Source organism: Gordonia hankookensis (genome assembly GCF_014673215.1).
GTDB classification, from domain to species: Bacteria; Actinomycetota; Actinomycetes; order Mycobacteriales; family Mycobacteriaceae; genus Gordonia; species Gordonia hankookensis.
Window position 1 is genome coordinate 114,543 of sequence record NZ_JACWMS010000001.1, and the last position, 57,671, is coordinate 172,213.

The following is a 57,671-nucleotide window of genomic DNA, read 5'->3' on the forward strand; positions in this document are numbered from 1 at the left end:
TCGGCAGGCCAGGAGCCGACCACGAGGCCGGCCGGACGCAGGCCGCGGGCAACGATCGCACCGACGGTGAGCTCGGCATGGTTGAGTGCACCGAGTCCCGGCGGAACCACGACGAGCACATCCGCATCGGTGGCCGACGCGACATCGAGCAGGGTCACTCCGTCGGCCAGTCGGACCAGGACACCACCAGCGCCCTCCACGAAGGTGACGTCGTGGTCGGCGGACATCGCGATGATGGCGGCCGAGACGGCGTCGGGATCGAGCTGAGCCATCCCGGCTCGCCGGGCGGCCGTGTCCGGCGCGAGCGGATCGGGAAAGCGAGCGCATTCGACGGTCCTGAGCGGACCGGCCAACTCGTCGATCACCGCCAGGTCGCCGCGCTCCCCGGGCATGACCCCGGTCTGTGCCGGTTTGCACACGGCTGCGGTCAATTCCGCCTCGGCAGCGGCCGCGACCAACGCAGCCGTGACGATGGTCTTGCCGACGTCGGTGGACGTGCCGGTGACCGCGAGGACATGTCCGGTCATCGCTCGGCGCCCCCTCGGATCCCGCCCTCTCGGATCCCGACCTCCCGCAGCGCGCCCATGACCACGTCGGCGACGTGGTCGATCAGTGGTCCGTCGAGATCGGCCCGCACCGTCAGCCGCAGTCGCGAAGTGCCCGCGGGCACCGACGGCGGGCGAAAGCAGCCCACGAGGACTCCGCGATCCCGGCAGATCGCGGCGGCGTCCACCGCTGCTTGTGGTTCTCCGATGATCAACGAGATGACCGCAGCAGCCGGGTCGGGTACACCGATCGCGGCCGCGAGCCGGACGGCGTTGGCGCGCAGTCGGTCCGGCATCACCGCATCCGAGCGGAGCAGCCCGAGTGCGGCGCGCGCCGCACCGACCGCCGCCGGATTGAGCCCGGTGTCGAAGATGAACGTCCGCGCCCGATCGATCAGGTGTGAACGCAGCAACGCCGATCCGAGCACCACCCCGCCCTGCGCGCCCAACGATTTGGACAGCACCGTCGTGACCACCAGATCCGGAGCCCCCGAGAGTCCGCGCTCGGCGACCAGTCCCCGACCACCCGGTCCGCGCACCCCGAGCGCGTGCGCCTCGTCGACGAGCAATGCGGCGCCGTGTTCGCGGGCCGCCGAATACAACTCGGCGACGGGCGCCGGTTCGCCGTCGATGCTGTAGACCGAATCGGTGACCACCAGGGCCCGCTGTTCGGTCCGCTCACGCAGGGCCGCACGCACCGCGGCGTGGTCACCGCGACCGGTCACCACCACCCGCGCCCGCGACAGCCGGCACCCATCGATCAGCGACGCATGCGTACCCGTGTCGCTGACGATCAGGTCGCCCCGGCCGGCCAGCGCGGTGATCGCCCCGACGTTGGCGAGATAGCCCGACGAGAAGGCCAGCGCAGCAGGGAAACCGAGGAAGTCGGCGAGTTCGTCCTCGAGGTCGACGTGGAGCTCGGTGGTCCCGACGACGAGCCTCGACGCGGTCGATCCGGCACCCCAGGTGTCCAGCGCGGCGTGGGCACCGGCGACGACGGCCGGATGGCCGGAGAGGCCGAGGTAGTCGTTGGAGGCCACATTGACCATCGTCGGATCAGGGGTTCGCACAACGGGTTCGCGATGCAATCCGGCGGCGCGCAGACGCGCGGCCTCGTCGGCCAGCCAGGCCAGCGCGTCGTCGCCGTCGCTGACCGACGTGATCGCGGAATCCGGCAGCTCGGTGGTGGTCATCGGATGGCTCCCGCGACGAGCTCGGTGGACAGACATGCCTGCGCGGCGGCGCGTACCCCCCGGCTGATGGTGTCGATGTCGTCGTCGGTGCAGACGAACGGGGGCATCACGTAGATGAGATCCCGGAACGGCCGGACCCATACGCCCTCGTCCAGGGCGGCCGCGGTGGCGGCCGCGATGTCCACCGGCCGGTCGAGCTGGACGACCCCGATGGCCCCCTGTACCCGGACGTCGACGATCCCCGTACGACCGTCGAGGTCGGCAAGTCCCGTCCGCAACCGGTTCTCGATCGCCTGCACCCGTTCCTGCCACGGGGAATCGAGCAGCAGTTCGACCGCGGCGACCGCGACGGCGCACGCCAGCGGATTCGCCATGAAGGTCGGCCCGTGCGCGAGCCCGCCCGCTTCCCCGGCACTGATGACCGCGGCGATCTCAGGCGTGCACAATGTGGCCGCCAAGGTCAGGTATCCGCCTGTCAGCGCCTTGCCCAAGCACATGATGTCCGGGGCGACCCCGGCATGATCGGCCGCGAACAGTTCACCCGTGCGGCCGAATCCGGTCGCGATCTCGTCGAAGATCAGCAGGATGCCTGCACGGTCGCAGATGCGACGCAGCTCGCCGAGGTAGCGCGGATCGTGGAAACGCATCCCGCCCGCGCCCTGCACGACCGGTTCCACGATGACGGCGGCCAGCCGGTCGCGATGCCGTTCGACCGCGGATTTCAGAACGCCGACATAGTCGTCGTCGAACGCCGCAGGCGGCGCGGGCACAAAGACCTGCTCGGTGAGGACATCGGTCCACATCGAGTGCATGCCGCCGTCGGGGTCGCAGACGCTCATCGGTGTGAACGTGTCGCCGTGGTAGCCACCGCGCCACGTGAGCAGCCGGGTCCGCTCCCCGTGGCCGCGACTGCGCCAGTACTGCAGCGCCATCTTGACCGCCACCTCCACCGACACCGAACCGGAGTCGCAGAAGAAGACCTTCTGGAGCGGCTCGGGGGTGATCGACGCGAGAAGCTGTGCCAGCCTGGCGGCGGGTTCGTGGGTCAGACCGCCGAACATCACGTGTGACATCGCCCCGAGCTGACGGGTCACCGCGGAGTCGAGAACCGGATGGCGGTAGCCGTGAATCGCCGCCCACCACGAGCTCATCCCGTCGACGACGGTGCGACCGTCGCCCAATTCCAGCCGGACCCCCTGCGCGCCCCGCACCACCAGTGGACGCGGCTGCGCCGGGTCGATGCCTGCCGCAGGCATCGCGCCATACGGATGCCAGACATGCTCGGCATCGATACGACTGATGGCGGCCTCGTCCACGGCGATGTCCTCCGAGATCGGGAGATGCCGTTCGGGCTGACGGCGTCCTGGACACTGTACAGGTTTCCTGAACGCTGTACAGGCCGCGCGTCGTCGGGTGCGCGCGCCCATTACCCTGAGCGAGTGAGCAACAATCGGGCCGACGTCCTGCGAGCGGCTCGGCACATCCTCACCGACCACAGTCTCGCCGACCTCTCGATGCGGCGGCTCGCCGCGGACCTCGGCGTCCGCCCGAACGCCCTGTACTGGCATTTCCCGAACAAGCAGACGCTGCTGGCAGCCCTGTCCGACGACATCCTCGGCGAGGTGCGCACGGCACCGGGGTCGCTGCCGTGGGATGAGCGGTTGGCGTTCCTGGCGACCGGGATGCGCGCGGCACTCCTCTCGGTGCCCGACAGCGCCGAGGTGGTGTCGTCGAGTTGGGCCAGCGGTCTGTCGCCGAAGTCGATCGCCATCGATCTGTCCTCGGTGGCCCGCGACGGCGGGCTGAGCGAGCGGGACGCCCGGGCGGTCGCGACCGCGGTGTGTCAGTTGGTGATCGGACTCACCATCGAGGAGCAGACACGGGCCCAGATGGAACGTCTCCAGGTGATCGAGCCGTCGGATCGGGACTTCACCGCCGAGTTCACCGACGGCCTGAGCGTGATCCTCGACGGCGCGCGACTGCGCGCCTTGGCCGTGACTGCGTCGCCCGGCGCGGCCGAAAGTAAAGAAAAGTAAAGGTCAGCGGGGGTGTGACCGCAGGCGTGTCGGAGCGGACCGAATCGAGATATCACAGCTTGGACATGTAGATTGCTTCCCGACACCAGCCTCTGGCACACCAACCCAGTCGTCGCGCTCGGTTCGCCGAACACGTCGTCGAAACAGGAAGACGTACCCAGGTAGTGGCAGCTCCGACCCATACCGCCGCCCCGGCCACGCCGGCACCGGTGGACAACGTGCCCGCGTACCGCACCGACCTCGATGGTCTGCGCGGGATCGCGATCGCACTCGTCGCGTGCTTCCACATCTGGTTCGGCCGGGTGTCGGGCGGTGTGGACGTCTTCCTCGCGCTGTCCGGGTATTTCTTCATCGGCTCGCTGCTCCGCCACGCGATCCACAGTCAGGCACCACACGTCACCTACCGCGACACGATCAATCCGTGGCCGCGCCTGAAGCGTCTGCTGCGTCGACTGCTGCCTGCCCTGTTCACCGTCCTGATCGCGGTCGCCGTCCTCACCGTCATCGTCATCCCGCAGACCCGCTGGGTCAGCATCGGACGCGAACTCGTCGCGAGCGCGCTGTACTACCAGAACTGGCATCTGGCGTTCAATTCCCAGGACTACCTGGCCGCGAGCTCGGCCAACAGCCCGCTCCAGCACATCTGGTCGATGTCGGTGCAGGGCCAGTTCTTCGTGGCGACGATGGTCGTGGCCCTGGTGTTCGCCGCACTCATCAAACTGGCGGCGAAAGCTCTGGCGCCCCTGGCGGACCCACGGGTCATCCGGGTGCTCGTCGGGGTCGCCGTCCTGTTCGTGGCCGCCGTGTCGTTCTACTGGGCCCACATGCGCATGGGTGTCAATCAGCAGTTCAACTATTTCGACACCTTCTCGCGGGTCTGGGAACCCCTCGCAGGCGGGCTGCTGGCCATCTGGCTGCCCAGCTGGCGCGTCCCGAGGTGGCTCCGCACCGTCGCTGCGGTCGTGGCCCTGGCCCTGATCGTCACCTGCGGCTGGTGGATCGATGGAGTCGATTCCTACCCCGGTCCGTGGGCGCTGATACCGGTGGGCTCGACCCTGGTGATCATCTGGGCAGGTGCCACCGCCCTGGAGCGTCCGCGTCCGGGGGTCTCCCAGGCGCAGGCCCTCCCCCCGGTCAATCGGATGCTGGCCAGCCGGTGGCCGGTCTGGCTGGGCACCATCGCCTACTCCCTCTATCTCTGGCACTGGCCCCTGCTGATCTTCTACCTGACCTGGCGGGGCAAGGACCACGCCTCGGTCCTCGAGGGTGTGGTCCTGCTCGCTGTCTCGATCACGCTCGCCTGGCTCACCAAGCGCTACATCGAGGATCCGCTGCGCGGCGGCGGCCGGTCGCGGCTGGCGCACGCCCGTCGGGACGGGCACACCCGCTGGCTGACCTACACATCGGTGCTGACGTCGGTCCTGGTGATCGCAACGCTGGTCACCGGAGTCGGTATCAAGATCTGGGATCGACACGTCTCGACGATGGTCGTGGACACCAAGAATCTCGATCCGCGCCTGTATCCCGGTGGTCGGGCACTTCTCAACGGCCTGCCGGTGCCCGCACTGGATCCTCAGCCCTCGCCGCTACTGGTCACCAAGGACTTCCCGGAGACCTCCACCGACGGCTACATGAGCAGCTTCGAGGACCCCGACATCCACGTCGGTGTGTACGGCGACCCGAACGCGACCAAGACGATCGCGCTGATCGGCGGATCACACGCCGAGATGTGGATCAGTGCACTGAACCTGCTCGGGCAACGCAATCACTTCAAGGTGACCACGTATCTGAAGATGGGTTGCCCGATGTCGACCGAGCTCGTCCCCAAACAGGACGGCATACCGTATCCGCAGTGCCACGACTGGGTGACCCGGGTCCAAAAGAAGGTCGTCGCCGACAAGCCGGACGCGATCTTCACCAACTCGACCCGGCCGCGGGACTACGAACCCGGCGACTGGGTGCCCCCGACCTACACGCCGATCTTCGACGATTTCATCGCGGCGGGCATCCAGGTGTTCGGCATCCGCGACACACCCTGGCCGCACAACGCCGCGGGTCTGATCGACACGCCGACATGTCTCGCCGACGGCGGGTCGGCCACGAGTTGCGCGACGCGACGGGCCGCGGCGCTGGCTCCCGAGGACCCGGCCAAGGCGTTGGCCGCCAGCCGCCCGATGTTCCACCCCCTCGACCTCTCGAACGGGGTCTGCGATGCCGAGTTGTGCCCGGCGATCGTCGGCAATGTGGTCGTCTACAAGGACTGGCATCACCTCAGCGCGACGTTTGTCCGCAGCCTGAGCGACGAGTTGGGCCGCCAGATGGCGGCGGCGGTGCCGTGGACGGGCCCGTCACCCCGTTGACGAGCTGTGACGTCGTCGATCACACGTCGCCTGCGTGCTCTCCGAGATGAACCCGGGACCGTTGACGGCTAGTGTCGTCTCATGGAATCGCCGAAGGTCGCAGTGACTGAGTCACCGGCCCCCGATGCCGGAGGTTCGCGCCCCGCCCAGCCTGCGGAGGTCACCAACGTCCCCGATCCGTTCGACCTCGCGGCACCGCCGGACGATCGGGAACCCTTCATCATCTGGCCGGGCAGCGCATATCCGCTCGGGGCGACGTATGACGGTGTGGGGACAAACTTTTCGTTGTTCTCGGAGGTCGCCACCGCGGTCGATCTGTGTCTCATCGACGACGCCGGCACCGAACGTCGGATCCGCCTCGAAGAGGTCGACGGATACTGCTGGCATTGCTACCTCCCCAACGTGGGCCCGGGTCAGTTCTACGGCTTCCGGGTGCACGGTCCCTACGACCCGGCTCAGGGCCTCCGGTGTGATCCGAGCAAGCTGCTGCTGGACCCGTACGGAAAGGCCTTCCACGGTGAGTTCGACGGGGATGCGTCGCTGTTCTCGTACCCGATGGTCGACGAAGAACCGGACGAGGCGCCCGTCGCCGACGAGACCGCCGAAGCAGATCTGGACACGACGCCCGGTGCCACGGACCAGACACCTCCCGACGACTCCCCGACCGGGCCCGTCGGAACACCGGACACCGACGACACCCATGGCACCGACACTGCTGACACCGATACCGAGTCGGACGGCGATACCGAGTCCTCGCTGACGCTCACCACCCGCGCACCGGCCGACATGCCGCAACTCGACTCGCTCGGCCACACCATGGTGTCGGTGGTGATCAATCCGTATTTCGACTGGCAGAGTGACCGATCCCCGCGTCGGCCTTATCACCAGACGGTCATCTACGAGGCCCATGTGAAGGGGATGACGGCCACTCACCCGGATGTTCCGGAGCATCTACGCGGAACGTATGCGGGACTGTGTCACCCCGTGATCATCGACCATCTGCAGTCGCTCGGCGTGACCGCGATCGAGCTCATGCCGGTCCACCAGTTCATGCAGGATTTCGTCCTGCATGACAAGGGCCTCCGGAACTACTGGGGGTACAACACCTTCGGGTTCCTCGCACCCCACGTCGAATACGCGTCGAAGCCCGACCAGCCGGCGAGCGCGGTCACCGAGTTCAAGGCGATGGTCCGGGCCTTCCACAAGGCCGACATCGAGGTGATCCTCGACGTGGTCTACAACCACACGGCGGAAGGCAACCATCTCGGCCCGACGGTCTCGTTCCGCGGGATCGACAACGCGGCCTACTACCGGCTCGTCGACGGCAACCCCGAGACGTACATGGATTACACCGGAACCGGCAACAGTCTCAACGGGCGCCATCCGCACACGCTGCAGCTGATCATGGATTCGCTGCGGTACTGGGTCCTCGAGATGCACGTGGACGGCTTCCGTTTCGACCTGGCCTCCACCCTCGCCCGCGAACTGCACGACGTGGACCGACTGTCGGCGTTCTTCGATCTGGTGCAACAGGATCCGGTGGTCAGCCAGGTCAAGCTCATCGCGGAGCCCTGGGATGTCGGCGAGGGGGGCTACCAGGTCGGCAACTTCCCGCCGCTGTGGACCGAATGGAACGGCAAATACCGCGACACCGTCCGGGACTACTGGCGAGGCGAACCGGCAACCCTCGGCGAGTTCGCGTCCCGGCTGACAGGTTCGTCGGACCTGTACGAGGCAACCGGCCGCCGGCCACTGGCCAGCATCAACTTCGTCATCGCCCACGATGGCTTCACGTTGCGTGATCTGGTGTCCTACAACGAGAAACACAACATCGCCAACGGCGAGGACAACCGTGACGGCGAGAGTCACAACCGATCGTGGAACTGCGGGGTCGAGGGCCCCACCGACGACCCCGACATCCTCGCCCTGCGCGCACAGCAGCAACGCAACATCCTGGCCACCCTGTTCCTGTCACAGGGCACACCGATGCTGGCCCACGGCGACGAGATGGGCCGGACGCAACAGGGCAACAACAACGTCTACTGCCAGGACTCCGAGCTCTCGTGGATGGACTGGTCGCTCGCCGAGAAGAACACCGACCTCCTCGACTTCACCCGCCGGGCCATCGCGCTGCGCCACGACCACCCCGTGCTGCGGCGCCGAAGGTTCTTCGCCGGCAAGCCGATTCGCTGGGGCGATCAGGCTCTCGACATCGTCTGGCTGACCCCGGCCGGGCAGGCCATGACCGCCGAGGACTGGGACAGTGGATTCGGCAAGAGCCTGGCGGTGTTCCTCAACGGCGACGGTATCGAGGAAAAGAACGAACTGGGCGAGAAGGTCGTCGACGACAGCTTTCTCATCTGCTTCAACGCCCACGACGGCGACATCGACTTCCACCTGCCACCGTCGTCGTGGGGCCTGGAGTGGACCGGCGAGCTCGACACCACCCGCGCCGACGGCGCGACCGACCTCACCGTCGCGGCCGATACGGCCGTGACCGTCGGTGCCCGATCGGTCCTGGTCCTGCGCAAGACGACGTGAGCACCGACCCACAGGTGTCCTCCGCCGGCGCCCACGGCATCGGCGGACGGCGAGAACCGGTCGCCAGCTATCGGATTCAGCTCACCCCCGACCACGGCTTCGCCGAGGTCGTCGAGATCCTCCCCCGGATCGCCGACCTGGGCGTGAGCCACCTGTACCTGTCGCCCATCGGACGCGCGGTCGAGGGGTCCACCCACGGATACGACTGGGTGCCACCACCCAGGGTGTCGGCCGAATTGGGCGGGATCGACGGGTTGCGGGCGCTGCGTCGCGCCGCCACCGATCACGGACTCGGCATCATCGTCGACATCGTGCCGAACCACACCGGCGTCGCGGACCCGGTACAGAACCCGTGGTTCAACGACCTGCTGCGATACGGCTCGGGTTCGCGTTACGCGACGTGGTTCGACGTCGACTTCTCCACCGACAACGGCGCCGACGGCAAGATCGCGCTCCCGGTGATCGCCGCCGACGGCGACCTCTCGCCCCTCTCCGTCGACGACGGACATCTCCGGTACTACGACCATGTCTTCCCCACGGCTCCCGGCACCGCCGGCGGCACGCCCGCCCAGGTCCACGATCGTCAGCACTATCGGCTGGTCCCGTGGAACAGCGGGTTGATCGGATACCGGCGGTTCTTCACCGTCAACGAACTCGCGGGCCTGCGCCAAGAGGACGCCGAGGTCTATGCGGCCTCGCATCGATGGCTGTTCGACCTCGTCGACGAGGATCTCATCGACGGTGTCCGCGTCGACCATCCGGACGGACTCTGGGATCCGCAGGCCTATCTTCGACGCCTGAGGGCCGACGTCGGCGATCGCCGGTTGATCTACATCGAGAAGATTCTCGCATCGGACGAGGACCTGGAGCCCACCCTGCCGGTGGAGGGAACCACAGGTTACGAGCAGATGCGCTCGATCGATGCCGTCTTCATCGCGCCGACCGGGATCATCGAGCTCGACGAGGTCCACGAGAGCATCACGGCAACGACCGGCGACTCGGCGTGGCTGCACGCCACCGAACGAGAACGCAAGCTGACCACCGTCCGGCAGATGTTCCCGACCGAGCATCGACGACTCGTCCGGGCCATCACGCATTCCGATCCGTCCGCCGACGTCGACGCGGTAGCCGAGGCGACAGCCGAACTGATCGCCGAGATCGGGGTCTATCGCGCCGACTACCCGTCCCTGCGCTCCCGGCTCCTCGACACCGCAGCGGAGATCGCCCGTCGCGCACCTGATCTCGCGTCCGCACTCGAACTCGTGGTCCAGTCCACCGCGAGCCCCGGTGCGGCGACGTCTCGGCTCGCCCAGACCTGCGGCGCGGTGACGGCCAAGAGTGTCGAGGACAGCCTGTTCTACCGCACGGCCCGACTCGTCGCCGCTCAAGAGGTCGGGGGCGACCCGGCCAACCCGGCGATGTCACTGCGGGAGTTCCATGCCCGCAACGCCCGTCGGGCACGTGACTGGCCGTGGGCGATGACCGCGACGTCGACGCACGACACCAAACGCGGCGAGGACGTGCGGGCCCGCATCGCCCTGCTCGCCCAGGTACCGGAGCGGTGGTCGCTGCTGGTCCGCCGGATCTGGTCCCTCGCGCCGCCACCGGACGACCTGACGGGATACTTCCTGTTACAGAACATCTTCGGCGTATGGCCTGTCTCCGGAGCGGTCGACGACACCCTGCGGACGCGCCTACGCGCCTACGCACAGAAAGCGGCCCGGGAGTCGGGGCTGCGCACCACCTGGACCGAGGTGGACGAGGAGTTCGAGCGCGCTCTCGACTCGTGGGTGGACGCCGTCACAACCGGTGATGCCGCGGACGCCATCGCCGGACTGGTCGGCGAGATCTCGCGGAGCTGGCGGGCCGAGGCGATGGCGCGCAAGGCGATCGCACTGCTCGGCCCAGGTGTCGGTGACATCTACCAGGGCACCCAATGGTGGGACGACTCCCTCGTCGATCCCGACAACCGTCGGCCGGTCGACTACTCGCGGCCCGCAGATCATCCCAAGACCGAACTGATCCGCGCGGCCCTACGGGCCCGTGCCGATCATCCGATCGCCTTCGGCGCGAGGGGCACCTACGCTCCATTGCCCACCGAGGGCCCACGCTCCGATCACGTGATCGCCTTCGTCCGGGGAGCAGGCAAGGACGATCCGCGGGTCGCCCTGGTGACCGCACGGTTCACCCACAGTCTGTCCGCACACGACCGCTCGGTGACCTCGGTGACGCTGCCGCCGGGGATCTGGACCGACGCGGCGACCGGCGACACCCTTGACGGCACGGTCCGTCTCACGCAGTTGCTCGCACCCGGACCCGTCGCGATCCTCACCCGCGCAGGCTGAGCACACCGTCAGGCGGAGTCGCTCACCCCGCGGGGGCGGGGGCCGGCGAGCCGGCGGGAGCGGCCGGCTGCCCGGACTGGTTCTGTTGGCCCTGGGGCGCACCGATACCGGCCTGTGCACCGTCGAGTTTCGCGACCAGCCATTTGCCGTCCTCTTTGTGCAGGTCCAGCCAGATCAGCATCAATTCCTTGCCGCCGGACGGCGCCAACGTACTGGTCCCACTGACCTCCATCAGCACGCTCGTCTTCGCGGAGTCGGTGTCGAAACTGGTGACCGACACCGACTTCACGGCCGGGGTGGCCTTCACGTTCAGATCCTTGACCGCCTTGCTCCCGTCGGACTGCTGCTGCTCCAGATGTTGACGGAACTCACCGGTGGACAGGGGGCCGAGGAGCTCCTTCATGTTCCCGATGTTGTCGGTGTTCATCGTGCTGACCAACTTGACCGAGAACTCCTCCGACGCCGCCTTGCTGTCGTCGAAGGCGGCGAGTTCCTGCCGCTGGTGGTAGTAGCCCCAGCCCAACAGCACGACACCGACCACCACCGCGATCACGACGATCGCGGCCAGGACCTTCGCCAGTCCGCGCGTCGAAAAGGTCAGCGAGATCTCCCGTCCGCCAGAAGCTTTCGGGCGCTGAGGATCGGGTGTCTCGTCGCCACCGGGGGCTACGGTCGCCGGGGTCTGGGTGCCGGACCGACGCCCCGCCGTCCGAGCGGATTTCGTCTGCGGGCGCGGCGCCTTCGGTGCCGGCTCGTCGACAGGGCCCGACGACGTGTCATCGGCGCCGAGGTCCGCATCGGCCGGAGGCGCGGTGTCGTCGGTGTGGGCGGTGTCCTCGGGACGGGGCGATCCGGACTCTGCCGAGTCGTCATGCGTTCCGTCGGAGTTGTTGTCCTGCTTGGTCATTCCTTCTCTTCACATCACTTGTCGAGCGGCACTGTCCGCGCGTTCGGGTCATAGCCGGGCGGCGGACCGGCAGTATCGTCGCCGGGTGGTCGAGGTGCGTTCGCCGATCCGCGGACCTGTTGCCGCGGGTCTTCGGTCACACAGTACAGATTGGTGGGCACGGTCAATTCCAGGATCTTCGTCGGTCGCACCGGGGTGACGGCATAGTTGCAGCTCGGGCGCGGGAAGATGGAGCCGAACGCCCACCACGCGCCGCCGTGGAACATCGTGAGACTCTTGACCCCGGCGTCTCGGATCGACGGGAGCAGATTTGCGATCGCCGGTGCCCGCAGAGCACCCTGCCGGGCCACGTCCACGAACTGCTGGAGCACGTCGGACACCGGGTCCCGGATCTGGTTCAGGGAGCCGGTCAGACTTGTCAGTTGCGACGGCCCCCGATCGAGCAGGGTGCGGATCTCCTTGTCGGAGGCCACCGCCGCGTTCACGATGGTGCTCAAGGACGAGACCGTGGTCCCCAGATCCGGCTGGATGTTCGACGTGGTCTTCAGAATCGTTCCGGTGTCGGAGATCAGCTTCTTCGTCTGCGGCAGCACAAGTGCCAGGTCGGCGAAGATGGTGCCGCCCGAGACGAACAGTGCGCGCAGATCGTTGTCGCCGGAGCCGTCCGAACCGAGTGCCACCTCCAGGTTGTCGACCGCCGATCGCAGCTTGACCGGATCGATCTGCTCCACGACGTTGAGTGACGCCTCCAGCATCTCGGGGAACGGCGCCGTCACCCGAGTCTGGTTCACCGCGACATCATCACCATCGACGAAGTACGGACCGTCGGCCGTCGCCGGTTCGAAGTCGACGTACTGTTCGCCCGCTGCCGACAGTCCGAGGGCCGCGACGACCGCGTTGCGGTTGATCTTGACATCGTCGGTGATCTTGACGGTCACGTCCACCTGTTTCGGCTGCACGCGGATCGACTCCACCTCACCGACCCGGGCGCCGCGCAACATGACGCCCGAGGTGTCCTGGAGTCCACCGGAACTCGTGAAATGCACGGTCATCTGATAGGTGCCCTTGAACGGGTCCCAGCGAAGCGCGCCGAATGACAGGTACGCCAGCCCGACGAGCATCACCAGGATCAACCCGATGTTCCCGACGAGGACCGAGTGCCTGCGCACCCAGCCGAACGGTCCGGACAACGCACTCATCCGCAGCACCCCCGTGTACCGGTCAGGCGTGCCAGCAGTCGGGTCAGCGTCTGCTGCAATGCCTTCGAGCCCTCGTCCACATCCTGCAACTCGGGCAGGCGACTGGCCGAGTCGAACCCTGCACCGGGATTGAGGTAGTAGACCTTCGCCGACAGCGCCGCGGCACTACCGGGCGTCGACTTGACCCACTTGGGAGTCAGCGTGGCCAGATTGTCCGACAGCGGGCCCAGGACCTGCGCAGCGCCGCGCAGACCTCTGAGCGCTGTCGACAGATGCCCGATGAGCTCGACGAGGTTGTCCTGGTCGGAGTTCAGGAAGTCGTTGGTCGCCGCGGTCACCCGGTTCGTCTTGTCCAGGGTCGTCAAGATCTGACCGATCTGGCTGTTCACCGCGTTGACCGCGGGTCCGAGTTTGTTGATCGACGCCATGATCTGGGCGCGGCCGTCCGCGAGCTGACCGGTCAACACCTGCATGTTGCGCATCGACTCGTCGACCTCGGCCGAGTTCTTGTTGAACTTCGTGATCGCGGTGGTGAGGCCTTCGATCGAGCCGGACAGCTCGTCCGGATGCGCCGACACCGCGCTGCTCAACTCCGTCAGGATCACCTGCAGCGAGCTCAGGGATCCGCTGTCGACCAGACCTGAGGTGCTGACGAGCAGATCCTCGACGGTCGCGGCGGCCGAGGTCGGCCCGTCGAGGCTGTCGCCGTCGCCGAGATACCCCGACGGCATTCCCTTCGGAGGCAGCAGTGCGACGAACACGTCGCCGAGAGGAGTCGCCTGCCGCAGTTCGGCACCGGTGCCGGTGGGCAGCTTGGACTCCTTGCTGACGTTCATGGTGACCACCGCCGAGTAGTCCTGCGCGACGATGTCGGAGACCTGACCGACGTCGGTCCCGTAGAGCTTGACCTTCGCCCGCGTCGGCAGGTTCAGCGCATTGTCGAACTTCGCCGTCAATCGGATCGAATCACCGATGCCGCCGGGAGCGGGCAGCGGGATCTGCTCGACGGTGAGTCCGGGGACCACACCACAGCCCGACATCGACACGACCGCCGCCACGAGCACCATCATCAGGGCGCCGCGCGAGAAGCGTCGGCCGCGGCCGACGGCGCGTTGAACCCGGAAGGGTCCGATGCCATCTCGGTTCATTTCGTCAGCTCCATCATCGCCGAGAACACACCGAGATCCGGTCCGAAATCCTTGAGCTGGCCCGTGCGACAGCCGTTCTTCTGGAGGTTGATGGCCTGGCAGAAGGTCGACAACGCCTCGGTGTCGATCAACGACTTGTCGAGCAACACCTGTGCACGCCAGGCACCCTGCTCGGCCGAGACCGAGTTGCTGAGGTTCTGGAACAGCAACGGCCCCACGTCGATCGTCTCGACCACCTGCCGCGAGAAGTCGCTGAGGTTCTCGGCCAGCGCAGCGAGACGACCGGTCGACGACCCGATCGTGCCCGCATTGTTCTGCAGGAATGCGGTGGTGTTCTGCAATGCGACGTTCAGGTCGCCCAGGGTCGCCTGCAGACCCGGCGCCTGCGTCCGGAGCATCTGGGCGACGTTGTTGATGGAGTTGGAGAAGGCGGTCATCTTCGGGTAGTTGCTCACCAATGTGGAGGTCAGTCCCTGCACGGTCTTGATGATCTCCATCAGGGCACCACCGTTGCTGGATGCCACCTCCGAGGCCTTGCTCAGCTGGTCGAACGCCTCACGCATCCGTTCGCCGTTGCCACTGGTGATACCGGAGGTGATGTCGACCAGGTCGGCGACCGGTCCCTCACCGCGCTGCTCACCCGACAGCGACTTCACCAGCCCGTCGATCGAATCGAACAGCTCGCCGACCGACACCGGGCTCTTCGTCTGCTGGATGACCGCGCCGTCGGTGAGCTTGTCGCCCTTGGAGTATGTCGGGGACAGCTCGATGTGTCGGGTGGTCACGATGGAGGTGTTGACGATCGCCGCGGTGGCGTCGGCGGGCACCGGGACATCCTTGTCCACGGTGAACGTCACCTTCACCCGGTTGCCCTGCTGCTGCACCCCGGTCACCTGGCCGACCGGCATACCGAGCACCGAGACGTCGTTGCTCGCATAGAGACCTGAGACGTCGTCGAAATATGCGGTCACCTCGATGGCGGAACCGAACGCGGCCGTCCACTTCGCCGGGATGAGCGAGCAGCCCGACAGGCCCAGCACCACCATCAGCGCCAGCACGACCATCGACAGCGGTCGACGCAGGCCACAGACCCCACGTGCGGTGATCAACATCCGTCCACCACCCTCGCCAGGCACAGCCAGTTGTCCGGGAAGATCCCCCAGGGGAGATAGCCATTCGCGTAGGGACCGTCGCCGATGATGTTGTTGGTGAGTCGCGCGGTGACCGGGAGCACCTCGAGGAGCTTGCGAAGGTTGGCGCGATTCTTCTCCAGACCCTGGGACATCGTGTTGAGGTTGGCCATGATCGGCGCGAACTGGTTGCCGTTTTCGCGGGCCACCGCGCGAGCCTGCTCCGTCAGTTGGGCGATCCCGTCGAGCATCCTCGTCACCAGAGCCTCACGCGCGGTGATCTTCTCGGCCAGCTGCCGACCCTGCCCGACGATGATCGACAACTGTGTCTGGCTGTCGTCGACGATTCCCGTCACCGACTTCGTGTCGCTGACGAGTTGATTGATCTGGTCCCGGCGGTTGGTGATCACCTTCGACATCGCGGTCAGCGAATCGAGGGTCGGCTTGGTCACCGCCGGTGCACCGGCGAGCTGCCGGTTGAGGGTGCGCAGGCTGTCGGCGAAGCTCTCGTCGTCGATCCCGGCGATGATCGGCGTGCCCTGTTCGATGGTCTTCTGCAGATCGTAGGGAACGCTCGTCTGTGCGATCCGCCCGTCGGTGGCCTCGGTGGGCGAATCCCCGAGCGACACATCGACATATCGCTGTCCGAGCAGTGTGGACATCTTGATCTCGGCGGAACCGTTCGAGGTGACGTTCACGTCGCGGTCGACCTTCATCGTGACGGTCACGTGATTCCCGTCGAGTTCGGTCGAGCTGACCTCGCCCTTGTCGATGCCGGCCACCCGCACCTTGTCCCCGGGACGGATGCCGCCGGCCTGGGCGAAATCACCGGTGTAGGTCTTCTTGCCGAGGTGTGCCTGCGCCAGAGTGGTGACACCCAGTACGAGCAGCACGATCACCACGGCACCGGCCAGGCCGTACCAGAAACGACGGTTGCCGTCGAAGTGTCTGCGCCACCTGCTCATCGACACACCTCCGAATGCTTGGTGCCACCGATCTTGTTGATGATGCCGGGTGGCAACAGCACGTCTCCGATCGCGATGTCGAGGTCACAGGCATAGATGTTCAGGTAGGCGCCCTGACCGAGGACCAGTGGGAAGTGACCGAGGAAGATCGGCAGCTGCCCCGCCATCCGGTCGAGCTTGGCGCCGTTGGCGATGAGGGTGGAGGTGGCCGCCCGCGCGTCGGTCGCCGCCGCCGACAGCGAGCTCCGGCTCCGTCCTAGTACGTCGGCGAATCCGGTTGCGGTCTGCCCGATCTGGGACACCGATTTGCCGAAGGCAGCCGAGTTCGCGTTGAGGTTCTCGATCAGGCCCGAGATGCTGTCGATCACGGTGCCGACCTGACCCCCCTGCCTGGCCAGGTCGCGCATGACGGCGCTCAGGTTGTTGATGATCGAACCGATCACGGCATCACGATCGGCCATGTCCGAGGCGAGTTGCCCCACCTCGGCGACGGTGTAGCTCAGCGAGACCTTGTTGCCCTGGAAGGCCTGGATCAGTCCCTCCGACAATGCATTCACCTGCTCTGGCTTCAGAGTCTCGAAGACGGGCTGGAACCCGGCGAGCAGTCGGGTCACGTCGAAGGAGTCCTCGGAGGGCTGACGCAGAGATGAACCGGCCGCCAGCGGCGCGCTGTCGGCGCCCTTCACCAACGTGAGCGACAGGTACCTCTGACCGATGAGGTTCTGGTAACGGATCGCCGCCTGGGTGTTGGTGAACACTGGCTGATCGGTCTGTACGTCGAAGGTGACCCGGGCACGACCGTCGTCGAGGGTGATGTCGTGGACCCGGCCGACCCGCACGCCTGCCATCCGGACGTCGTCACCGGTGGCGAGCCCGGAGGCATCCGTGAAGTAGGTGGTGAACGAGTTCGTGTTCCCCGGCAGCGACCGCTCCAGAGTGGACCAGATGATGTAGGTCAGGAGCATCGCGACGATCGCGAACACCGTGAAGCCGATCAGTGGTTTGCGGATGCTGGACTGCCCGTGGCTCATCGACCGCCTCCCTGCGCTCCGTTGGGGCTTCCCGGCCTGATCGAACTCGACTGGACCAGCGGGCCGAGCATCAGCGTGTCCGCGGCACCCGGCTTGCGCTTGAGTGCCGTGCCGAGCGTCTTGTCGTCCGACGAGGTGGTCACCGATCCCGCGGCGGACGCGTTGCGGCGCATACCGTCCGAGGGATAGATCATCAACGGACCCGAACTGGTCGGCCCCGTCCCGGTGCCCGGGCCCACACAACCCGGGGCGCGTGTCTGGCCATACGGGCCACCGTTGTAGACGGGGCAGTTCTGTCGTGTGTACCGCTGATACGCACCGAAGCTCACGCCGATGTTGAGCTGCGCGTGTCCGTTGACACCGGTGAACACGGTCAGCGCCTTGGCAGCGAGATTGTTCAGCGCCGACAGCGACTGCGGCAACGCGTCCGGCTCGAGGACCGCGGCGCCGACCATCGTGTTCAGATCACGCACGACCCGCTTGCCCCGATCACCGTTGGCCGCGAAGAGTGCCTGCGTCTCGTCCAGGACGCCCTCCCCGGCCGACAGGAGGGCCGTGAGATCCTGCTGTTTCTCGGCGATGGTCATCGCGGGGATCACGCTGCGGCCCAATGTGTCCAGCAACTGCGGCGTCGACTGGGAGAGCCCCTTGACGGCGTTGTTGAAGTTGTCGAAACCCGAGGGCGCGCCCGGCGGGAACTGTGCGTTGATGGTGCGCCAGTAGTTGTCCAGCAGCGGGACGAACGCGCCGAACACCGCACCGCCGCCCTTCAACGCATCCGAGATGGTCCCGAGCACCGACGCGAGATCCTCCGGCGGTACGGCCTGCAGCAGCGTCCGCAGTTCGTTCTGCGCATCCTGCAATCGGATGGTCGGCAGGGTCTCGTCGGCCGGGATCGTGGCGTCCGAGGACAGCCCCTCCCCACTTGCCTGTCCGGGCGCGACGAGTTCGACGGAATTGACGCCGAACAGGTTCGACGGCACGGTCCGCGCGGTGACGTTGCTGGGGATGCCAGGCGCCTGGTCCGGATCGATGTCGATCCCGACGTTCTTGTACTGGAGGTTGCCCGGCCCGACGTCGCCGCTGAGATCGATCGATTTCACCGCCCCGACGATCAGGCCGTTGTAGCGGACATCTGCATCGGTGACCAACCCATCGCCCACGTCGGTGAGTTTGGCGGTGACCGGGACCGTCGAGGTGAAGGTGCCCTGGTATCGCAGGAAGAGCAGCACGAACAAGATGAGTAGGGCGACCAGGAAGGCTACCCCGCGCAGGACGTACTGCAGCAGTGAGGGATTGCGGCCGTCGGTGGCGATGTCCATCGAATCCTCCCCCTAACCCGAGATCTTGATTCCGGGCGAGGTGCCCCAGAAGACGAGCGTCAGGACCAGGTTGGCGAAGACGATGACGATGATCGCCATGCGGATCGCGTGCCCGGCGGCCACTCCGACGCCTTCGGGACCCCCGGAGGCGAAATAGCCGTAATAGCACTGGATGAACGTGGTCAGCAGGACGAAGACGACCACCTTGACGAATGAGGCGACCATGTCGGTGGAGACCAGGAACTGATTGAAGTAGTAGAGGTAGGTGCCTGCGCCCTGGCCGCTCTGCACCTGGAACATGACCTGGCAGGCCAGGTAGTTCGCGGCCAGCGACACCGCATACAGCGGCACGATCGCGAGTACGGCCGCCGACATCCGGGTGGTGACGAGGTAGGGCAACGGACGGATCGCGATGGATTCGAGCGCGTCGATCTCTTCGCTGATGCGCATCGAACCGAGCTGCGCGGTGAATCGGCATCCCGACTGAGCGGTGAACGCGGTGGCCGCGAGCAGTGGCGCGATCTCACGGGTCGTGGCGAACGCCGACAGGCCGCCGGTCACCGGGGACATGCCGAGGAGGTTCAGGGCGGTGTATCCCTCGATGCCGACGGTGGCACCGCCCATGACGCCCAGGATCACCATCACGCCGACGGTGCCGCCGCCGACGACGATCGCGCCGTTGCCCCAGGCGACATCCGACAGCAGACGCCAGACCTCTTTGCGGTAGTGGGTGAAGGTGATCGGCACCGCGCCGATCGACTTGACCAGAAAGGTGATGAGGTGGCCCATCGCGGCGAGCATGCCGCGCGGGCCCCGGTAGATCGCCTTGGCCGCTTCGAGCGGCCGGAGAGCGGGGGGCACATACCGTGATGCGGTCATCTCACACCACCTTTACCGGGACGAGGATGGCGAACAGCTGAGTCAGCGCGACGTTCACGGTGAACAACAGCAGCACGGAGTTGACCACGGCTGCGTTGACCGAGTTGGCCACACCCGCCGGACCGCCCTTGGTGGTGAGGCCGCGATCACAGGCGACCACCGCGACGATGGCACCGAAGATCACGGCCTTGATGATCGCGAAGGCGAGGTCGGAGGTGGATGCGAAGGACGCGAATGTGCCGGTGTAGCTACCCGGCGTGCCGCCCTGAAAGTAGACGTTGAAGACATATCCGGTGATGAAACCGACGAAGCAGACGAAGCCGCACAGCAGGAAGCTCACCACCATGGTGGCCAGCAGGCGCGGGGAGATCAGACGCTGGATCGGGTTGACCCCCATCACCTTCATCGCGTCGATCTCGTCGCGGATGGTTCGTGAACCGAGGTCGGCGGCAATGGCCGAACCGACCGCGCCGGCCAGCAGCAGCGACGTCACCAGTGGCGCGCCCTGCCGGATCACACCCAGTCCGGTCGCCGCTCCCGAGAACGAGGTCGCGCCGATCTGACCGGCGATGTTGGACACCTGGATCGACACGATCACCCCGATCGGGATCGCGACCAGCAGCGTCGGGAACACCGAGGTACTCGACATGAACGCGCACTGACGGATGAACTCACCGAACGGGAACCGGCGTTTGACGATGTCGACGATGAGGACCTTGAAGACCTCCACGAACATGCCCATCTGCCGCCCGAACGTGTCGAACGAGGCCATGACGTGGTCACGGAACCACCGGCGCACTCCGCCCGAGCCCGCACGTGTTCCCTCCCCGTTCGAGGTCACCGCGTCAGTACTCAATCCCCTACCCTCGCGTGTCGGCTGCCCCGTCGCCGGGTTCAGTCAGATGTGTCGATCGAGCGGCCGACTCGGCCACCATCCCGCACACCATGTCGATGCGGGCCCCCTCGTGGGCCGACCCCCGCCGGTAAATATATCTGATATCTCGCTGATATCTCCAATCCCTCTGTGTCACGGGTCACAGTACCGACATCTGCGCCTGTCACAGCTGCGACATACCTTGTGTTGCGTGACCGATAAGTCGAAAGCTCCCGACACCTTAACTGGGTCGACCGACCAACGTGGGGAGATATCGCGCTTTCCGGTTCCGGCGCGGCCGTTCATCCCGCCGCACTCGGCGGCCGACATCCGCGTCTGGGCGCCGCGTGCACAGAGTGTCGTGATGCTGGCCGAGACCGGCGACGGCCAGATCGAGATCCCGATGCGCCGAGACCCGGTGGTCAACGGGCAGGACGCGGCCCAGTGGTGGGTTCCGGCACCCGAGCGCGCAACCGCGGCGCCGCCAGACCTCCGATACCGTTTCGTCGTCGACGGCGGCGAACCCGTCCCCGATCCACGTTCCGTGCGACTTCCCGACGGCGTCCACGGCAGTTCGGCGCTGCATCATCTCGACGAGTCGTCGTGGTCCGACGACGACTGGCGCGGCATCGATGTCCGAGGAGCCGTGCTCTATGAGCTGCACATCGGAACCTTCACTGCGCAAGGCACATTCGACGCCGCGATCGAGCGGCTCGATCACCTGGTGACCCTCGGTGTCGACGTCGTCGAGGTCATGCCGGTCAACGCGTTCAACGGGACTCACGGCTGGGGCTACGACGGCGTCGCGTGGTACGCGGTGCACGAGCCCTACGGCGGTCCGGATGGCTTCGCCCGATTTGTCGACGCCTGCCACCGGCGCGGTCTCGGCGTGGTGCTCGACGTCGTCTACAACCACCTCGGGCCGTCGGGCAACTATCTGCCCCGGTTCGGTCCGTACCTGACCGAGGGAACCAACAGCTGGGGCTCATCGCTGAACCTGGCGGAGCCGGATTCTGACGAGGTCCGGTCCTACATCATCGCCAACGCGCTTCGCTGGCTGCGCGACTTCCACGTCGACGGGTTACGTCTCGACGCCGTCCACGCTCTCGTCGATCCTCGAGCAGTCCATCTGCTCGAGGAACTGGCGATGGCCACCGATGCGCTCGCACTCGAACTGGGCAGGCCTCTGTCGCTGATCGCGGAAAGCGACCTCAACGATCCACGACTGATCCTGCCGCGTGAACTCGGCGGGTACGGACTGGCCGCGCAATGGGACGACGACATCCACCACGCGATCCACGCCGCCGTCTCAGGAGAGCGGCAAGGCTACTACGCCGATTTCGGCAGCCTCGAGGGGCTGTCGAAGGTGCTGCGGGGCGGGTTCTTCCACGACGGCACCTATTCATCGTTCCGCAGGCGCCACCATGGCCGTCCGATACCGACCGACCTGGTCGCCGCAGAGGCGTTGGTGGCCTACACGTGCAATCACGACCAGATCGGCAATCGGGCCGTCGGCGACCGGCCGTCGGCCTATCTCACCGGCGGTCGCCTCGCCATCAAGGCGGCACTCGTGCTGCTCTCGCCGTTCACCCCGATGTTGTTCATGGGCGAGGAATGGGCGGCACAGACGCCGTTCGCATTCTTCACCTCACATCCCGAGCCGGAACTCGGGCGCGCGACGGCGAACGGCAGGCGCGCGGAGTTCGCCGACCACGGCTGGGACGGTGTGGAGATCCCCGATCCTCAGGACCCGCAGACCTTCCGGTCGTCGAAACTCGACTGGTCCGAGATGGACCAGAGCACCCACCGTCGGATGTTCGACTTCTACCGCGAGCTGATCGAGTTGCGCAAGCGCGAGGAGGATCTCCATCGCGGCGATTTTGCCTCGGTCACAACATCATTCGACGACTCGGCCGGTTGGTTTGCAATGGAGCGCGGTGAGTGGATCGTGATCTGCGTCCTGGCCGGAACCGAGACGACCGTACCGGTCGACCTGGCCCCCGAGCTCTGGTGGGACGAACCCGCGATCGCCGACGGAGCGCTGCACAGCAGCGGGCACAACGTGGTGATCGGCCGGACCCGCTGACCGATCAGGTCAGGTAATCGTAGGCCGGGGTACCGGGTTCGAGTCGCTCACAGTGCAGTCGTGAATGCGCCATGCGATCCATCAGACCGACGAGTCCCTCGGGTTCACCGAGCTCCACACCGACCAGCGCGGCCCCGGTCTCGCGGTTGTTCCGCTTGACGTACTCGAACAGCGTGATGTCGTCGTCAGGACCCAGCACGTCGTCGAGGAACCTCCGCAATGCCCCGGGCTCCTGCGGGAAGTCCACCAGGAAGTAGTGCTTGAGTCCCTTGTGGACGAGCGAACGTTCGATGATCTCGCCGTACCGCGAGACGTCGTTGTTGCCGCCGGAGATCAGGCAGACGACGGTGGCGTCGGCCGGCAGGTCCAGCGTGGACAGTCCGGTGACGGCGAGTGCACCGGCCGGCTCGGCGATGATGCCTTCGTTCTGATACAGCGCCAGCATGGTCGAACAGATCGCACCCTCGTCGACGTGCATGATGTGCGCGGAGCCCGGGCGGGGTCGGTACCGAACGCCGTCCTCGAGCACTCCGACCAGGGGTTCCGGCGCAATACCCGGCAGGCTCGGGTGTTCGGTGATGGTTGCGTCGAGATCCGCCATCACCCGGTGGCCGATGCTGCCGATGCGCTTGACCGCCGCGCCGTCGACGAAGGGATCGATGGCGTCGAGAGTGACGGGGCCGCCGGCCGCGAGCGCCGCGGTCAAGGAGACAGCGCCGGTCGGCTCGACTCCGACGATGGCCACGTCGTCGCTGAGCGACCGCAGGTAGGTCGCGATACCGGCGAGGCAGCCACCGCCACCGACGGGCGCGACCACGACGTCGGGCACCTTTCCGAGTTGCTCGACGATCTCATAGGCGATGGTCCCCTGCCCCGCGGCGGTACGCGGGTCATCGAACGCATGAATCCAGGACGCCCCGGTGCGCATGACGTCCGACTGCGCCGCGGCGGCTGCAGCATCGTAGGTCTCGCCGACGGCGATCAGCTCGACGAAGTCTCCACCGTGCCAACGGATTCGGTCGCGCTTCTGCTTCGGAGTGGTGGTCGGCACGTAGATCCGCCCGGGCACCTGCATGGACCGGCACGCGTAGGCGACGCCCTGTGCGTGGTTGCCCGCGCTCGCCGCGACCACACCGCGGGCAAGTTCCTGCTCGGACAGTTGGGCCATGACGTTGTACGCACCGCGAATCTTGTACGAGCGCACCGTCTGCAGGTCCTCACGCTTGAGAAAGACCCGGGCCCCGGCGTCTGCCGAGATCCGCGGCGATTCCTCGAGCGGCGTGCGGGCGACAGCCTCGGCGATCCGTGCGACCGACGCCGTGATGGCGTCCGCGGTCAACGTGGGACCGTGCTGATGAACCGATGCCTCCTGCGTACTCACGCTCTCCATGCTCTCACCCGGCGTCATGGTGGGCGCATCGGGAGGTCCGGCGCAGCCCGATCGTAAATGGTCGACGGGGCCGTGCCGCGGGCATACACTCCACACAGGTCAACGAACCAGTCGTCCCCGAGATCTGTGCGCGTGACCAACCGGCGGACGGCGTCCAACCTCGAGAGGCCGAGATGTTCCGACGCTCCACATCGTTCGACTGCGCTGACGACTCTGCATCGGTGTCGCCCCCGGGATCAAGGCGGCCCGTCCGACGACGATTGATCGCGACATCCTCGGTGATCGCTCTCGCCGCCGGCCTGTTCACCGCGCTGTCGGCGGCCCCGGCCGCGGCGGCACCGGTGTGCGCAGGCGCCGGGCAGGCCCCGCGCCTCGTCGGCTCGGTACCCGGGGCAGCACTCGAGGGACTGACCGTCGATGCCGGCGGGCGGCTGTACACCACCGATCTGATCTCGGGAAGGGTGTTCCGCCTCTCGGCACCGGGCGCGCGGCCGGTCCCGATCGCGCGTGTCCCCGAAAGCGGCGCCGGCGCGCTGGCGTGGGCCCGCGACGGCGCATTGCTCGTCGGCTACGGTGCCGATCCCCGCGTGGTGGTCGGGGACTCGCTCCGGCACGCAGGTATCGCACGGCTGAACGTCGCCAACCTTGCGCTCCGACCGTGGGTACGCGGCTTCTCGGCCGCCAACGGGATGGATACGGCGGCGAGCGGAATCGTCTATGCCACCAATGATTTCGGGAATCTGATCGGACGCGCCTATCCCAACGGCGCAGTGCAGGCCGACTGGGGTTCGCTGCCAAGCGCCAACGGCGCTGTCCTCGGAAAAGGTGACCGGTGGCTGTACGTATCCCGCACCTTCGTGAATCCGGGCGTCAGCCGCATCTCGACGGCCAACCCTCGGGTGGTGCAGAGCCTGCTCGATCTGGGCGGGAACATCACCGCAGGCCCGGATGGGCTGACACTGGATTCCAAGGAGCGGCCGGTGGTTCCGTTCAACGGGTCGGGCCAGATCGTCCGGATCACCTCGCCGGGACGCTACTGCGTACTCGCTTCGGGGATCCCCACTTCGAGTGTGTTGTCGTACGGCCGGGGAGACCGCGGCTTCGCGGCGGGCCATCTCTACCGGGCCGGCTTCGACGGACGGATCTACGAGATCCCGGGTGGGTTCGATCGGGGCGCCACGGCGGCGGTGCCGAGCTGAGCGGGAGTCCACCAACCGGCCATCCACCGGCACCATACGTGGGCGGACGCCCGCGAGATCACTGGAAGGCTGACATGTTCCGACGGAACCGCTGCGATGATGCCGTCAACTCAGGGATGCACCCCGGCGCGAACCCCCGTCGGCGACGTCTGGTCGTCGCGGCGTCGGTGGTGGCACTCTCGGCTGGACTGCTCACCGCGGTGTCCGCGGCTCCTGCCTCGGCCGCGCCGATCTGCGCCGGAGCCGGTCAGGCGCCACGACTGGTCGGAACCGTGCCGGGCGCCGCACTCAAAGGTCTCACCGTCGATGCCGGCGGGCGGCTTTACACAACAGACCTGGTCTCCGGACGGGTGTTTCGTCTCTCCGCCCCCGGCGCACCGGCGGTCCCGATCGCTCATGTCCCCGACGGAGGCGCCGACGCACTGGCCTGGGCACCCGATGGCGCGCTGCTGGTCGGCTATGGATCCGATCCCCGCGTCTTCGTCGGGGACGCACTGCGCCCCGGCGGCATCGCGCGTATGAATGTCGGCAATCTGTCCATCCGCCCGTGGGTACGAGGACTCTCGGCCGCCGACGGCATCGATGTCGGCGCAAACGGAACGGTTTACGCCACCAACGATTTCGGCAATCTCATCGGCCGCGTACACCCTGGCGGCGCCGTGCAGTCGGCCTGGGGAACTGTGCCGAGCGCCAACGGCGCAGTTCTCGGACGCGATGACCATTGGCTGTACGTGTCCCGTACCTGGGTCAATCCGGGCGTCAGCCGCATCTCCACGGCCGACCCGCGGGTGGTGCAGAGCCTGTTGGACCTCGGTGCGAACACGATGGCGGGTCCGGCCGGCCTGACACTTGATTCCCGGGGGCGTCCAGTGGTGGCGTTCGGCGGGGCCGGACAGATCGTCCGGATCACTTCGCCGGGACGGTACTGCGTCCTCGGGTCCGGCATCACATCGTCCATCGTGGTGTCCTACGGCCGCGGGACCCGCGGATTCTCGGTGGGACATCTCTACCGGGCCGGCTTCGATGGCTGCATCTATGAGATACCGGGCGGATTCGATCGGGGTGCGGCTGCGGCCATCCCTGGCTGAGCGGGCTCTCGCCGCGAATCCGGCTTCTGTCGACGGGAATTCAGTCGCTGTCGACGGCTGTGCGGTTGCTGTAGGCGGATCTGTGGTCGCCGTCGGCGCTTAGCGGTGCCGGCGTGATTGCCAGAAACGCTCGGTCCACCACACGGTGATCAGCGCAACTGCCGAAGCCCAGGCGACGGCCTGGACCGAACCGGTGATGGCGAGGGCGAGCACCCCGACGACGACGGCGGCCAGCAGAGCATGCAGCTTGTAGACGGGCCACCTGGTTCCGGCGATCTCCACCGATCGTGCCGATGCCCGCGCGCGGGCGGGACGCACCTCGACCAGCGCGGTGATGTTCGCTGAGGTCATGGTCACTCCTCGGTCAGGCGGCGATGGCAGATGTTCGGTGCCACTGACCCCAGCATAACGCATCGGGAACTAAATTGTTCGGCCAGCCGAAATCTCTGGTTCGGATGTGGGCACTTTCACGTCGCCGTCAGCCCAGACAGCTCGGTCCGAGCAGTGCCTTGAGGTCGCCCATCAGCGCGGAACTCGGGCTGACGCGAAGCGACTCCGTGAGCCGCAGGATCGTCGACCGCTGCTCGCTGACCAGCGTGACGTGCACGTCAGCGGTTCCGGGGTGGCGAGTGAGGACCTGCTTGAGCGCCTGCACCCGGTCCGGTGTACACGTCCGCGCGCTGAGCGTGAGCGAGACCGGTTTCGCCGTTCCCACCACTGCCAGGTCCGGCACCGCGAGATCGTTGGCACTGATCATCGTGCTGTCGTCGCGTTTGTTGACCCGCGCCTTGATGAGCACGATGTTGTCGGCGACGATGTCGAGCCCGTAAACCTGGAACGACCGCGGGAAGAAGTAGACCTCGACACCACCGACCATGTCCTCGAGGGTGACGACCGCGTACGGCTCGCCTTTCTTGTTCACGCGACGGTTGACCGACGAGATGATGCCGCCGATGGTGATCTGCGCACCGTCGCCCACCGTGCCCTCGAGCAGCGCGGTGATCGATGTGTCGGTCTGGGCCGCGATGGCGTGCGCCACCCCGGCCAGCGGGTGATCGGAGACGTAGAGCCCCAGCATCTCCCGTTCCAGCGCCAACTTGTGCTTGGAATCCCACTCCTCGTCGGGCACCTTGACGGCGAAGACCTCGGCCATCGTGTCGTCGGCCCCGCCGGAGTCGCCGAAGAGGTCGAACTGTCCGATCGCCTCGGCCTTCTTGGTGCCGATGACCGATTCCACCGCGTCGCCGTGGACGAGGAACAGACCCTTGCGCGGATGACTCAACGAATCGAACGCACCGGCCTTGATGAGGGACTCCGTCACCTTCTTGTTGCATGCGGTGACGTCGATCTTGCCGAGGTAATCGGAGAAGTTGGTGAACTTCCCCTTGTCCTCACGGGCGGCGAGGATCGCCGAGACCACGCCGGTCCCGACGTTGCGCACCGCCGCGAGACCGAAGCGGATGTCGCCGCCGACGGCCGCGAAGTTGCGTTGCGATTCGTTGACGTCCGGCGGTAGCACCGTGATGCCGAGCTTGCGGCAATCGGACAGGTAGATGGCCGCCTTGTCCTTGTCGTCACCGACGGACGTGAGCAGGCCGGCCATGTACTCGGCCTTGTAGTTGGCCTTCAGATAGGCCGTCCAGAAGGAGACCAGGCCGTAGCCCGCTGCGTGCGACTTGTTGAATGCGTATCCGGCGAACGGGAGGATCGTGTCCCACAGCGCCTTGATCGCCGCCGACGAGAAGCCGTTGGACTTCATGCCCTCCTCGAAGCCCTCGAACTCGGCGGCGAGGACCTCTGCCTTCTTCTTGCCCATCGCGCGACGCAGGATGTCTGCTCGTCCGAGCGAGTATCCGGCGACCTTCTGGGCGATCTGCATGATCTGCTCTTGGTAGACGATCAGGCCGTAGGTGTCGGCGAGGATCTCCTTGAGTGGTTCCTCGAGCTCCGGGTGGATCGGGCGGACCTGCTGCCGCCCGTTCTTACGGTCGGCGTAGTCGTTGTGGGCGTTCATGCCCATCGGGCCGGGTCGGTACAGGGCGAGGACGGCCACGATGTCCTCGAATCCGGTGGGCTGCATGCGCTTGAGGAGCTCACGCATCGCGCCGCCGTCGAGCTGGAACACGCCGAGCGTGTCGCCGCGGGCGAGCAGTTCGTAGGTCTTGGGATCATCGAGCGGTGCCGCGTCCAGATCGAGGTCGATGCCGCGGTTGGTCTTGATGTTCTCGATCGCGTCACCGATGACGGTGAGGTTGCGCAGACCGAGGAAGTCCATCTTCAGCAGGCCGATGGCCTCGCACGACGGATAGTCCCAACCGGTGATGATCGCGCCGTCCTGAGCCCGCTTCCACACCGGGATCGCGTCGGTCAGCGGCTCCGACGACATGATCACCGCGCAGGCGTGCACGCCCGCGTTGCGGATCAGGCCCTCGAGCCCCAGAGCGGTGTCATAGATCCGCTTGACGTCGGGGTCGGTCTCGATCAGCGACCGCACCTCGGACGCCTCGTTGAACCGCTCGTGGTCGGGATCGGTGATACCCGACACCGAGATGTCCTTGGCCATGATCGGCGGCGGCAACGCCTTGGTGATCTTGTCGGCGATGGCGAAGCCGGGCTGACCGAACTGGACGCGGGCCGAGTCCTTGATCGCGGCCTTCGTCTTGATGGTGCCGAAGGTGATGACCTGGGCGACCTTGTCGCTACCCCACCGCTCCGTCGCGTAGCGGACCATGTCGCCGCGACGACGATCGTCGAAGTCGATGTCGATGTCGGGCATGGACACGCGCTCGGGATTCAGGAACCGTTCGAACAGCAGACCGTGCGGGATGGGATCGATGTTGGTGATCCCCAACGCGTAGGCGACCAGCGAGCCCGCCGCCGAGCCGCGGCCCGGTCCGACCCGGATACCGACCTCCTGGGCGTGCCGGATGAGGTCGCCCACCACCAGGAAGTAGGCGGGAAAGCCCATCTCGATGATCACGTCGAGTTCATAATCGGCGCGGCGCGCGTACTCGTCCGGAACAGGTTCCGGGTCGAAGCGACTCTTCAGGCCCTTCGCCACCTCGCGGCGCAGCCAGGTCTGCTGGGTCTCGCCCTCCGGCACCGGGAACACCGGCATCCGGTCGCGATGCCCGAAGACGTCGGCGTAACTCTCCACCTTCTCGGCGATCTCGAGAGTGGTGTCGCAGGCACCAGGAACCTGCGCCTCCCACAACTCACGCATCTCGGCGGCCGACTTCAGGTAGTAGCCGTCGCCGTCGAACCGGAATCGTGTCGGGTCGGACAGCGTCTTGCCGGTCTGGACACAGAGCAGCGCCTCGTGGCTCGTCGACTGGTCGCGGGTGACGTAGTGACAATCGTTGGTGACCACCGGTTTGATCCCCAGCCGGCGACCGATGTCGAGCAGGCCGTCGCGCACGCGCCGCTCGATCTCCAGTCCGTGCTCCATCAACTCCAGGTAGAAGTTGTCCTTGCCGAAGATCTCCTGCCACTTCGCGGCGGCCTCGAGGGCCTCGCGGTCGTGGCCGAGGCGCAACCGGGTCTGCACCTCGCCGGACGGGCAGCCCGTCGTCGCGATGATCCCGTCCGCGTACTCCGCGATCAGCTCGGCATCCATCCGCGACCACTTGCCCAGCTGTCCCTCGATGGAGGCCAACGACGACAGCTTGAAGAGGTTCCGCAGACCGGTCGCGTTGCGGGCCATCATCGTCATGTGGGTGTAGGCGCCACTACCGGAGACGTCGTCGCTCTTCTGGTCGCGGTTGCCCCAGAGGACGCGTTTGGTGTCGAACCGCGACGCGGGCGCGATGTAGGCCTCGATCCCGATGATCGGGGTGATGTCGTGCTTGACCGCGGCGTTGTAGAACTCGCTGGCCCCGAACATGTTCCCGTGGTCGGTCATGCCGATCGCGGGCATCCCGAGGCGTTGGGCCTCGGCGAACAACGGCGACACCTTGGCGGCACCGTCGAGCATCGAATACTCGGTGTGGTTGTGCAGGTGAACGAACGAATCGGCCACGAATCCCTCTCACCTCGACAGCTGTCACGACGACGACCACTTTAGGCGCGGGGTACGACAGTGTTCGCGGGGCGCGCCCGACTGTGACAGATGGGGCGATTGCCTCGGTGTGTCGGTCCGGCGTGTCGGACCGCACCCTCAGGTCTCGCGCAGGATGTCCAGCGCGCGCTGCAGATCGGCCGGATACGGACTGGTGAACTCCACGCGCCGGCCGTCGGCGGGATGTGCGAACGCCAGCGAGCGCGCGTGCAGCCACTGCCGCTGCAGACCGAGCCGCTCGGCCAACACCGGGTCGGCCCCATAGGTCAGGTCGCCGCAGCACGGATGATGCAGCGCCGAGAAATGAACCCGGATCTGGTGCGTCCTACCGGTCTCGAGATGAATGTCCAGCAGCGAGGCGGATGCGTGCATCTCGAGTGTGTCGTAGTGGGTGACGCTCGGTTTGCCGTTGGCGGTCACCGCGAACTTCCAGTCACTGCCGCGATGACGCCCGATCGGTGCGTCGATCGTGCCGGTCGGCGGATCGAGGTGTCCCTGCACGAGCGTGTGATAACCCTTGTCCACGTCGCGTTCCTTGAACGCGCGCTTGAGCAACGAGTACGCCCGTTCGGACACCGCGAGGACCATCACCCCCGACGTCCCGACGTCGAGTCGGGACACGATCCCCTGACGTTCGGACGCCCCTGAGGTCGAGATCCGATAGCCGGCCGCCTCGAGTGCGCCGACCACGGTTGGCCCGCTCCACCCCTGTGACGGGTGTGCGGCCACACCTACGGGCTTGTCGACGACGATGATGTCGGAATCGTGGTAGATGACGTCGAGATCCTCGACGGGTGTTGGTTCGACCCTCAGGGGTCGTGCCGGTTCGGGCAGTGTCACATCGAGCCAGCTACCGGCGGCCAACTTGTGCGACTTGCCGACGGCCACCCCTTCGACGGTGATGTCGCCCGCCTCGGCGAGCGCTGCGGCCACCGTGCGCGACAACCCGAGGATGCGGGCGACCCCGGCGTCGAGCCGCATGCCGTCGACGCCGTCGGGAACCGGCATCGACCTCGATTCACGCATCGGCGTCCTCCGCCGACACCGGCTCACCGTGACCGGCCCGGCGAGCCGCCCAACCGGTCCGCGAACCGTCGTACTCGAAACCCAGCAGCGACAACGCGACGAGCAGGATCGCGCCGCACACCACCGCCGAGTCCGCGACGTTGAAGACCGGCCACCAGCCGACCGACACGAAGTCGACGACGTGTCCGCGCAACGGTCCGGGCGCACGGAAGATGCGATCGGCGAGGTTCCCCATCGCACCGCCGAGCACCAGACCGAGCCCGACGATCCACCAGGCCGACCGCAGGCGGCTGCTGTACCGGATGATCCCCAGCACCACCACCAGCGCCACCACGGTCAGCACCCAGGTGTATCCCGATGCCATCGAGAACGCCGCCCCACTGTTGCGGACCAGGCGCAACGTGATCGCGTCGCCGACGATGTGCACCGGCCGCGCCGGGTCGAGGTGCGCCACGGCCAGCGTCTTCGTCAGCAGGTCGAGGCCGATAACCGCGAGCGCGATGGCGAGCAGCATCCACACCATCGTGGGTCGACGACGACGGGTCACCCCGTCTCCCGGCCGGTCCGACCGGGACCCGGCAGGCGGTGTCCCGTCCGCGCCCTCGGCACCACCGCCGTCCACCGGACCGGGTGTCGCTTGACTCATGACTCCATCATCCACCTCACCATCATCCACGAGGCCTGCAATACGCTGGCTGCCGTGTTCCCCTCGCGCGTCGTCAGATCAGGATCGGGGTGGCAGGTACGGCCACCGAATCGAGGCGCAGGCATCGCCGTCGCGGCGCTGTTGATCGTCGCACTCGCCGGCTGCGGTTCCGGTGATCAGGCAGGTGACACGTCGGCCACCGCGGCGCAGGCGGGCTGTTCCGACGACTCGACGTCGGGCCGGGAGGGCGTCAACCTCCTGCCGATCCCGCCGGCGAAGGTGACTGTGCTCGACGCGGGCGGCGCAGACAGGCGCACCGCCGCAGCAGCACCCGATCGGACCAGTCCGCAGTCGTCGACCATGGTGACCACCTCGTCGGTGCTCTCGCCCGGCGACACCACGACCCAGAGCGTCGAGATGCCGCTGCAGGCACGCTTCCACTGCACCGACTCCACCGACCTCGAGATGACCCTCGGCCACGTGACGTCGCCGGAACCGGTCCTCGCCGACCAGTTGCGGGCGGTCGAGAATTCCCGCGCGGGTCTGGCCATCGGCCCCGGTGGGATGCCGATCTCGTTACGTCTGCTCCCCGCCGAGGACGCGGGTCCCGAGGCACGCAGCGCCGTCGAGCAGTCCTTCGTCCAGGCCCTGCAACTCTCGGTACCCGTCCCCACCGAGCCGATCGGCCCCGGTGCGCGCTGGCAGGTCGAGCGTGTCATCAGCGGGGCCGCGACAGTCACCCAGCACATCGACGCGACCCTGAAGTCGTGGGATGGCAATCGCCTGGTGGTCGCCGTCACCGTCGACGAGACCCCGGTCAACTCGGTGTTCGCGATTCCCGGCAGCGATCAGACCCTGTCCATCGCCCGTTTCTCCAACGGCGGCACCGGACAGGTCACCATCGACCTCACCCGCGGGCTGCCGGTGGCGGGCTCCATCGAACTCTCCGGTGCGCGTGCCCTGGTCGGCAGCGACCCCGCTCGCCCGCTGATACAGCAGACCGGACTGTCGGTCCGCTGGCGCTGACCGCACCCGACACGGCCGTCGGGCCACACAGAAACGGGCCGGTGGCACGAGCTGTTGCTCGTCCCACCGGCCCGTTCAGTTCTGTCGACCCCGGCTGGAGGTCAGTTGGGCGCCTTCGGCGTCGAGGCACCACCGGACGATTTGCACATCGGCGTGGACACGTTGTTCGCGGTGATCAGCGGACAGACCGTGTCACTCGACAACATCCACCGTCCGTCGGTGTAGACGATCCCGGCGTCCAGCTTGGTCGGCGGGTTGTCCGGCAGCTTGACCTGGACCTTCACCGTGGCCTTGTTGGGGCCGGCCGGGATCACCGGCGGGAAGATCTCGTAGGTGACGTCCGGGTTGTCCTGCTTGGCCTTGACCAGCTTGTCGAAGACCGACGGGTCGGCCGACGAACCCTCGACCAGCTCGGTCTTCTCCGAGTTCGGCACGTTCGGGTCCAGCGCCTTGGTGAGCATCGCGTTCAGCGTCGCCACCGACGGCCGCTTGTTCGGGTTGGTCACGTCGTCCGCGCTGCTCCCCCCGGCGTCCGCCGAGCTCGCCGCCGACGACACGGTCGGCACGTCCGGCACGTCGCTGTCGTCGCTGCCACAGGCCGCAACCGATGCGACCGACGCCGCGATCAACGCGGCGGTCACGATCTTCGGAAACTTCACCGATCTCCCTCACTGTCGTTCGTCACGCCCGCAGCGGACTCTCCCCCGCCGCAGGTCCTGGCAGATCCTGGCCGGCTCATCCCCCTCCGAGCCGCCAAAACTCACACCACTATGCCAAATGGACGACGAGGCCCCCAACATCCGAGCGGGGAACCATCGCAGCCGGGTCGCCAACGGTTGACGTGACGCGCGGGTTCCATCGACGCTGAACACCATGGCGAACACCCGCACCGTCCTGATCACCACCGGCGGCACGATCGCGGCGCTGACCACCTCCGACGGCGCGGTTCCGAGCCTGGCGGCGAGCGATCTCCACCCCGGCTCCGGCGACATCACGGCCGTCGATCTGATGTCGGTGGACAGTTCGGCGATGACCGTCTCCGATCAGTTCGCGATCGTCGCGGCGATCGTCGACGCACTGGCCGATCCGGCGGTTGCCGGTGTGGTGGTGACGCACGGCACCGACACGGTCGAGGAGACGTCGTACCTCGCCGACCTCTTCCTCACCGACGACCGGCCCGTGGTGTTCACCGGTGCGCAACGACCCGCGGACGCACCTGCGCCGGACGGTCCGGACAACCTCGCCGCGGCGTTGCGCGCGGTGGCCGATCCGGCGTCGCGTGGCCGTGGGGTCCTGATCGCGATCGGCGGCGAAATCCGTTCGGCACGCGGCATCTTCAAGTCGTCGACGACGGACCTCGCGGCGTTTGACAATGTGCACGACGCCTTGCCGCGACGGCCGATCGGACACTCCGTGCCACTGAGTCGGCACGCCCGCGTGGACGCTTTCACGCTCTATCCCGGCGTGGCGCCGGGCATCATCGCGGCAGCCGTCTCCCAGCAGGCATCGGGCATCGTGCTGTCGGCCACCGGATCGGGCAACACCCACCCCGACATCACCGCCGAGGTGTCTGCCGCGGTCCGCGCGGGCGTTGTCGTGGTGGTGGCCAGCCGGGTCCCCTTCGGGGCCGTCGTACCCGCCTACGGAGGAGGCGGCGGAGCCGTCGACCTCGCACGCGCCGGTGCCATCGTGTCACGCTGGTTGCGTGCTCCTCAGGCGCGGATCGCGCTGCTCGCGCTGATCTCGGCGGGCGCGGATCCGCACGAGATCCACGCCTTCTTCGATGCCGTCGAACCACCGGGATGACGGGAGCGCCCGGGTGGGCGCACCGGCCGACATACCGATCGGCGGTCAGTCGACGTCGTCGCGCGATGCCGACGAGTCCAGGTCGGGCCAGGCGAGGCTGTCGAGCGGATCGGCCCGCCGCACGGCGGGATCGTCGGCCGCAAAGGTCAGGGCACGGCCCGGTCCCGTCGCCCGCGTCTCGAACCGGACGGTCACCACCCCGTGACCGCTCCCCTGGACCCACCCGTGGCCGTGGTCGGGATGTGTCACGTCGGCACCGGTCTCCCAGTTCTCCCGCGCGGCCGGGTCGTCGACGGACGTATCGGGCGGGTCGTCGGCGAATCCGTCGGCGGGGACACGATCGGCGGCGCCGCCCATCGGCCCGGCGGAACCCGCCGCCACGAAGGCGGCCTCGACATCCTCCGATTCGGCCGCCGTCGCGCCGGGCGCACCCCACTCGTCTTCCAGATCTGCGAACAGTGAGAACTGTTGCACCGCAGTGAGTCCCGAGTAACCCACGCCTACCAGCCGGATCGGCCCGATGCTGCGCGGGTCGATGGCGAGTCGCTGGGCGGCCGAGACCAGGACCGACAGTTCCGTGGTGGCGGCCGGCAGCGTCATCGACCTCGTCAGCACCGACATGTCCGACCGCCTGAGCTTCAGCACCACGGTGCGGGCGCCACGCCCGTCCGACATCAGCCTGCGGTGCGCGCCCTCGGCCGCGGCGTCGATGGCCGGCCGCAACTCGTCGAGCTCCACCAGGTCTCGGGGAAAGGTCGACTCGGCGCTGATCTGCTTGGCCGAGGCACGTTCGGCGACCGGGCGGTCGTCGACACCGCGCGCGAGCTTGTGCAGGGCCGGCCCGAGCGTTCCCCCGAGCACCGAGGTGACCTCGATGTCGGACATCGCGGCGAAGTCGCCGATAGTCTCGATGCCGAGTCGTTGCAGCTTGTCGCCCGACACCGGTCCGATCCCCCACAACTTGCGGACCGGGAGCGAATGCAGGAACGCGAGTTCACGACTCGGCGGGATCGCCATCACCCCATCGGGTTTGGCGAGCCCGGAGGCGATCTTGGCGATCTGCTTGCCACTGCCGAGGCCGACCGACGCCGCGATGCCCACGGTGTCGCGGATTCTGCTGCGCAGACGTTCGGCAAACGCCGTGACCTCCTCGACCGAGGCCCCGGCGAGTTCCGCCGGCTCGCCGAACGCCTCGTCGAAGGAGAGCATCTCTATCACCGGGATCGCGTCGCGGACCAGCCCGAAGATGCGCGCGCTCACCACGCGATAGACACCGCCCCGCGGCGGTAGCACTACCGCGCCGGCGCCGATCAGCCGACGGGCCTGATGCATCGGCATCGCCGACCGCGCGCCGTATGCCCTCGCCGCGTAACTGGCACCTGCCACCACGCCACGCCCTCCGGTCCCGCCCACGAGCACCGGACGGCCCTGCAATGTCGGACGCGTCAGCTGTTCCACGGAGGCGAAGAATGCGTCCATGTCCAGATGCATCACCCATCGCGCACTGCGCTCGGGATCGGGGCCCGCGGGCCCGGACGGTGATGAGATGGCGGACGCCACCCCCGCATCGTAGCCAGGACGTCCGCCCGACCTCAGGCCCGGATCTCGAACACCGGAAGGTCGTCGAGGTGGGCCGCCAGCGTGGCGTCGTCCGGCTCGGTCCCCATGCCCTCCGGCAGGAACCGACCGACCTCCCACCCCCACTTGTCGAGGTAGGCACGGATCATCGGCGCGCGCTCGGCGGTGTCGACCTCGACCAGGCGCACCGCGCGGCGACGGCGGCCGCGTCGCAGTTCGGCGGAATCGTTCACCCGCACGTTGCGCACCCACTGGGTCGTTCCGCGCGGTGCGACGAGGTACTCACGCCCGTTGAGCTGCAGCGGGTTCACCGGCACGCTCTGGGGCAGACCACTGACCCGGCCGGTGACGGTGAGGGTCTGGGCTCCCGCGAGGTTCACCCCATGGTCGGCGAGCCAGCGCACGGTGGTGTTGAAGACGTTGTCGAAGCCCTTCGGCTCGCTGTAGTGCGTCGCGGTCATGATCTTCCCTTCGAAGTCGGATTCGAGAGCGCTGCTCTCGAATCTCAGTCTGCACCCCTCCGGCCCGAAAATCAAGAGCAGTGCTCTCACTTTTGTGCGACACTGTCTGCATGAGTGGCGGGACACGCGCGGCCAACCGCGCCGCAATGGAATCGGAGATCCGGCGACTGGGCCGGGCGCATCTGCGCACCCACGGCGCGGCCGGTCTGTCCCTGCGCGCGATCGCCCGCGACATGGGAGTGGTGTCGTCGGCGGTGTACCGCTACGTCCCAAGCCGCGACGACCTCCTCACCCTGCTGCTCGTCGAGGCGTACTCCGATCTCGCGGACACGGTCGATGCAGCCGTCGGCGCCGTCGACGAGACCCGCCCTCAGGATCGCCTGCGCGCCGCGACGCGGGCGTTGCGGCGATGGGCGATCGACGATCCGTCCCGGTGGGCGCTGCTCTACGGCAGCCCCGTCCCCGGGTACACGGCCCCGGCGGAGCAGACCGTCGGGCCGGGGACCCGGGTCGTCGGGACACTCATCGCCGAGGTCGCACGCGCGCACGCGACCCGCGACACGGCTGCGACAGAGTCGGTGCCGTCATCGGTGACGAGCGATTTCGACGCCATCCGAACGGAATTCGACACCGATCTACCCGACGATGCGATGCTCGTGGCGACCACCCTGTGGGCGACGACGATCGGCGCGATCAGCCTGGAGGTCTTCGGCCAGTACGGATCCGACACGTTCACCGACCCGGAAGCCCTCTTCGTCGCGCAGATCGACCGCACACTCGCGCCGATCGGCGGGTGATGCGCCCGATCTGACCGTCAGGAGTCGACGATGGTCGTCAGCACCCGACGGAAGGCCGCATGATCCTCCCGCCCGTACTGCCGCATCGCCGAGATCGCGCCCGCCCGCCTGCCATGGTGTCGTGGACCGCGGCGGCACCGCCGACCGCGTCTCCATGGTCGGCCACATGCTCGCTCGACAACATCGGGAACTGACCGGGAATCACCGCGAGATCCGGCGCGGCTCACCGACACCGAGGAGTTTCTCCGGATTGCGGGTGGCATAGATGTCGGCAACGAGACCGTCCACGACGTCGAGCACGAAAACACCCTGCAGTTCGCCGCCGAAGAAGATCCGCATGCCGGGCAGACTGTTGAAGATCGCCGGTTCCACCCGGAACTCCTCGAGTGTCGGCCCGACGCGCGCGAATCCGGCCAGTAGACGTGCCACCGCGAGGGCGCCACGGATCGGCCTGCGCACCGCGCTCGCCTTGCCGTCGCTGTCCGCGGTGAACACCACGTCCGGCGACATCATCGTCATGAGTGTCTCGATCTCCCCCGACCGGGCGGCAGCCATGAACGCATCGGTGATCTCGGCCGTGCGCACGGCATCGACGGGAACGAAACGCCGTCGTCGGGCCTGCACGTGTGCGCGGGCCCGATGCGCCGACTGTCGGACCGCCGCATCGGATTTGCCGACCATCTCGGCGATCTGGTCGTGGCCGAACCCGAACACCTCCCGCAGCACGAACACGACTCGCTCGTCCGGGCTGAGTGTCTCGAGCACGACGAGCATGGCCGTGGAGATCGATTCCGCGAGGACGACATCCTGGCCCGCGTCGCGTTCGTCGAGCAGGATCGGCTCGGGCAGCCACGGCCCCACGTACTGTTCCCGGCGTCGCGACGATGCCCGCAACGCGTTGAGCGCCTGCCGGGTGACCACCTTCGCGAGATAGGCCTTGGTGTCGTCGACGGTGCCCAGATCGACGTCGGCCCACCGGAGATAGCTCTCCTGAAGCACGTCGTCGGCATCTGTCGCCGACCCCAGGATCTCGTAGGCGACCGTGAACAGCAACGGCCGCAGTTCGGTGAACCTGCGTACGTGCTCGTCGGAATCGTGGGTCACGCCACCGCCTCCGGCTCCCGGCCACCGACCTCACGCGGTCGCCCGAACGACGGGGTGACCCCCGGCCGACGACCTTCCAGGCGCAGACCCCAGATCACGCTGCGGCACACCACCTCCTTGATCGCGGCGCCGACTCGGCCCGAGATCACGGCCCGCGCCGGAGTGTCGTCGCGATGGGTCACCTGGACCACCGCGCCATGCCGCCCGAGCGACGTGCACTGTCCGACGAAAGCCAGTCTGATCGGCGTCGGTTCCGTTCCCGCCAGCCGGGCAAGGACCGTGTCGGCGGCGTGCGGGCCGAGCTGATTCGCCGCCTGACAACTCATCCGGAACGGTGTGCCCGAAGGTGCAACGGCGTCACCGGCTCCCACGATCCGCGGATCGTCGACGCTGCTCAGCGTCTCATCGGTGATGAGCCTGCCGATCGCGTCGGTCGACAGGCCGCTGACCGCGGCCAGATCGGGCACACCGAAACCCGCCGCGACGATCGTCGTCGAACTGGGCTCCACCCTGCGCTGAACCTTCTCCACGATCGTGACGGTATCCGCTCCGACTGCAGTGACGTGGCTGTCCTCGAGGATCTCCACACCGAGCTTCCGCAGGCGCCTGCGGGCAGCGCGCCGGGCGCCGACGCCGAAGGACGGGGCCAGGGTCGCGCCGCAGACCAACCGGACCGCCACCCCGGCGTCGGCGAGCTCGGCGGCCATCTCCATCCCCGTCAGCCCGCCTCCGACCACGGTGACGGGCCGCTTGTCGTCGGTCGTGTCGACCTCGGCCAGGTGGTCCCGCAGACGCTGCGCCGCTTCCCATTCGCCGAGTGCGAACCCGTACTCGGCGAGTCCGTCGATCGCGTCGGCCGCGGTACCCGACGAGCCCACCGCGTAGACGAGATGGTCGTAGTCGAGAGCCGCGCCGGACGCCAGTTCCACCCGCCCGTCCGCGATCCGGGTCGCGGTGTCGACAACAAGCCGCACGCGATCGGAGAGTACGTGCCGGTAGTCCTCTTCGGCGGTGCCCGTCCCGGCGATCCACTGATGCAACCGAATCCGGTGAACGAATCGCGGATGCGCATTGACCACCGTGATCTCCGCAGCGGTTCCCTCCGCGCTCAGCCGGTTGGCGGCCATCGTCCCCGCGTACCCGCCGCCGAGGACGACGATCTGTGGGCGGTGTGTGGTGTTCATGATTGCTCCCTTTCGAAGGTGGACAACCACGGGACACCGGCAACATCCGCCACGTGACGAACAGTGACTCAGATCACATTTGTCGCACCGTCAGCCGGCCGCCTTGGTCACGTCCGCCGTCACACCGTCACCGAGGTCGATGGAACCGGCCTGCTCGCCGTCGGTGCCGACCACATCGAAGGAGACCGCGAGAACCTCGCCCGCGATCAGCTCCGCATGTGTGCCTGCCCAGTCCAGGCGCTGTGCCGGCACGACGAGGCGGACCGTGATGCGATCGGAAACGTCCAAGCCCAGGGTGCGTCGCGCATCCTGCAGTTCACGGATGCGGTCCTTCGCCCAGCCCTCGGCTTCGAGTTCCGGCGTGACAGTCGTGTCCAGCACCACCAGCCCCCGCCCGCCGGGCATCTCCGCGGTCGAATCGGGTTCGACCGCGACCAGCCGGCGCGTGTACTCACCGTCGTGCAACTCGATCCCGTCGGCGACCACCACCTCGGAGCCGTCCGCGCCGGTCCGGACCGCCCAGTCCCCGGCCTTGACCGCCTTGATCGCGCGCTGGACGTCCTTGCCCAGGCGCGGTCCGGCGGCTCGGGCGTTGACCGCGATCTCGTACCGGCCATAGGCGTCCGCATCGGTGGCGAGATTCACCGACTTCACGTTCATCTCATCGGCGATCAGGCCCGTGAAGGGCGCCAGCTGCTCGGCGGTCGGCGACGCGACGGTCAGCCCCGGCAGTGGCAGGCGGACACGGAGCTTGTTCGCCTTGCGCACGCTCGACGCCACCGAACAGACCTCTTGTACCTCGTCCATCGCCGCGACGAGTTCCGGATCCGACGGCAGGTCATCGGCCGACGGCCAGTCCGTCAGATGCACCGAACGACCGCCGGTCAGACCGCGCCAGATCGCCTCGGTCGCCAGCGGCAGCAGAGGTGCGGCGAGTCGGCTCGCCACCTCCAGCACCGTGTACAGCGTGTCGAACGCGTCGGGATCCTCGTCCTGCCCGCCCCAGAACCGCGCACGTGAGCGACGCACGTACCAATTCGTCAGTGACTCGACGAAATCCCGGAACGCATCACACGCTCCCGACACGTCGTAGGTGTCGAGCGCGTCGGTCATGGTGTCCCGGGTGACCGCGAGCTTGGCCAGGATGTAGCGGTCGAGCACATTCGTGGAGTCGGTGCGCCACGCGGCCGGTCGTTCCGCGTAGAGCTGCAGGAAGCTGTAGGCGTTCCACAGCGGCAACAGCGCTTGGCGCACTCCCTCCCGGATGCCACGCTCGGTGACGACCAGATTGCCGCCGCGCAGGATCGGGCTGGCCATCAGGAACCAGCGCATCGCGTCGGATCCGTCGCGGTCGAAGACCTCGTTGACGTCCGGGTAGTTGCGCTTGGACTTGGACATCTTCTGCCCGTCATCGCCGAGCACGATGCCGTGTGCGGCGACGGACTTGAATGCCGGCCGATCGAACAGAGCGGTCGCCAGCACGTGCAGGTTGTAGAACCAACCGCGGGTCTGCCCGTTGTACTCGACGATGAAGTCGCCCGGATTGTGCGGCAACACACCCTGATCCGGATCTCCGTCGAACCACTCGGAGTTCTCGAACGGGTAGTGCACCTGGGCGAAGGGCATCGAGCCGGACTCGAACCAGCAGTCGAAAACCTCCGGGACGCGACGCATCGTCGAGCGCCCGGACGGATCATCGGGATTCGGCCGGGTCAGCTCATCGATGTAGGGACGATGGAGATTGTCGGGCCGTACACCGAAATCGCGCTCGAGCTCGTCGAGCGAGCCGTAGACGTCGATCCGGGGATGATCCGGATCGTCGGAGATCCACACCGGGATCGGCGCACCCCAGAAGCGATTGCGGCTGATGTTCCAGTCGCGCGCACCCTCGAGCCACTTGCCGAACTGACCGTCGCGGATGTGCTCCGGCGCCCAGGTGATCTGCTTGTTCAACTCGAGCATCCGATCCTTGATCGGGGTGACCGCGACGAACCACGACGGAACCGCCATGTAGATCAACGGCTTTCCCGACCGCCACGAGTGCGGGTACGAGTGCTCGATGGTGTCGTGACGCAGGATCTTGCCGACGGACTTCAGGTCCTTGATGATCACCGGGTTGGCGTCGAACACCATCAGACCCTCGTACGGCGGCACCATGGCGGTGAACCGGCCGCCCGGATCCAGCGGCTGCACGACCTCGATGTCGTTCGCCGTGGCGAGATCCATGTCCTCCTCACCGAACGCAGGCGCGAGATGCACTACGCCCGTGCCGCTCTCGGTGGTGACGTAATCGCCGAGCAGCACCCGATGGGCGTTCGGATGGCCGACGAAGAAATCGAACGGCGGCGTGTACGACAGCCCGGCCAGCTCGGCACCGCCATAACTGGCCACCACCTCGGGCTCGGAGATCTCCTTGGCGTAGCTGCCCAACAGCGCCTTCGCCAGCAGATACTCCTGGCCGTCGGCGGCCCTCACGTGCACGTACTCGACGTCGGGGTTGACCGCGATGGCCAGGTTCGACGGCAACGTCCATGGTGTGGTGGTCCAGATCAGCGCGTTCACACCGTCGAGCGCGGCGAGCGGACCGTCGGGGACCACCAATGGCATCCGCACGGTGACGGCGGGGTCCTGACGCATGCGGTACGCGTCGTCGAGCTTGGATTCCTGGTTGCTCAGCGGCGTCTGCTCGTACCAGCTGTACGGCAGCACTCGGTAACCCTGGTAGACCAGCCCTTTGTCGTAGAGCCGCTTGAACGCCCACATCACCGACTCCATGAAGTCGAGATCCAGCGTCTTGTAGTCGTTGTCGAAGTCGACCCAGCGGGCTTGACGGGTCACGTAATCGCGCCACTCACCGGTGTAGCGCAGCACGGAGTCGCGACAATAGTCGTTGAACTTCTCCATGCCCATCGTCTCGATCTCCGACTTGTCGGTGATCCCGAGCTGACGTTCGGCCTCGAGTTCGGCGGGCAGACCGTGCGTGTCCCACCCGAAGCGTCGCTCGACCCTCTTGCCCCTCATGGTCTGGTACCGCGGTACCAGATCCTTCACGTACCCGGTGAGCAGGTGCCCGTAGTGCGGGAGCCCGTTGGCGAACGGCGGCCCGTCGTAGAAGACGAACTCCTCGGCGTCGGCACGGTTGGCGATCGACGCCGCAAACGTCTGGTCGGCCTCCCAATAGGCGAGAACGCGCTCCTCCACATCGGGGAAGGAGGGCGCAGAACGGCCGGCGTCGGATATCGTCGACCCGCTCGCTGCGCTCCCGGCGTCGGGTGCGATCGTCATGTCGGCGACCGGATAGACACGCGCTCCGGCGGGCCGGTCGGACTGTGGTGCGGGGTCGGTCGGGTCGCTGCTGTGAACCGTATCGGTCATCGGGCGGTCTCCTCGTGCCTGGCATGCGTATGACTGCTCTTGGCACGGGGACGCATATCAGGTCGTCGACGACCACCCGATCCGCGCGGTACCACCCCGCTTGCGCCACCGCTCGTGATCCGAGCCGGTTGGGCGCCTCTCTCCGGCGCGCGGTCATACCGCGCGCCCACGGCTGTGTCGGGCCGATCCCGCCCGGGTCTACTGGAGGCGCCGTGAGACGTCCTGTTCTTCCGGGTGCTCCCCGGTGATTGCCGGATCAACGCAGCATCGAGTGTAGCCGCGCAACCGGCATGCAGACCAATCGTTTGTCGAGAGGCCGCCGGCGCCCCGCGGTCATTCCGGCGGTGGTCGCCAGTTGGGGTCCAGCGGATCGAACTTCTGCGGGCGCTGCTCGCGCGGGCGATCGTGGTTCCGCTCCTCCGAGCGCTGTCCCGGCGGGCGTTGTTGCGCTCCACCCGGCGACGGACGTCGCTGCTGAGGAGGAAACGACTCGGTCGCCGGATCATCGGGGGCCGCGTGGGATCCGGGCGCCCCACGCCCGGGCGGCGGGAACTGCCGCTCGTACGATCCCGCGCCGCGAGGAGATGTCGGAGGAGCCTGATCCGCAGGCCGCGGCGCAGTCACGCCGGGGTCGGCGCCGAAGCCACCGACCGAACGCAGATAGTCGTCGTAGGTGCCCTCACGCCCGGCCCGGGGAGCAGCCTCACCCTGGTTCGGCTGCGACGGTTGCGGTGCAGACCGCGCGTCGCCGACATCGTCTGCCGCGCGCTGCGGGGCGTCGGTCGCAACGCCCGACCGGGACTCGGTGGGCGCAGGCCTCGTCCGGGTCTCCGATGCCCCCTCATGACGTCCACCGACGTCCTCATTCACCTCAGACAACGAATCATCGTCGGCCGCAACGAAATCGCTGATGGTTGGCTCCTCGTTGCGACGACCCGACCCGACGATGTCGGCGATCAGCAATCCGAGGCCTACCAAACACACGACGATGCACGCGATGGCGAGCCACACGGTACCGGTGATCAGGCCGAGCACCAGTAGCACGAACCCGACCAGCGTCGCCGCCAAGGCCAGCGTCAGCACGAACTACTCCCTGCTGCTCGCCGACTAACTCGGTGAGTAACTGGTGAAACCGCCATTACCCGGATCCGAAGAGAACGAATCGGCACGTCCGCCCTCGACCGGCGCCGCACTTCCCCGCTGCTGCAACTCCTCGAGCTGGGATTCCAGATACGTCTTGAGACGGGTCCGGTACTCGCGCTCGTACACCTTCAGCTGTTCGATCCGCCCCTCGAGCACGGTCCGCTGCTGGTTGATGGTGCCCATGATCTCGCTGTGCTTGCGCTCGGCATCGCTCTGCAGGGCGTCGGCACGTTCCTGCGCCTGTCGCACCTGAGCCTCCGAGCGCGTCTGAGCATCGGCGAGGATGGCCTCCGACCGCTGGCGCGCATCGGTGAGCAATCCGTCCGCCTTGGCCTGCGCTTCCGACACCATCGTGTCGGCACGCGTCCGCGCATCGGTGACCAGCGAATCCGCCTCCTGACGCGAGGTCGAGGTCAGGCGGTCTGCGGTGTCCTGGGCGAGCGCGAGGACGCGCGCCGCACGGACGTTTGCGTCGCCCTCGCCGAATTCCTGCTTGGGTGCAGCACTCTGCTGCGGTGCCTGCTGTTCCGGTGCGGCGGCGAAGACCTGTGTGCGCTCTTCCGCGGCCGGTGCCGAGGATGCGGCAGCCGCGGCTGCGCCGGCGGCGGGTGCCGACGAACGAGCATCGGCCAGATCGCCTTCGAGCTCCTCGACCCTCTGCTTCAGGTCGCCGTTCTCCTCGATGAGACGGGCCAGTTCGGCCTCGACAAAGTCGAGGAACTGATCGACTTCATCCTCGTTGTAGCCGCGTTTACCGATAGGCGGTTTGCTGAACGCGACGTTGTGCACATCAGCTGGAGTCAGCCGCATGTCGGTTCCCCTCATTTGTCGGTCGAGATCATCTTTGTCAGTCGAGATGTGGTCGGGATCTAGCTCTGTTCACTTGGCAGCACACCCAGTCTGCACAGTCTTTGCTACAGGCTGTCACTGTTTATTCATACCAGTCCAATTGGTAACTGGCGTCAAATCCTGTCACACGAGAACCGTTCGTAGCACGAGATCGATGCGCTCTTGCAACGAAACGGTCACTCGATGATGACATCCAACCGTAAACCACCGAAGGTGTGCAGTCATCGACCAGGTTCGGCCCGTCGTCGACGGTCGAGAGTCGGTCACAGCAAATCCCCCAGGTCACGCCAGTCCTGCCAGGGCCGCAGCCGAGCTCCTGCTCAGTGAACTGACGATCTGCATGGCGATCAACACCACGATCATCACGATCATGAGCGAGAGGTCGAGGCGCACCGGCCCCAGCGGGATCGGCGGGAGGATCCTCCGCAATGCCCGGATCGGGGGATCCGTGGTGGTGAACACGATCTCGATGATCACCACCGCGAACCCCGTGGGCCGCCATTCACGCGCGAAGGTCCGCACCAGTTCGACGACGAGTCGCGCGAGGAGGAGGAGCCAGTAGATGAACAGCAGGTAATAGAGAACCTGGAACAGAATCGTCACCCCACCAGGTTGCCTGATATATCCCATCGGTGTTGAATCGGCCCGCCCGCTCCGCTCCCGACGCCAGCGGTGAATCGGCCCGCTCGCTGCGCTCCCGGCGCCAGTGGTGAATCGGCCCGCTCGCTGCGCTCCCGGCGCCAGCGGTGAATCGGCCCGCTCGCTGCGCTCCCGGCGCCAGCGGTGAATCGGCCCGCTCGCTGCGCTCCCGGCGCCAGCGGTGAATCGGCCCGCTCGCTGCGCTCCCGGCGCCGGACACGACAACGGCCCTCCCGCATCGCCATGACGCAGAGAGGGCCGCTGCCCGAAGGATGAACTCAGCTGTGGTTGTAGAACCCGGTCTCGGCGATCTTGCGCCGGTCCTCCGGTGAGACGTCGACGTCGGCGGGTGACAGGAGGAAGACCTTCGTCGCCACCTTGTCGAAGGAGCCGCGCAGGGCGAACGCCAGACCCGCCGCGAAATCGACGAGTCGTTTCGCGTCGTCGTTGCTCATGTCGACGAGATCCATGATGACCGGGTTCCCGTCGCGGAAACGCTCCCCGATCGTGCGCGCCTCGCCGTAGTCCGACGGGCGGAGAGTGGTGATCTTCTGCAGCGGGCCATCGGCGAACACACGCTCGAGTTCGCGCTCATCGGCGTTCATCGGCGGGCGCGGCACACCGGCTGCCCGCATGCCGGAGCGCTGCAGGGGTTCGAGGCGCTGTGGACGCATCCGCTCGACCGGTTCACCTGCGTGCCGACCACCGGCATAGGCATACTCCGGAACGGGCTCGTATCCGCCGCCGTCGTAGGAATTCATGTCGTAACCGTTCCCCCCGAAGCCCTGCTGATCGAACTCCGCCGGAAAACGGCGATCGTCGACGTATGCGAAGTCGGCGTCCCGCGGACCCTCACGAAAGCCTGGTTCACGATAAGCGGGCTCACCGTAATAGTCGTCGCGATAGGCACGTCCGGCACGCATCGGGCCACCTGGTTCCTCCAGGTAGTCGTCCTCGTATTCACCTGGAGGCACCATGCCGAAATATGCTTTGAACTTCTGCATCGTGGTCATAGCTGGCCTCTCTGTCGTCCAACGCTGCCGGGGGAAGCAGTGGGTGGTGCAGTTGTCGATCTGTGTGCTCGTTGGTTCTCATGTGACCAATGTGATTACTGAGAGACTAACGGGCGAGGTCCCATGATCGCGGTACCGACACGCACGCATGTCGAACCGTGTGCCACCGCAGATTCCAGGTCGCCAGACATCCCCGCCGACAGTTCGCGCGCCTCCGGATGATCGGCGAGGAAACCCTCGCGAACCTGGGCGGCCAGCGACATCCAGCGATCGGCCGTACCCTCGAGCGGCGCGATCACCATGAGACCGGCCAGCGACAGTCCGGGCGCGGCCCGGACACGCTCTGCCAATTCCGGCAGATCGTCGACAGGCGCGCCGCCTCGATGCGGGTCCCCGTCGAGGCTCACCTGCAAGAGAATGCCCAGCTGATCAGACCGCTCACCCGCGTCGAGTGCGGCCAGCACTCCACGGGAGAGGGCGTCGACAACCTTGTCCCGATCCACAGAATGCACCGAACGAGCCCACGCGGCAACAGATTTCGCCTTCTTGGACTGAACAGAACCGATCATGTCGAATACTGCCGCCCGATCGCCTGGCCTGCCACCTGTCGGGTCGTCCGCGGCAAGCTCGGCCAGCTTGCGACTGGCCTCCGGTTCCCTCGACTCACCGAAGCAGCGCACGCCGAGCCCGAGCAGCCGCCGCACATCGTCGGCCGGGAAATACTTGGTCACCACCATCAACTCGACGTCGCCGCGTTTCCGGCCGGCCGCGTCGACCGCGGCATCGAGACGATCGCGCGCAGCCGAATACCGTTCGGCCAGTTCGTGTGTCCGCGCGTCCACCGCCTCGTCAACCATCGGCGCCCTCGGCGGGCCGGGAGTCCATCCAGATCACCGAGGCGAGCCTGCCGGTGGGCGCACCACGACGATGGCTGAACAGTTCGGGGTCCGCGACGGTACTCCGCGGATCTGCGGCCACCGCGCCGACACCGGCGGCGAGGAGCTGACGGCGCAGTCCCGCGCGCAGATCCAGACCCGTTGTGCCCTTGGCGGTCACACAGGCGCTGCCGGGCAGATGCTCCTCGACGTCGCGCTGCATGTGCGGCGGCACCTCGTAGTCGGCCCCGCCGGCAGCCGGACCGAGCAGAACCCCGATCCGCTCCGGCCGGGCACCGAGTTCGATCATGGCGCGCACTGTCGCCGGCACGATTCCGATGCGTGCACCCACTCGTCCGGCGTGCACGCCTGCGATCACGCCTGCCTCGTCGTCGGAGAGCAGTACCGGCACACAATCCGCGGACAACACGGCCAGGGCCAAGTCGGTCTCCGTGGTGACCAGCGCATCGGTCGCAGGCACCGGCTCGTCCACCGGACCGGTCACCACGGTCACATTGCGACTGTGGATCTGCTCCATCCACACGATCCGTCCCGGCGCCAGCCCGATCTGCTCGGCGAGTCGAGTCCGGTTCTCGGCAACGGCTTTCGGGTCATCGCCGACATGATCGCCCAGGTTGAACGAGTCATAGGGCGCCACCGAGACGCCACCGGATCGGCTGGTGACCACGCGGCGTACCCGCATGTGCGAGCTCAGCGCTTCATGAACGACGGCACATCGACGTCGTCGTCGTCGAGGGTGACGTTGTTGCGCCGCGGACGCTCCTGAGCCTCGACGAACGGGTCGCCTGCGCCGGCAGGCATCTTGCCGAACAGCGGGTCGTTGTCCTGTGAATTGGCCGCGACCGCACCCGCCTGTCCGGAACCGACGGTCGACTTGCCCGCCGCGGCGGCCGGGATGTCGGTGCGCTTACGCGGTGCGCCACTGTCGAATCCGGCCGCGATGACGGTCACGCGGACCTCGTCGCCCAGGTTGTCGTCGATCACGGTGCCGAAGATGATGTTGGCGTCCTCGTGCGCAGCCTCTTGCACCTGGGTCGCTGCGTTGTGGATCTCGAACAGGCCGAGATCGCTGCCGCCCGCGATCGAGATGAGCACGCCGCGAGCGCCTTCCATCGACGCCTCGAGAAGCGGCGAGTTGATCGCCGCCTCGGCGGCCTTCTTCGCGCGCTCCTCGCCGCGCGACGACCCGATGCCCATCAGGGCACTGCCCGCGTCGCTCATCACGCCCTTGACGTCCGCGAAGTCGACATTGATCAGTCCCGGCGTCGTGATCAGATCGGTGATGCCCTGAACACCGTTGAGCAGCACCTCATCTGCACTGCGGAATGCGTCCATGAGACTGACCTGGGCATCGCCGAGCTGCAGGAGCCGGTCGTTGGGGATGACGATGAGGGTGTCGCAGGATTCACGGAGCGCGGTGATACCCGCCTCCGCCTGCCCGCCGCGACGCTTGCCCTCGAAGGAGAACGGCCGCGTCACGACGCCCACCGTCAACGCACCGAGTTTGCGTGCGATCGACGCCACGACCGGCGCGCCGCCGGTCCCGGTCCCGCCGCCCTCACCGGCAGTCACGAACACCATGTCGGCGCCCTTGAGGAGTTCCTCGATCTCGTCGCGGGCGTCTTCCGCCGCGCGCCGCCCGACCTCCGGGTCGGCGCCGGCACCGAGCCCACGGGTCGAGTCGCGGCCGACGTCGAGTTTGACGTCGGCGTCGCTCATCAGCAGGGCCTGAGCATCGGTGTTGATGGCAATGAACTCAACACCTTTCAGTCCCTGTTCGATCATTCGGTTGACGGCATTGACACCGCCGCCGCCGATGCCGACGACCTTGATCACGGCCAGGTAGTTGTGCGGTGGCGTCATGTGCCCGCCTTCCTCGTTCGATCCGAAACCCTAAACCTGAACCATAGATTTAGAGTTATGTCAAGTAGATGGATGATGGGCATGACGTTAGGCACCGAATGGCGCGGTAACCAGCAAGCGTGCGGCGTGTCGCGAAGTTGGGCCGCATTTTTCATGGATGTCACGTGCCGACGACCACCGCGGATGTCGGCACGGCGTTGCCGTCGCGACGCCGTGTCGTCACTTGTAGGCGGGGAACTCCGGGCTCGACACGTTGTAGGTTGTCGCGGGACGCGTCAGCAGGGCGCCGAGGGTTCGGGCCTTCTCGGCCCCTTGCCCACTGTCTCCCCAGACGACGGTCTTGTTGCCCTTGAGCGTGAACTGGATGTCCACCGGCGACGAGGCGGTCACCTTGACGACCCGGCTCCCGATCGATTCCGGCAGCCCGGAGACGGCTGCGAGGGTTGCGGTCGTCGTCGGGTCGCCGGGACCCGGATTGGGTGTCGAGAACTCCGGCAACCTGTTCATCTCCGGTGGCACACCTGTCGTGGTGTCGAAGGTCAGATACCCGACGCCCGAACGGTCGAGGACATGGACCTTCTGCCCGTCGGTCACCTTCACCACCGGTTGCCGCTCGACGACGGTGATGGTCAGCGACGACGGATAGCTGCGCTGCACCCGTACCGATTCGATCGAGGGGATCGCCGCGATCCGTTGCGCGACCTGGTGCGTGTCCACCTGCAGCAGCGGTGTCCCGTCGGCCACCCGGGCCGCGCCGACGATCTCGTCGGTCGGGACCGCCCGATTGTCGTGGACGTCGGTCGACCGGACCGACATCAGTGGGGTGAAATAGGCGATCAGGCCGAGACCGACCACCACCACGATGACCAGGACCGTCCCCAGCAGGAGCCGGGAACGGCGCGAGGTGTCGCGCACCCGCGGACTCACGGTTGCGACCCCGGCGCTCCGGCACCGTCGGCACCCGTCGCTCCGGCACCATCCGCTCCCACACCGTCCGCGACCGCGGTGACAGTGTGGTTGGCACCGCGGTCCCGCAATGCCTCCAGGATCTCCGGCCCCTGCATGGTGATGTCACCGGCCCCCAGTGTGAGTACCAGGTCGCCGGGTCGTGCCACGGACGCGACGGTCCGCGCCAGCGCGGACAGATCGGGCTGGAAGATGACCGGCCGGGTCACCCGATCGGCGATGCTGGCACCGCTGATCCCCGGGATCGGCTGCTCGCGTGCGCCGTAGACATCGGCGACGATGACCTGGTCGGCGAGATCGAGCGCCGCGGCGAAGTCGGCCGCGAAATCACGGGTGCGAGAGAACAGATGCGGCTGGAACACCGCGATGACCCGACCCGATGCGTCGCTGTCCGGCGTCGCACTCTCGACCGCCAGCCGCGCGGCGGTCAGCACCGCCCGAACCTCGGTCGGGTGATGCGCGTAATCGTCGAAGACGTCCACATCGGCTGTCCGGCCGCGGAATTCGAATCGGCGGTGAACGCCACCGAAAGCCTCGACGCCGTCGATGACCCCCGCGAGGGCGCCGCCTGCGCACACACAGGCGACGACGGCCCCGATCGCATTGAGCGCCATGTGCTCGCCGGGGACGGTCAACAGCATGGTGCGCTCCACGGACGGATCGGCGATCGGCGCGTCGAACCGCACCTGCGCCACCCCGCCGGAGCCCCGCGCCGACCACGAGACCAAGGTCGCGACGTGCTTCGCGGCGGGCGCGAGATCGGCGTACCGGCCCGTGCCGTAGCCGAACACCGACACGCCCCGTTCCACCAGTCGCTGCGCGCATCGGCCGGCCAGGGCGGCGGACCCCTCGTCGTCGAGACACACGATGAGCGAACCGCCGGGGGCGATGCGATCGGCGAACTCGTCGAACACATCGACGTACGCCTCACGAGTCCCGAAGTGATCGAGATGGTCGACCTCGATGTTGGTGACCACCACGACGTCCGGGGTGTACTCGAGGAGGGAGCCGTCACTCTCGTCGGCCTCGGCGACGAAGATCCCGCCACTGCCGTGATGGGCGTTGGTGCCGGATTCGTTCAGCTCGCCACCCACTGCGAACGACGGGTCGACACCGCAATGCTGAAGCGCGACAACAGCGATCGAGGTGGTGGAGGTCTTGCCGTGGGTTCCGGCCACGAGCAGGGTGCGATATCCCACCATCAGGTCAGCCAGGATCCGGGGCCGCAAGAGGACGGGAATGCCCCGCGACCGGGCGGCGACGAGTTCGGGATTGGTCTTGGGGATCGCGGCGTGCGTGGTCACGACCACCGACGGGCCGCCCGGCAGCTGGTCGAGGGCGGACGGATCGTGACCCACCTGGATGCGGGCTCCGCGTGTGCGCAACGCGAGAATGCCCCGGCTGTTCTTCGCATCGGAGCCGGAGACCTGACCGCCGCGGGCGAGCAGGATTCGGGCGAGCCCGCTCATCCCGGCGCCGCCGATGCCGACCATGTGCACCCGGCGAAGACGTTCGGGGAGTTCGCCGATGGGGCCGGTCACGGAGTCGCCGTTCATCGCCTCACCTCACCATCGCGACAGCCTGGGCCACGCATACCGTCATCGTGGCCTATGCCACGCACGTCGATTGTCACTGCTCCGATGCCGATCCCGGTGAACGAAACGCGGAACGGAGCCGCCGTCGTCGGCCGCCCCCTCGGTGCTGTGCCGCCAGCTCCAGCGCCGCTGCCGCGACCGCGTCCGCGGCGTCACGATGACCTGAGCCGGTCGCGGCCACCGACATCGCGGCCAGCCGGTCCCGGTCGGCGAGCATCGCGGGGACCTCCCTGGCCACCCAGTCCGCCGTCAGCTCGGCGTCGTCGACGATGATGCCGCCGCCCGCATTGACCACCGGGAGCGCGTTGAGTCGCTGTTCGCCGTTGCCGTGCGGGAGCGGGACATAGATCGCCGGCAGGCCGGTGGCCGAGATCTCGGCCACCGTCATCGCACCCGATCTGCAGATGACGAGATCCGCCGCGGCGTATGCCAGGTCCATCCGCTTGAGGTAGCCGACTCCCCGGTACGGCGGCGCACCCGGCGGCGACTGCGGATCGATCGTGTGCTTCGGGCCGAACGCGTGGAGCACGCCGATGCCTGCGGTTCCCAGCGCACCCGCGGCGCCGGAAACTGCGTCGTTGAGTCGTTGCGCACCTTGGGATCCGCCGAACACCAGCACCGTGGGCGCGTCCTCGTCGAGGCCGAAATAGTGGCGCGCCTTGGCGCGTAGCGCCGGACGGTCGAGTTCGGTGATGACGCCGCGTACCGGGATGCCGACCACATCGGCGTCCAGGCCGGAACCCGGAACCGCCGCCAGCACCCGATCGGCGAACCGCGCCCCGACCTTGTTCGCGATCCCGGCGCTCGCATTGGCCTCGTGGATGACGATCGGCAGCCGGTGACGGCCGCGGACCCGCATCTGCGCCGCGAAGTATGCCGGCAGCGCGACGTAACCGCCGAAACCGACCACCACGTCGGCACCGACCCGCGACAGGACCGACCGGGTCGCGGTCACCGCATGGACGAGACGGGTCGGCGTCTTGGCCAGTTCCATCCCCGGCTTCCGGGGTAGCGGGACGGGCGGGATCAGCTCCAAGGGATACCCGCGCTCGGGAACCAGCGTGGTCTCGAGACCACGAGTGGTCCCCAGGGCCGTCACCTGCGCAGTCGGGTCCAGACGGGTCACCGCATCCGCGACGGCGAGCGCGGGTTCGATGTGTCCGGCGGTCCCACCACCGGCGACCACGACCGACAACGGCCGATCCGACGACCGGCCTCGCTCAGAACTCACCCGTGCCCAACTCCATTCCGCATCGTCGGCCGCCGCCGACCGGCTGCCGTGCGGTCTCGACCGTCTTCAGTGCCGTGACCAGGTAGAACGGCCCGCCGGCCGCCACTGGTGTGTCGACCCGGCCCGCCCGGCGTCGGATGCACCGCCCCCGCCACGGCTCGCACGCGGCGGAACCGGAGCGCCACGGCGGGTACCCGTTCCCGAATACCCCGTACGGTAGTCGACCCGGACCGCGGCCGTGCGTGGTGCCCGGGGGCTCGGGGCCGGGCGCCGCACCGGCCGAGGGGCCACGTCCTCGGTCGGCGTGCCATGCCGCAGACGCGCCCAGCGGGAGGGGGCGGCGGGCGCTGCGACACGAGCCCGTTCCGGGCGTCGCTGATCGAGCCGATCGCGCAGGGCGTCGGCGCGCGTCGGGCGATACGGGACCGGCGCCGGCAGTCGCAGCCAGCGACCGAGACGACCGGGTTCCCCGGTGCTCAGGGCGGCCACGGCCTCCGGCTCGTGCCGAGCGGCACTGGCCAGCAATCCGAGCATGGCCAGCACGGTCAGTGTCGACGTACCGCCGGCGGACAGCAGCGGTAGCTGGATACCGGTGACCGGCAGGAGCCCGATGACGTAGCCGATGTTGATGAATGCCTGGGCGGTGATCAGGACGGTGATGGTGCCCGTCATCAGGCGCAGGAACGGATCCACCGACCGCACGGCGATCCGGAATCCGATGAACGCGAGGATCGCGAACAGGATCACCACGAGCAGTCCGCCGATCAACCCCAGTTCCTCGCCGATGATCGCGAAGATGAAGTCGTTGTGCGCGTTCGGGAGGTAGTTCCATTTCGCCCGGCTCTGCCCCAGGCCGACACCGAACACCCCGCCGTTGGCGAGCGCGTAGGTGGCCTGGCGAGCCTGGTATCCCGCTCCTTGCGGGTCGTCGATGCTGCCGAGGAAGCTCAGCACACGCTGGGATCGGTAGCCCTCGACGAGTGCGAGCAGCACTGCGATAGCGGTGCCCACTCCGGCGAACGTGAGGAACACCTTGACCGGGAGGCCCGCGAACCACAGCATCGCACCGACGATGATGGCGATCGTGATGGTGGTGGACAGATTCGGCTCGAGGATGATCAGCAGGCAGACCAGCATCGCGACCGGGACGAGCGGGATCAGCAACTCTTTCAAGGACGCGTTGTCCCGGCGCCGGGAGGCGAGCAGGTGGGCACCCCAGACGCACAACGCCACCTTCACCAACTCCGAAGGCTGCACCGACAATCCGCCGATCACGAACCAACGCCGCGCGCCCTGACTCAGGGTGCCGATGCCGGGGACGAGCACCACGGCGAGCAGGACCGTGGTGATCACCATCAGTGGCGCCGCCATCCGCCGCAAGAGCCGCACCGGCAGCCGGAGCATGACGTAGAAGCCCACCAGACCCAGCAGCGCGAAGATCATCTGGGTGGCGAACAGACCGTACGACGACCCGTCCTTGGAGTAGCCCTCCACCGAGGAGGCCGACAACACCATCACCAGACCGAACACGGTCAGCAGGAATGCAATCGTCAGGATCAGGTGATACGACGCGAGTGGTCGCGACAGGAGGTTGCGCACCGCCTCGACCACCGCGGCCGGCCAGGTGCCCGCCGACGACGAGTCCTTCGTGCCGGTTCCCCGTGTGCTCGTTCGTCGGGTGCCGTTGTCCTTCGTGCCGGTCGGCTTCGTCGTGCGGGACGACCGCCCCGGTACCTCCGTCGAGGAGCTCATCGAGATGTTCCGCTCACGTCGGCCGCACCCGGCAGGGATCGCGCGGCCGCCGCGAACGCGTCACCGCGCCTGCCGTACCCCGCGAACATGTCCAGGGAGGCGGCCGCCGGGGCGAGCAGCACCGCGTCGGGCCGGTCGTCGGCGGTCCGCGCCAGATGCGCAGCCACCTCGACCGCCCGCTCCATGACCGCGACAGCGGCTCGGTCGGAGTCGGTGTCGTCGGATCCGACCGCCGCCGAGCGTGGTTCGGTCGGGGCGCTCAGTCCGGCGGGCAGTTCGTTCCCGAGGTGTGGGGTCGCGTGCTGAACAGTCACGCGCCCATCGTCCCCTGTGAATACTGTGACTGCTGGGACTTCTGGGGCGTGTCGCGAGATCGCGTCGACGATCAGCTCACGATCGCGACCGATCGCGACCACCCCGGCGAGTCGCGCACGCGTGTGGCGGATCATGTCGTCGACCGGGGCGCCTTTGAGCAGTCCGCCTGCGACGAGGACCACCCGCCGATGACCTGCGATCGCAGCCTCGGCCGCATGCGGATTGGTGGCCTTCGAGTCATCGATGTAGTCGAGGCCGTCGACGCGGGCCACCACCTCGCCGCGGTGGGCGGCCGGCCGGAAGTCGCGCAGCGCCTCGGCGACTGCGTCGGGTGAGATCCCCGCCACGAGCGCCAGGGCCGTCGCCGCCAGTGCGTCGGCGGTCCCCGAGGGGCCGGGCGGGTGGATCGCCGCGGTCTCGACGATCGTCCGCGACGAACCCGGCGGTCCGAAGGCGCGGTCCACGATCCGGGAGTCGGCGACCCCCAGCTCGCCGTCCCCCGGCGTGCCCAGCGTGAAGCCCACCCGGCGACGGGCGACCGGCAGCGACGACGCCGTCGGATCGTCGAGGCCCACCACGCCGACGGCACCGTGCAATGCGACACCCTTGGCCTCGGCATAGGCGTCGAACGAGCCATGCCAGTCCAGGTGGTCGTCGGCGATGTTGAGCACCACGCCGGCATCCGGCGCCACCGAGGGTGCCCAGTGCAGCTGGAACGACGACAACTCGGCGCAGAGGATGTCCACTCGCGGCGTCTGCCGCATCGCATCGAGTGCGGGTAGGCCGATGTTGCCGCAGGCCGCGGCCGAACGCCCCGCGCCGACGACGATGTCGGTGAGCATCGACGTCGTCGTCGTCTTTCCGTTGGTTCCGGTGACCACCAGCCAGGTCCGAGGCTCGCCGAGCAGCCCGGCACGGTCGACGCGCCAGGCGAGTTCGACCTCGCCCCAGATCGGCAGTCCCACCTCGACCGCGCGGACGATGAGTGGATGCGCAGGCGAGAAGCCGGGCGACGCGATGACCAGTCCGGTCTCCCCCGGCCATTCGTTGTCGTCGTCGAGCAGTGACGCGGTGCCGACCAGGCGCGCACCGAGGCCGGACAGATCGTCGTCGCCGGGATCGTCCGGACCGAACCGGGCATCTGCGACCGTCACGTGCGCCCCGACATCGAGCAGGTACCGGGCCGCCGACCGGCCTGCGGTGCCGGCACCGGCGACCAGCACCGTCGTCCCCGACAATGCGGTCACGTCGAGGTCGGGTCGCCGATCAGCCACTGACGGCCAGGAACTCGCTGTAGAACAAGGACAGACCCAACGCACAGGCGATGGCCGTGAGCAGCCAGAACCTGATGATCACCGTGGTCTCGGCCCAGCCACCCAGCTCGAAATGGTGATGGAAGGGCGCCATCCGGAACACCCGGCGTCCGGTGGTGCGGAAGAACGCGATCTGGACCACCACCGAGATGATCTCCGCGACGAACAGTGCGCCGATGACCACCGCGAGGAGTTCGGTGCGGGTGGTGATCGACAGGCCGGCCAGCATGCCGCCCAGGGCCAGCGATCCGGTGTCTCCCATGAAGATCTTGGCCGGCGCCGCGTTCCACCACAGGAAGCCGAGACAGGCTCCGCCGCCCGCGACCGCGATCAGCGCGAGGTCGAGTGGATCGCGGACCACATAACAGCCGGGAGTGATCTCCTGGGTGGCCTTGGGTCCACCCGAACACGCGTTGCGGTACTGCCAGAACGTGACGAGCACGTAGGAGCCGAGCACCATCGCCATCGAACCGGCCGCCAGTCCGTCGAGGCCGTCGGTGAAGTTCACCGCGTTCGACCACGCCGCCACCACGAGCCAGCAGAAGACCACGAAGACGATCGACCACATCGAGATGGCGTCGATGTCGCGGACGTAGGACAGATGCGTGCTCGCAGGCGTGTAGCCGGCGTCGTTGCGGAACTGCAGCACGAGCACACCGAAGAGGATCGCGGCAGCGAACTGCCCGATCGACTTGGCGGTCTTGTTGAGCCCGAGGTTCCGGTGCTTGCGGATCTTGATGATGTCGTCGAGGAATCCGACGCCGCCGAGCGCGGTGGCCAGTCCCAGGACGAGCAGAC

General features: G+C 67.4%; 46 protein-coding genes (2 of these 46 cut by a window edge). 10 read left to right on the plus strand and 36 right to left on the minus strand.

Annotated features, from left to right (window positions below):
- The 3 genes in view from bioD to IDF66_RS00555 are tightly spaced (each overlapping or abutting the next) and all read right to left on the minus strand, a layout consistent with a single transcriptional unit that may run on beyond the window.
- Positions 1-527: the 5' portion of a dethiobiotin synthase gene (bioD, locus tag IDF66_RS00545; protein ID WP_190265386.1), read on the minus strand. Its footprint begins 289 nt before the window's first position; 527 of the gene's 816 nt are visible here — the first part of the coding sequence; the start codon lies at positions 525-527; the stop codon falls past the left edge of the window.
- A complete protein-coding gene (locus IDF66_RS00550) occupies positions 524-1,738 on the minus strand; it encodes an 8-amino-7-oxononanoate synthase (protein ID WP_190265387.1) in 1,215 nt (404 codons plus the stop codon). Before IDF66_RS00550 ends, bioD begins: the two co-directional genes overlap by 4 nt.
- Entirely contained in the window at positions 1,735-3,054 is a 1,320-nt protein-coding gene (locus IDF66_RS00555; protein ID WP_190265388.1) for an adenosylmethionine--8-amino-7-oxononanoate transaminase, read from the minus strand. The genes IDF66_RS00550 and IDF66_RS00555 overlap by 4 nt, the downstream gene beginning before the upstream one ends.
- Positions 3,055-3,177: 123 nt before the next feature.
- Here IDF66_RS00555 and IDF66_RS00560 point away from each other — a divergent pair, with 123 nt between their 5' ends.
- From IDF66_RS00560 to treY, 4 genes are all read left to right on the plus strand, one after another.
- On the plus strand, positions 3,178-3,774 hold the full coding sequence (locus IDF66_RS00560; RefSeq protein ID WP_190265389.1) for a TetR/AcrR family transcriptional regulator: 597 nt from the start codon (positions 3,178-3,180) through the stop codon (positions 3,772-3,774).
- 164 nt (positions 3,775-3,938) lie between these two features.
- Positions 3,939-6,134 (plus strand): acyltransferase family protein, encoded by a 2,196-nt coding sequence (locus IDF66_RS00565; protein ID WP_190265390.1) that lies wholly within the window; start codon positions 3,939-3,941, stop codon positions 6,132-6,134.
- Between the two features lie 81 nt (positions 6,135-6,215).
- Entirely contained in the window at positions 6,216-8,675 is a 2,460-nt protein-coding gene (gene glgX / locus IDF66_RS00570) for a glycogen debranching protein GlgX (RefSeq protein WP_190265391.1), read from the plus strand.
- Complete coding sequence (gene treY, locus IDF66_RS00575; RefSeq protein WP_317628532.1) at positions 8,672-11,020, plus strand: malto-oligosyltrehalose synthase; 2,349 nt, start codon at positions 8,672-8,674, stop codon at positions 11,018-11,020. Before glgX ends, treY begins: the two co-directional genes overlap by 4 nt.
- 22 nt (positions 11,021-11,042) lie before the next feature.
- Here treY and IDF66_RS00580 read toward each other — a convergent pair whose 3' ends face one another.
- The 9 genes from IDF66_RS00580 to IDF66_RS00620 are packed head-to-tail and all read right to left on the minus strand — an operon-like array spanning position 11,043 to position 20,457.
- A complete protein-coding gene (locus IDF66_RS00580) occupies positions 11,043-11,927 on the minus strand; it encodes a hypothetical protein (RefSeq protein WP_190265392.1) in 885 nt (294 codons plus the stop codon).
- A 14-nt stretch (positions 11,928-11,941) separates the two neighbouring features.
- Complete coding sequence (locus tag IDF66_RS00585) at positions 11,942-13,126, minus strand: MlaD family protein (RefSeq protein ID WP_190265393.1); 1,185 nt, start codon at positions 13,124-13,126, stop codon at positions 11,942-11,944.
- Positions 13,123-14,274 carry an MlaD family protein gene (locus IDF66_RS00590; RefSeq protein WP_190265394.1) on the minus strand — a complete coding sequence of 384 codons (1,152 nt, stop codon included), beginning with the start codon at positions 14,272-14,274 and terminating at the stop codon, positions 13,123-13,125. The genes IDF66_RS00585 and IDF66_RS00590 overlap by 4 nt, the downstream gene beginning before the upstream one ends.
- Positions 14,271-15,338, minus strand: a complete 1,068-nt coding sequence (locus IDF66_RS00595; RefSeq protein WP_388000971.1) for an MCE family protein — start codon at positions 15,336-15,338, stop codon at positions 14,271-14,273. Before IDF66_RS00595 ends, IDF66_RS00590 begins: the two co-directional genes overlap by 4 nt.
- A gap of 41 nt (positions 15,339-15,379) precedes the next feature.
- Positions 15,380-16,369: an MCE family protein gene (locus IDF66_RS00600; RefSeq protein ID WP_164309305.1), complete on the minus strand. Its 990-nt coding sequence runs from the start codon at positions 16,367-16,369 to the stop codon at positions 15,380-15,382.
- Positions 16,366-17,400 (minus strand): MlaD family protein, encoded by a 1,035-nt coding sequence (locus tag IDF66_RS00605; RefSeq protein WP_190265396.1) that lies wholly within the window; start codon positions 17,398-17,400, stop codon positions 16,366-16,368. The genes IDF66_RS00600 and IDF66_RS00605 overlap by 4 nt, the downstream gene beginning before the upstream one ends.
- Positions 17,397-18,722, minus strand: coding sequence for an MlaD family protein (locus IDF66_RS00610; protein WP_190265397.1), 1,326 nt, complete (start codon positions 18,720-18,722; stop codon positions 17,397-17,399). Before IDF66_RS00610 ends, IDF66_RS00605 begins: the two co-directional genes overlap by 4 nt.
- A 12-nt stretch (positions 18,723-18,734) precedes the next feature.
- Positions 18,735-19,601 (minus strand): MlaE family ABC transporter permease, encoded by an 867-nt coding sequence (locus IDF66_RS00615; RefSeq protein WP_164309302.1) that lies wholly within the window; start codon positions 19,599-19,601, stop codon positions 18,735-18,737.
- 1 nt (position 19,602) lies between these two features.
- Complete coding sequence (locus IDF66_RS00620; protein WP_190265398.1) at positions 19,603-20,457, minus strand: MlaE family ABC transporter permease; 855 nt, start codon at positions 20,455-20,457, stop codon at positions 19,603-19,605.
- A 229-nt stretch (positions 20,458-20,686) separates the two neighbouring features.
- On the opposite strand from IDF66_RS00620, the gene treZ reads away from it, so the two are divergent.
- Positions 20,687-22,561 carry a malto-oligosyltrehalose trehalohydrolase gene (gene treZ / locus IDF66_RS00625; RefSeq protein ID WP_388000500.1) on the plus strand — a complete coding sequence of 625 codons (1,875 nt, stop codon included), beginning with the start codon at positions 20,687-20,689 and terminating at the stop codon, positions 22,559-22,561.
- A gap of 4 nt (positions 22,562-22,565) precedes the next feature.
- On the opposite strand, the gene ilvA is transcribed toward treZ, so the two are convergent.
- Entirely contained in the window at positions 22,566-23,951 is a 1,386-nt protein-coding gene (gene ilvA, locus IDF66_RS00630; protein ID WP_164309299.1) for a threonine ammonia-lyase IlvA, read from the minus strand.
- A 260-nt stretch (positions 23,952-24,211) separates the two neighbouring features.
- Between ilvA and IDF66_RS00635 the strand changes: the two genes are divergently transcribed.
- Both IDF66_RS00635 and IDF66_RS00640 read left to right on the plus strand, forming a co-directional pair.
- A complete protein-coding gene (locus IDF66_RS00635) occupies positions 24,212-25,150 on the plus strand; it encodes an SMP-30/gluconolactonase/LRE family protein (RefSeq protein WP_190265400.1) in 939 nt (312 codons plus the stop codon).
- Positions 25,151-25,266: 116 nt separating this feature from the next.
- A complete protein-coding gene (locus IDF66_RS00640; RefSeq protein ID WP_190266229.1) occupies positions 25,267-26,238 on the plus strand; it encodes an SMP-30/gluconolactonase/LRE family protein in 972 nt (323 codons plus the stop codon).
- Between the two features lie 99 nt (positions 26,239-26,337).
- Here the strand turns inward: IDF66_RS00640 and IDF66_RS00645 are convergent, their stop codons facing one another.
- The 4 genes from IDF66_RS00645 to lspA all read right to left on the minus strand — a co-directional run bounded on the left by IDF66_RS00645 (position 26,338) and on the right by lspA (position 31,967).
- The gene (locus IDF66_RS00645) at positions 26,338-26,589 is read right to left on the minus strand and encodes a hypothetical protein (protein WP_190265401.1); all 252 of its coding nucleotides are present in this window, start codon (positions 26,587-26,589) and stop codon (positions 26,338-26,340) included.
- A gap of 127 nt (positions 26,590-26,716) precedes the next feature.
- Positions 26,717-30,256, minus strand: coding sequence for a DNA polymerase III subunit alpha (dnaE, locus tag IDF66_RS00650; RefSeq protein WP_190265402.1), 3,540 nt, complete (start codon positions 30,254-30,256; stop codon positions 26,717-26,719).
- A gap of 138 nt (positions 30,257-30,394) precedes the next feature.
- Positions 30,395-31,321: an RluA family pseudouridine synthase gene (locus tag IDF66_RS00655; RefSeq protein WP_190265403.1), complete on the minus strand. Its 927-nt coding sequence runs from the start codon at positions 31,319-31,321 to the stop codon at positions 30,395-30,397.
- Positions 31,314-31,967, minus strand: a complete 654-nt coding sequence (gene lspA, locus IDF66_RS00660; RefSeq protein ID WP_190265404.1) for a signal peptidase II — start codon at positions 31,965-31,967, stop codon at positions 31,314-31,316. The genes IDF66_RS00655 and lspA overlap by 8 nt, the downstream gene beginning before the upstream one ends.
- Here lspA and IDF66_RS00665 point away from each other — a divergent pair.
- Positions 31,959-32,993: a hypothetical protein gene (locus IDF66_RS00665; RefSeq protein ID WP_190265405.1), complete on the plus strand. Its 1,035-nt coding sequence runs from the start codon at positions 31,959-31,961 to the stop codon at positions 32,991-32,993. The genes lspA and IDF66_RS00665 overlap by 9 nt on opposite strands.
- Positions 32,994-33,094: 101 nt before the next feature.
- Here IDF66_RS00665 and IDF66_RS00670 read toward each other — a convergent pair whose 3' ends face one another.
- The gene (locus IDF66_RS00670; protein WP_190265406.1) at positions 33,095-33,652 is read right to left on the minus strand and encodes a hypothetical protein; all 558 of its coding nucleotides are present in this window, start codon (positions 33,650-33,652) and stop codon (positions 33,095-33,097) included.
- 214 nt (positions 33,653-33,866) lie between these two features.
- Between IDF66_RS00670 and IDF66_RS00675 the strand changes: the two genes are divergently transcribed.
- Entirely contained in the window at positions 33,867-34,799 is a 933-nt protein-coding gene (locus IDF66_RS00675; RefSeq protein WP_190265407.1) for an asparaginase, read from the plus strand.
- 45 nt (positions 34,800-34,844) lie between these two features.
- Here IDF66_RS00675 and IDF66_RS00680 read toward each other — a convergent pair whose 3' ends face one another.
- The gene (locus IDF66_RS00680) at positions 34,845-36,290 is read right to left on the minus strand and encodes a DNA polymerase IV (RefSeq protein ID WP_203588960.1); all 1,446 of its coding nucleotides are present in this window, start codon (positions 36,288-36,290) and stop codon (positions 34,845-34,847) included.
- Positions 36,291-36,391: 101 nt separating this feature from the next.
- Positions 36,392-36,838, minus strand: a complete 447-nt coding sequence (locus tag IDF66_RS00685; protein WP_164309292.1) for a nitroreductase/quinone reductase family protein — start codon at positions 36,836-36,838, stop codon at positions 36,392-36,394.
- A gap of 110 nt (positions 36,839-36,948) precedes the next feature.
- Here IDF66_RS00685 and IDF66_RS00690 point away from each other — a divergent pair, with 110 nt between their 5' ends.
- Positions 36,949-37,635, plus strand: a complete 687-nt coding sequence (locus IDF66_RS00690; protein WP_190265408.1) for a TetR/AcrR family transcriptional regulator — start codon at positions 36,949-36,951, stop codon at positions 37,633-37,635.
- Positions 37,636-37,836: 201 nt separating this feature from the next.
- On the opposite strand, the gene sigJ is transcribed toward IDF66_RS00690, so the two are convergent.
- The 16 genes from sigJ to mraY all read right to left on the minus strand — a co-directional run.
- On the minus strand, positions 37,837-38,739 hold the full coding sequence (sigJ, locus tag IDF66_RS00695) for an RNA polymerase sigma factor SigJ (protein ID WP_190265409.1): 903 nt from the start codon (positions 38,737-38,739) through the stop codon (positions 37,837-37,839).
- Positions 38,736-39,923 (minus strand): NAD(P)/FAD-dependent oxidoreductase, encoded by a 1,188-nt coding sequence (locus tag IDF66_RS00700; protein ID WP_190265410.1) that lies wholly within the window; start codon positions 39,921-39,923, stop codon positions 38,736-38,738. Before IDF66_RS00700 ends, sigJ begins: the two co-directional genes overlap by 4 nt.
- Positions 39,924-40,013: 90 nt before the next feature.
- Positions 40,014-43,298 carry an isoleucine--tRNA ligase gene (ileS, locus tag IDF66_RS00705; protein ID WP_190265411.1) on the minus strand — a complete coding sequence of 1,095 codons (3,285 nt, stop codon included), beginning with the start codon at positions 43,296-43,298 and terminating at the stop codon, positions 40,014-40,016.
- A 333-nt stretch (positions 43,299-43,631) separates the two neighbouring features.
- A complete protein-coding gene (locus tag IDF66_RS00710) occupies positions 43,632-44,381 on the minus strand; it encodes a hypothetical protein (RefSeq protein ID WP_190265412.1) in 750 nt (249 codons plus the stop codon).
- A gap of 24 nt (positions 44,382-44,405) precedes the next feature.
- A complete protein-coding gene (wag31, locus tag IDF66_RS00715; RefSeq protein WP_164309289.1) occupies positions 44,406-45,251 on the minus strand; it encodes a DivIVA-like cell division protein Wag31 in 846 nt (281 codons plus the stop codon).
- Positions 45,252-45,572: 321 nt separating this feature from the next.
- A complete protein-coding gene (locus tag IDF66_RS00720) occupies positions 45,573-45,893 on the minus strand; it encodes a YggT family protein (RefSeq protein WP_164309288.1) in 321 nt (106 codons plus the stop codon).
- 314 nt (positions 45,894-46,207) lie between these two features.
- Positions 46,208-46,942, minus strand: a complete 735-nt coding sequence (locus IDF66_RS00725; RefSeq protein ID WP_164309287.1) for a cell division protein SepF — start codon at positions 46,940-46,942, stop codon at positions 46,208-46,210.
- A 95-nt stretch (positions 46,943-47,037) separates the two neighbouring features.
- A complete protein-coding gene (locus tag IDF66_RS00730) occupies positions 47,038-47,799 on the minus strand; it encodes a YggS family pyridoxal phosphate enzyme (RefSeq protein ID WP_190265413.1) in 762 nt (253 codons plus the stop codon).
- Positions 47,792-48,520, minus strand: a complete 729-nt coding sequence (gene pgeF, locus IDF66_RS00735; RefSeq protein WP_164309285.1) for a peptidoglycan editing factor PgeF — start codon at positions 48,518-48,520, stop codon at positions 47,792-47,794. Before pgeF ends, IDF66_RS00730 begins: the two co-directional genes overlap by 8 nt.
- Before the next feature lie 8 nt (positions 48,521-48,528).
- Positions 48,529-49,701, minus strand: a complete 1,173-nt coding sequence (ftsZ, locus tag IDF66_RS00740; RefSeq protein ID WP_190265414.1) for a cell division protein FtsZ — start codon at positions 49,699-49,701, stop codon at positions 48,529-48,531.
- A gap of 219 nt (positions 49,702-49,920) precedes the next feature.
- Positions 49,921-50,628, minus strand: coding sequence for a cell division protein FtsQ/DivIB (locus IDF66_RS00745; protein WP_317628535.1), 708 nt, complete (start codon positions 50,626-50,628; stop codon positions 49,921-49,923).
- Positions 50,625-52,223, minus strand: coding sequence for a UDP-N-acetylmuramate--L-alanine ligase (murC, locus tag IDF66_RS00750; RefSeq protein ID WP_190265415.1), 1,599 nt, complete (start codon positions 52,221-52,223; stop codon positions 50,625-50,627). The genes IDF66_RS00745 and murC overlap by 4 nt, the downstream gene beginning before the upstream one ends.
- Before the next feature lie 73 nt (positions 52,224-52,296).
- On the minus strand, positions 52,297-53,493 hold the full coding sequence (gene murG / locus IDF66_RS00755) for an undecaprenyldiphospho-muramoylpentapeptide beta-N-acetylglucosaminyltransferase (protein WP_317628536.1): 1,197 nt from the start codon (positions 53,491-53,493) through the stop codon (positions 52,297-52,299).
- Positions 53,494-53,559: 66 nt separating this feature from the next.
- Entirely contained in the window at positions 53,560-55,245 is a 1,686-nt protein-coding gene (gene ftsW, locus IDF66_RS00760; protein ID WP_190265416.1) for a putative lipid II flippase FtsW, read from the minus strand.
- The gene (murD, locus tag IDF66_RS00765; protein ID WP_317628537.1) at positions 55,242-56,834 is read right to left on the minus strand and encodes a UDP-N-acetylmuramoyl-L-alanine--D-glutamate ligase; all 1,593 of its coding nucleotides are present in this window, start codon (positions 56,832-56,834) and stop codon (positions 55,242-55,244) included. Before murD ends, ftsW begins: the two co-directional genes overlap by 4 nt.
- Positions 56,827-57,671, minus strand: partial view of a phospho-N-acetylmuramoyl-pentapeptide-transferase gene (gene mraY / locus IDF66_RS00770; protein WP_164309280.1) — the 3' portion only. It continues 250 nt past the right edge of the window; only the last 845 of its 1,095 coding nucleotides appear in the window; its start codon lies off the right edge, out of view; it ends in the stop codon at positions 56,827-56,829. The genes murD and mraY overlap by 8 nt, the downstream gene beginning before the upstream one ends.

Coding starts and splice junctions, on each gene's coding strand:
- IDF66_RS00610 (WP_190265397.1), bottom strand. CDS start 18,722: ATGGACATCGCCACCGACGGCCGCAATCCCTCACTGCTGCAGTACGTC.
- ilvA (WP_164309299.1), bottom strand. CDS start 23,951: ATGGAGAGCGTGAGTACGCAGGAGGCATCGGTTCATCAGCACGGTCCC.
- IDF66_RS00550 (WP_190265387.1), bottom strand. CDS start 1,738: ATGACCACCACCGAGCTGCCGGATTCCGCGATCACGTCGGTCAGCGAC.
- IDF66_RS00675 (WP_190265407.1), top strand. CDS start 33,867: ATGGCGAACACCCGCACCGTCCTGATCACCACCGGCGGCACGATCGCG.
- IDF66_RS00585 (WP_190265393.1), bottom strand. CDS start 13,126: ATGAGTGCGTTGTCCGGACCGTTCGGCTGGGTGCGCAGGCACTCGGTC.
- IDF66_RS00685 (WP_164309292.1), bottom strand. CDS start 36,838: ATGACCGCGACGCACTACAGCGAGCCGAAGGGCTTCGACAACGTCTTC.
- IDF66_RS00725 (WP_164309287.1), bottom strand. CDS start 46,942: ATGACCACGATGCAGAAGTTCAAAGCATATTTCGGCATGGTGCCTCCA.
- IDF66_RS00605 (WP_190265396.1), bottom strand. CDS start 17,400: ATGAGCCACGGGCAGTCCAGCATCCGCAAACCACTGATCGGCTTCACG.
- lspA (WP_190265404.1), bottom strand. CDS start 31,967: ATGAGTCAAGCGACACCCGGTCCGGTGGACGGCGGTGGTGCCGAGGGC.
- murC (WP_190265415.1), bottom strand. CDS start 52,223: ATGAACGGCGACTCCGTGACCGGCCCCATCGGCGAACTCCCCGAACGT.
- ftsZ (WP_190265414.1), bottom strand. CDS start 49,701: ATGACGCCACCGCACAACTACCTGGCCGTGATCAAGGTCGTCGGCATC.
- ileS (WP_190265411.1), bottom strand. CDS start 43,298: ATGACCGATACGGTTCACAGCAGCGACCCGACCGACCCCGCACCACAG.
- IDF66_RS00655 (WP_190265403.1), bottom strand. CDS start 31,321: ATGCGTGAATCGAGGTCGATGCCGGTTCCCGACGGCGTCGACGGCATG.
- IDF66_RS00690 (WP_190265408.1), top strand. CDS start 36,949: ATGAGTGGCGGGACACGCGCGGCCAACCGCGCCGCAATGGAATCGGAG.
- IDF66_RS00615 (WP_164309302.1), bottom strand. CDS start 19,601: ATGACCGCATCACGGTATGTGCCCCCCGCTCTCCGGCCGCTCGAAGCG.
- glgX (WP_190265391.1), top strand. CDS start 6,216: ATGGAATCGCCGAAGGTCGCAGTGACTGAGTCACCGGCCCCCGATGCC.
- IDF66_RS00700 (WP_190265410.1), bottom strand. CDS start 39,923: ATGAACACCACACACCGCCCACAGATCGTCGTCCTCGGCGGCGGGTAC.
- IDF66_RS00595 (WP_388000971.1), bottom strand. CDS start 15,338: ATGGTCGTGCTGGCGCTGATGGTGGTGCTGGGCCTGTCGGGCTGCTCG.
- IDF66_RS00730 (WP_190265413.1), bottom strand. CDS start 47,799: ATGGTTGACGAGGCGGTGGACGCGCGGACACACGAACTGGCCGAACGG.
- wag31 (WP_164309289.1), bottom strand. CDS start 45,251: ATGCGGCTGACTCCAGCTGATGTGCACAACGTCGCGTTCAGCAAACCG.
- pgeF (WP_164309285.1), bottom strand. CDS start 48,520: ATGCGGGTACGCCGCGTGGTCACCAGCCGATCCGGTGGCGTCTCGGTG.
- IDF66_RS00580 (WP_190265392.1), bottom strand. CDS start 11,927: ATGACCAAGCAGGACAACAACTCCGACGGAACGCATGACGACTCGGCA.
- IDF66_RS00590 (WP_190265394.1), bottom strand. CDS start 14,274: ATGAACCGAGATGGCATCGGACCCTTCCGGGTTCAACGCGCCGTCGGC.
- ftsW (WP_190265416.1), bottom strand. CDS start 55,245: ATGAGCTCCTCGACGGAGGTACCGGGGCGGTCGTCCCGCACGACGAAG.
- IDF66_RS00680 (WP_203588960.1), bottom strand. CDS start 36,290: ATGCATCTGGACATGGACGCATTCTTCGCCTCCGTGGAACAGCTGACG.
- IDF66_RS00640 (WP_190266229.1), top strand. CDS start 25,267: ATGCACCCCGGCGCGAACCCCCGTCGGCGACGTCTGGTCGTCGCGGCG.
- IDF66_RS00600 (WP_164309305.1), bottom strand. CDS start 16,369: ATGAGCAGGTGGCGCAGACACTTCGACGGCAACCGTCGTTTCTGGTAC.
- IDF66_RS00645 (WP_190265401.1), bottom strand. CDS start 26,589: ATGACCTCAGCGAACATCACCGCGCTGGTCGAGGTGCGTCCCGCCCGC.